This window comes from Xanthomonas vasicola (assembly GCF_000772705.2).
GTDB lineage: Bacteria > Pseudomonadota > Gammaproteobacteria > Xanthomonadales > Xanthomonadaceae > Xanthomonas > Xanthomonas vasicola.
Map to the genome: position 1 here is coordinate 1 of NZ_JSBW02000010.1, position 57,671 is coordinate 57,671.

At 62.8% G+C, this 57,671-nt stretch carries 41 protein-coding genes and 4 pseudogenes (1 of these 45 running past the window's edge); 27 read left to right on the forward strand and 18 right to left on the reverse strand.

Going from position 1 to position 57,671, the window contains the following annotated elements; genetic code table 11:
• Nucleotides 1–183: 183 nt before the first annotated feature.
• The 3 genes from mutM to NX05_RS02240 all read left to right on the forward strand — a co-directional run bounded on the left by mutM (nt 184) and on the right by NX05_RS02240 (nt 4,408).
• Nucleotides 184–999: a bifunctional DNA-formamidopyrimidine glycosylase/DNA-(apurinic or apyrimidinic site) lyase gene (gene mutM / locus NX05_RS02230; RefSeq protein WP_053012823.1), complete on the forward strand. Its 816-nt coding sequence runs from the start codon at nt 184–186 to the stop codon at nt 997–999.
• Between the two features lie 635 nt (nt 1,000–1,634).
• The gene (locus NX05_RS02235; protein ID WP_017112451.1) at nt 1,635–2,738 is read left to right on the forward strand and encodes a DUF4380 domain-containing protein; all 1,104 of its coding nucleotides are present in this window, start codon (nt 1,635–1,637) and stop codon (nt 2,736–2,738) included.
• A gap of 68 nt (nt 2,739–2,806) precedes the next feature.
• Nucleotides 2,807–4,408, forward strand: a complete 1,602-nt coding sequence (locus NX05_RS02240; protein ID WP_039430648.1) for an OpgD/OpgG family glucan biosynthesis protein — start codon at nt 2,807–2,809, stop codon at nt 4,406–4,408.
• A 166-nt stretch (nt 4,409–4,574) separates the two neighbouring features.
• Here the strand turns inward: NX05_RS02240 and NX05_RS02245 are convergent, their stop codons facing one another.
• Together NX05_RS02245 and NX05_RS02250 are read right to left on the reverse strand one after the other, a co-directional pair.
• Entirely contained in the window at nt 4,575–5,819 is a 1,245-nt protein-coding gene (locus tag NX05_RS02245) for a GAF domain-containing sensor histidine kinase (RefSeq protein WP_039430656.1), read from the reverse strand.
• 459 nt (nt 5,820–6,278) lie between these two features.
• On the reverse strand, nt 6,279–6,908 hold the full coding sequence (locus NX05_RS02250) for a thymidine kinase (protein WP_010374599.1): 630 nt from the start codon (nt 6,906–6,908) through the stop codon (nt 6,279–6,281).
• A 207-nt stretch (nt 6,909–7,115) separates the two neighbouring features.
• Here NX05_RS02250 and NX05_RS02255 point away from each other — a divergent pair, with 207 nt between their 5' ends.
• The 3 genes from NX05_RS02255 (at nt 7,116) to NX05_RS02265 (ending at nt 11,081) form a co-directional block, all read left to right on the forward strand.
• A complete protein-coding gene (locus NX05_RS02255) occupies nt 7,116–9,092 on the forward strand; it encodes a UvrD-helicase domain-containing protein (RefSeq protein WP_039430661.1) in 1,977 nt (658 codons plus the stop codon).
• Between the two features lie 88 nt (nt 9,093–9,180).
• A complete protein-coding gene (locus NX05_RS02260; protein ID WP_010374593.1) occupies nt 9,181–9,735 on the forward strand; it encodes a GNAT family N-acetyltransferase in 555 nt (184 codons plus the stop codon).
• Nucleotides 9,736–10,046: 311 nt separating this feature from the next.
• Nucleotides 10,047–11,081: a DUF4272 domain-containing protein gene (locus tag NX05_RS02265; protein ID WP_039430665.1), complete on the forward strand. Its 1,035-nt coding sequence runs from the start codon at nt 10,047–10,049 to the stop codon at nt 11,079–11,081.
• Nucleotides 11,082–11,364: 283 nt separating this feature from the next.
• On the opposite strand, the gene NX05_RS02270 is transcribed toward NX05_RS02265, so the two are convergent.
• Nucleotides 11,365–12,033 carry a YceH family protein gene (locus NX05_RS02270; protein WP_039430668.1) on the reverse strand — a complete coding sequence of 223 codons (669 nt, stop codon included), beginning with the start codon at nt 12,031–12,033 and terminating at the stop codon, nt 11,365–11,367.
• 460 nt (nt 12,034–12,493) lie between these two features.
• Here NX05_RS02270 and NX05_RS02275 point away from each other — a divergent pair, with 460 nt between their 5' ends.
• The gene (locus NX05_RS02275) at nt 12,494–13,453 is read left to right on the forward strand and encodes a 5'-nucleotidase, lipoprotein e(P4) family (RefSeq protein ID WP_126922974.1); all 960 of its coding nucleotides are present in this window, start codon (nt 12,494–12,496) and stop codon (nt 13,451–13,453) included.
• Nucleotides 13,450–14,181: an orotidine-5'-phosphate decarboxylase gene (gene pyrF / locus NX05_RS02280; protein ID WP_039430673.1), complete on the forward strand. Its 732-nt coding sequence runs from the start codon at nt 13,450–13,452 to the stop codon at nt 14,179–14,181. Before NX05_RS02275 ends, pyrF begins: the two co-directional genes overlap by 4 nt.
• Nucleotides 14,182–14,573: 392 nt before the next feature.
• Here the strand turns inward: pyrF and NX05_RS02285 are convergent, their stop codons facing one another.
• The 4 genes from NX05_RS02285 to NX05_RS02300 form a co-directional block, all read right to left on the reverse strand.
• Complete coding sequence (locus tag NX05_RS02285; RefSeq protein ID WP_039430678.1) at nt 14,574–16,094, reverse strand: tryptophan halogenase family protein; 1,521 nt, start codon at nt 16,092–16,094, stop codon at nt 14,574–14,576.
• Nucleotides 16,095–16,200: 106 nt separating this feature from the next.
• Nucleotides 16,201–19,233: a TonB-dependent receptor domain-containing protein gene (locus NX05_RS02290; RefSeq protein WP_039430680.1), complete on the reverse strand. Its 3,033-nt coding sequence runs from the start codon at nt 19,231–19,233 to the stop codon at nt 16,201–16,203.
• 319 nt (nt 19,234–19,552) lie between these two features.
• Complete coding sequence (locus NX05_RS02295) at nt 19,553–22,588, reverse strand: TonB-dependent receptor (protein WP_039430683.1); 3,036 nt, start codon at nt 22,586–22,588, stop codon at nt 19,553–19,555.
• Nucleotides 22,589–22,746: 158 nt separating this feature from the next.
• Complete coding sequence (locus tag NX05_RS02300; protein ID WP_010374576.1) at nt 22,747–23,799, reverse strand: LacI family DNA-binding transcriptional regulator; 1,053 nt, start codon at nt 23,797–23,799, stop codon at nt 22,747–22,749.
• A gap of 411 nt (nt 23,800–24,210) precedes the next feature.
• On the opposite strand from NX05_RS02300, the gene NX05_RS02305 reads away from it, so the two are divergent.
• The 3 genes from NX05_RS02305 to NX05_RS02315 all read left to right on the forward strand — a co-directional run bounded on the left by NX05_RS02305 (nt 24,211) and on the right by NX05_RS02315 (nt 29,162).
• Entirely contained in the window at nt 24,211–25,185 is a 975-nt protein-coding gene (locus NX05_RS02305; protein WP_039430687.1) for a hypothetical protein, read from the forward strand.
• The gene (gene plsB / locus NX05_RS02310) at nt 25,185–27,854 is read left to right on the forward strand and encodes a glycerol-3-phosphate 1-O-acyltransferase PlsB (RefSeq protein ID WP_039430690.1); all 2,670 of its coding nucleotides are present in this window, start codon (nt 25,185–25,187) and stop codon (nt 27,852–27,854) included. Before NX05_RS02305 ends, plsB begins: the two co-directional genes overlap by 1 nt.
• 327 nt (nt 27,855–28,181) lie before the next feature.
• A complete protein-coding gene (locus tag NX05_RS02315; protein ID WP_039430693.1) occupies nt 28,182–29,162 on the forward strand; it encodes a zinc-binding dehydrogenase in 981 nt (326 codons plus the stop codon).
• A 276-nt stretch (nt 29,163–29,438) separates the two neighbouring features.
• On the opposite strand, the gene NX05_RS02320 is transcribed toward NX05_RS02315, so the two are convergent.
• Complete coding sequence (locus NX05_RS02320; protein WP_017112409.1) at nt 29,439–29,642, reverse strand: YdcH family protein; 204 nt, start codon at nt 29,640–29,642, stop codon at nt 29,439–29,441.
• Between the two features lie 153 nt (nt 29,643–29,795).
• On the opposite strand from NX05_RS02320, the gene NX05_RS02325 reads away from it, so the two are divergent.
• The 3 genes from NX05_RS02325 (at nt 29,796) to NX05_RS02335 (ending at nt 31,390) form a co-directional block, all read left to right on the forward strand.
• A complete protein-coding gene (locus NX05_RS02325) occupies nt 29,796–30,368 on the forward strand; it encodes a hypothetical protein (protein ID WP_039430696.1) in 573 nt (190 codons plus the stop codon).
• 256 nt (nt 30,369–30,624) lie between these two features.
• A complete protein-coding gene (locus tag NX05_RS02330) occupies nt 30,625–30,828 on the forward strand; it encodes a DUF5076 domain-containing protein (protein WP_230597596.1) in 204 nt (67 codons plus the stop codon).
• Between the two features lie 208 nt (nt 30,829–31,036).
• The gene (locus NX05_RS02335; RefSeq protein ID WP_039430702.1) at nt 31,037–31,390 is read left to right on the forward strand and encodes a ribonuclease E inhibitor RraB; all 354 of its coding nucleotides are present in this window, start codon (nt 31,037–31,039) and stop codon (nt 31,388–31,390) included.
• Between the two features lie 59 nt (nt 31,391–31,449).
• On the opposite strand, the gene NX05_RS02340 is transcribed toward NX05_RS02335, so the two are convergent.
• The 4 genes from NX05_RS02340 to NX05_RS02355 form a co-directional block, all read right to left on the reverse strand.
• Nucleotides 31,450–31,983 carry a lipocalin family protein gene (locus NX05_RS02340; protein WP_039430705.1) on the reverse strand — a complete coding sequence of 178 codons (534 nt, stop codon included), beginning with the start codon at nt 31,981–31,983 and terminating at the stop codon, nt 31,450–31,452.
• Between the two features lie 338 nt (nt 31,984–32,321).
• Nucleotides 32,322–33,356 (reverse strand): glycoside hydrolase family 43 protein, encoded by a 1,035-nt coding sequence (locus NX05_RS02345; protein ID WP_039430708.1) that lies wholly within the window; start codon nt 33,354–33,356, stop codon nt 32,322–32,324.
• 34 nt (nt 33,357–33,390) lie between these two features.
• Entirely contained in the window at nt 33,391–34,878 is a 1,488-nt protein-coding gene (locus tag NX05_RS02350; RefSeq protein WP_039430712.1) for an MFS transporter, read from the reverse strand.
• Nucleotides 34,879–34,976: 98 nt separating this feature from the next.
• Nucleotides 34,977–37,910, reverse strand: coding sequence for a TonB-dependent receptor (locus tag NX05_RS02355; protein ID WP_039430715.1), 2,934 nt, complete (start codon nt 37,908–37,910; stop codon nt 34,977–34,979).
• 456 nt (nt 37,911–38,366) lie between these two features.
• Between NX05_RS02355 and NX05_RS02360 the strand changes: the two genes are divergently transcribed.
• From NX05_RS02360 to NX05_RS02410, 11 genes and pseudogenes are all read left to right on the forward strand, one after another.
• Nucleotides 38,367–39,680 (forward strand): MFS transporter, encoded by a 1,314-nt coding sequence (locus NX05_RS02360; RefSeq protein ID WP_039430784.1) that lies wholly within the window; start codon nt 38,367–38,369, stop codon nt 39,678–39,680.
• A 7-nt stretch (nt 39,681–39,687) separates the two neighbouring features.
• A pseudogene (locus tag NX05_RS02365) lies at nt 39,688–40,573 on the forward strand (endo-1,4-beta-xylanase).
• A 485-nt stretch (nt 40,574–41,058) separates the two neighbouring features.
• On the forward strand, nt 41,059–42,036 hold the full coding sequence (locus NX05_RS02370) for an endo-1,4-beta-xylanase (protein ID WP_039430718.1): 978 nt from the start codon (nt 41,059–41,061) through the stop codon (nt 42,034–42,036).
• 40 nt (nt 42,037–42,076) lie between these two features.
• Nucleotides 42,077–43,495, forward strand: coding sequence for a glucuronate isomerase (uxaC, locus tag NX05_RS02375; protein ID WP_039430721.1), 1,419 nt, complete (start codon nt 42,077–42,079; stop codon nt 43,493–43,495).
• A 226-nt stretch (nt 43,496–43,721) separates the two neighbouring features.
• Nucleotides 43,722–44,777 carry a hypothetical protein gene (locus NX05_RS02380; protein ID WP_039430724.1) on the forward strand — a complete coding sequence of 352 codons (1,056 nt, stop codon included), beginning with the start codon at nt 43,722–43,724 and terminating at the stop codon, nt 44,775–44,777.
• Between the two features lie 583 nt (nt 44,778–45,360).
• Nucleotides 45,361–46,548 (forward strand): endo-1,4-beta-xylanase, encoded by a 1,188-nt coding sequence (locus tag NX05_RS02385; RefSeq protein WP_397558743.1) that lies wholly within the window; start codon nt 45,361–45,363, stop codon nt 46,546–46,548.
• A gap of 209 nt (nt 46,549–46,757) precedes the next feature.
• Complete coding sequence (locus tag NX05_RS02390; protein ID WP_039430729.1) at nt 46,758–47,795, forward strand: SMP-30/gluconolactonase/LRE family protein; 1,038 nt, start codon at nt 46,758–46,760, stop codon at nt 47,793–47,795.
• 556 nt (nt 47,796–48,351) lie between these two features.
• Nucleotides 48,352–48,797, forward strand: a pseudogene (locus NX05_RS02395) (DUF2147 domain-containing protein).
• Between the two features lie 83 nt (nt 48,798–48,880).
• Nucleotides 48,881–49,326 (forward strand): annotated as a pseudogene (locus NX05_RS21530) (TorF family putative porin); the annotation flags it as partial.
• Nucleotides 49,313–49,976: pseudogene (locus NX05_RS02405) on the forward strand (aldehyde dehydrogenase family protein); the annotation flags it as partial. The pseudogenes NX05_RS21530 and NX05_RS02405, both read left to right, overlap by 14 nt.
• Nucleotides 49,977–50,188: 212 nt before the next feature.
• A complete protein-coding gene (locus NX05_RS02410) occupies nt 50,189–50,938 on the forward strand; it encodes a TetR/AcrR family transcriptional regulator (protein WP_039430734.1) in 750 nt (249 codons plus the stop codon).
• Nucleotides 50,939–51,040: 102 nt separating this feature from the next.
• Here the strand turns inward: NX05_RS02410 and NX05_RS02415 are convergent, their stop codons facing one another.
• The 3 genes from NX05_RS02415 to NX05_RS21540 all read right to left on the reverse strand — a co-directional run bounded on the left by NX05_RS02415 (nt 51,041) and on the right by NX05_RS21540 (nt 53,530).
• Nucleotides 51,041–52,063 (reverse strand): Kelch repeat-containing protein, encoded by a 1,023-nt coding sequence (locus tag NX05_RS02415; protein WP_039430737.1) that lies wholly within the window; start codon nt 52,061–52,063, stop codon nt 51,041–51,043.
• 553 nt (nt 52,064–52,616) lie between these two features.
• On the reverse strand, nt 52,617–53,078 hold the full coding sequence (locus NX05_RS24330) for a hypothetical protein (protein ID WP_039430740.1): 462 nt from the start codon (nt 53,076–53,078) through the stop codon (nt 52,617–52,619).
• 293 nt (nt 53,079–53,371) lie between these two features.
• On the reverse strand, nt 53,372–53,530 hold the full coding sequence (locus NX05_RS21540; protein WP_010374525.1) for a DUF2256 domain-containing protein: 159 nt from the start codon (nt 53,528–53,530) through the stop codon (nt 53,372–53,374).
• A gap of 220 nt (nt 53,531–53,750) precedes the next feature.
• Here NX05_RS21540 and NX05_RS02425 point away from each other — a divergent pair, with 220 nt between their 5' ends.
• Both NX05_RS02425 and NX05_RS02430 read left to right on the forward strand, forming a co-directional pair.
• On the forward strand, nt 53,751–54,086 hold the full coding sequence (locus NX05_RS02425) for a hypothetical protein (RefSeq protein WP_039430787.1): 336 nt from the start codon (nt 53,751–53,753) through the stop codon (nt 54,084–54,086).
• 25 nt (nt 54,087–54,111) lie between these two features.
• Nucleotides 54,112–54,498 carry a bleomycin resistance protein gene (locus tag NX05_RS02430; RefSeq protein ID WP_039430743.1) on the forward strand — a complete coding sequence of 129 codons (387 nt, stop codon included), beginning with the start codon at nt 54,112–54,114 and terminating at the stop codon, nt 54,496–54,498.
• 91 nt (nt 54,499–54,589) lie between these two features.
• On the opposite strand, the gene NX05_RS02435 is transcribed toward NX05_RS02430, so the two are convergent.
• From NX05_RS02435 to NX05_RS02445, 3 genes are all read right to left on the reverse strand, one after another.
• A complete protein-coding gene (locus tag NX05_RS02435) occupies nt 54,590–55,693 on the reverse strand; it encodes a type I restriction endonuclease (RefSeq protein WP_039430746.1) in 1,104 nt (367 codons plus the stop codon).
• A gap of 210 nt (nt 55,694–55,903) precedes the next feature.
• Nucleotides 55,904–57,367 carry a mannitol dehydrogenase family protein gene (locus NX05_RS02440; protein WP_039430749.1) on the reverse strand — a complete coding sequence of 488 codons (1,464 nt, stop codon included), beginning with the start codon at nt 57,365–57,367 and terminating at the stop codon, nt 55,904–55,906.
• 227 nt (nt 57,368–57,594) lie between these two features.
• Nucleotides 57,595–57,671: the 3' end of a glycoside hydrolase family 3 protein gene (locus tag NX05_RS02445; RefSeq protein ID WP_039430752.1), read on the reverse strand. It continues 2,632 nt past the right edge of the window; the window shows 77 of its 2,709 coding nt (coding positions 2,633–2,709); its start codon lies beyond the right edge, outside the window — the gene reads right to left on this strand; its stop codon occupies nt 57,595–57,597.

The window sequence follows — 57,671 nt, forward strand, 5'->3', positions numbered from 1 at the left end:
TTGCACTGTCGAATCTGTGGCTGACGCGCAAAGCGTTAATGCCTGCTGCGGGGAAGCTGTGCCTGTAACCCAGGCAACACCCCGCAAACGGCCGAAACCGGCAAAAAATCGGCGATTTGAGCGCCCTTAGCGCGGCGGATGCGGTTGCTTCGTTTTCCGGTCGCGTTGATCAGACCATCCCTAATGCCCGAGTTGCCCGAAGTTGAAACTACGCTGCGCGGCTTGTCGCCGCACCTGGTTGCGCAACGCATCCATGGCGTCATCCTGCGTCGGCCGGATTTGCGCTGGCCGATTCCTGAGCAGATCGAGCGTCTGCTGCCCGGCGCCATCATTACCAATGTGCGCCGACGTGCAAAGTACTTACTGATCGACACGGATGCGGGCGGCAGTGCACTCCTGCACCTTGGCATGTCCGGAAGCCTGCGGGTGTTGCCCGGCGATACGTTGCCGAGGTCGCATGACCACGTGGATATCAGTCTGCAAAATGGACGCGTTCTGCGGTTCAACGATCCGCGCCGCTTCGGCTGTTTGCTGTGGCAATCCGACACGCAGGCGCATGAATTACTCGCGGCGCTTGGTCCAGAACCATTATCGGACGCATTTACTGGCGATTATCTGCACGCACTTGCATATGGTCGGCGTGCTGCCGTTAAAACCTTTCTGATGGATCAGGCCGTTGTTGTCGGCGTTGGCAATATCTATGCTGCCGAAAGCTTGCATCGCGCTGGAATCAGCCCCCTGCGCGAGGCGGGAAAGGTGTCGCTGGATCGCTACCGGCGTCTGGCTGACGCAGTAAAGGACATTCTGGCGTATGCCATCAAACGCGGTGGTACTACTTTGCGTGACTTCATCAGTCCTGATGGTGCGCCCGGCTATTTCGAACAGGAACTTACCGTATACGGCCGCGAAGGCGAGCCCTGCAAACAGTGCGGGCGGCTGTTGAAGCACGCCACCATCGGCCAGCGCGCCACGGTGTGGTGCGGGAGCTGTCAGCGCTAAGTGCGACGTCAGACCGACGCTGCGTTTGACCAATCGCGTTATCGCAGTCGCGTCCAGCTCATCTCAGCGGAAGTCCCGGCAAGGTAAGCCGAGCAACGACGCATGTTGCTTATTAGCTGACGTGTTGCATGCGCCTGATCTACGCAATGTTGCGAGGCGATAAAAGTGTCTCTTACACGCTGTGGTGATTCGGCATGCTCCGGCTGGTCGCCACGCCTTTGTGTCCGGAAGTGCAGCGGACAGTAGAAATTTCTATCACGGGGCTCATCTGCGCTGTGGTGATTCGGCATGCCCGGCTGGTCGCGATGCCTTTTGTATCCGGAAGTGCAGGGGACAGGCGTAACTTTATCCAGGCAGCCTCGGTCACTGCGCTCGCTCTGGAAGCCGGCATCAAGTGTGCGCCGCAACCTTCATGCATGTCCGAGGGTGTCTATCGACTCACCAGAGATGCCCGTCTTTTTGAAACTGTCGAGAAGCAGCCAGCGCTATGCGCGTCTCTCGTCTCCAGGCAGGCGTATCGCCAATGCGCGCTTTGCCCGTCTGGAGACTTCCAGCAAGCAGACGCAACTAGCGTTGTTCTGGTGTCCACACATGCAGCGGGCCACAATTCCGAGGTCCTTGTTTGGAACCGCGATATGTCCAGCTCGCCGAAGCGCGTCATTCCTCTGATGGTTACCGGCGCAGTTGCGCTGTTGTGCATGACGTCTTCAGGCGCAGTGACGCCCGCACCCGCTCACGCAGCTGCCGCAGAGCGCATCCGATTAAATAGCAAGGAGGTGGAGTTGAGCGCAACGCCGGCATTTGGAGGGCGCGTGCTGTCGTTCAATCTGCGCGGTCAGCCTAATGTGTTGAAAGTCGGTGCGGCGGTGAAGCAACAGCCTGCGCCCGAGGTTTCAGCCACTTCGGGGGATATTCCGTATTTTGGCCATGATGTGTGGGTTGGGCCGCAGAGTCAGTGGTGGTTGCACCAGCAGCTCAACCATGAGCGTCAAGCGGCGGCCGCGGTGTGGCCGCCTGACCCGTATCTGTCGTTGGCGCAGACGCAGGTCACCCTGCAGGGTCATGACGCGTTGGAATTTGAGGGCGTGCCCAGCCCGCTGACCGGCGTGCAATTGCGCAAGCAGGTCAAGCTTTCTGCAGCGCGTGCGGATACTGTGGAGATCCACGCCAGCGCACGCAATATCCGCACGCAGCCCATTGCCTGGGATCTTTGGTTCAACACACGCGTTGCGGCCACGACTAGGGTCTTTGTGCCGGTTGCCGCTGCTGCGGATATTCGTGTGCAGCCGCCGAGCGAGGCCGGCACGACTGCGCCGCGGTTTAAGCTCAAGCGCGGCGTCTTTGCGCTGCGCGCCGATGCGCGCCAAGACGGACTGATCCAGCGTGGCAAGCTGTTGCTGCAGCCGTCTGCGGGGTGGATGGCCGGTTTTGCCGGCGGGCAAGTATTGGTGATTCGCTTCGCACATCAACCGCTGGCGGCGATCCATCCCGAACAAGGGCAGGTGGAGTTATATCTGGATGCGCCACCGCAGCATCCGGAGCAGGGATTGTTGGAAATGGAGGTGCATGCGCCGTATCGGCAGCTCGCGCCAGGCGCGCAAATGCAGGCGCAGGAGCAGTGGACGCTGTTGCGCTACACCGGGCCGAACGAGGAGCAGGCGCAGCGACAGTTCCTGTGCGGCAAGACCAAAACGCTCGCGCTGGCCAATGCCTGCGATGGGCCGTCCGCGCCTCGCTGAGGTGCGCATTCACCTCGGTGCCGGGCTGTGGCTATGATGTCGCCCAATCCCTGACCAGATCGATGCGCATGCAACGACGCCACTTCCTGAAGAATGCTGCTGCCGCATTGGCCGCGCTCGGTTTGCCGGCGTTTCCGCAATGGGCACTGGCGGCCAAGGCGGTTGGCTTGCGTCGCCTCGGGCAGCCGCAGCCGTTCGACTACGCTTGGTTGAAGGGTCAGGCGCGCGAGCTGGCAAAGGCGCCATACAAGAGCCACAAGCAGGTATTGCCGGGGCCGCTGGAGGCGTTGAACTGGGATCAGTACCAGTCCATCCGCTACCGCCAGGACCACGCGCTGTGGGCCGATGGCAATGGCAAATTCCAGGCGAAGTTCTTTCATCTGGGGCTGTATTTCCATACTCCGGTGCACATCTACGACATCGTCGATGGCAAGGCACAGCAGCTGGCGTACGACCCGGCTGCATTCGATTACGGCAAGAGCGGTCTGGGCGGCAAGCAATTGCCGAAGGATCTGGGCTTTGCCGGTTTCCGGCTCAATACACGCAAGGACACCGATCGCGATTTCTCGGCGTTCCTGGGCGCGAGCTATTTCCGTGCTGTCGGCAAGGAGGGCCAGTACGGGCAATCGGCGCGCGGGTTGGCGATCGATACCGGCACCGGCGGGCCGGAGGAGTTTCCGGACTTCATCGCCTATTACCTGGAGCAGCCGGCCGACGACTCGAACACGGTGGTGGTGTACGGGTTGCTGGATTCGCCCAGCATTGCTGGGGCCTACCGGTTCGCCATCACCAATGGCGATGTGCTGCTGATGGACATCGACAGCGCGCTTTACCCGCGCAAGACGATCGAGCGGCTGGGCATCGGGCCGTGCACCAGCATGTATCAGGTCGGCGAAAACGATAACCGCATGGACTGGGACTGGCGCCCGGAAATTCACGACACCGATGGCCTGGCGATGTGGACCGGTGGCGGGGAGTGGATCTGGCGCCCGTTATGCAACCCGCCGCATCTGCGCTTCAACATGTTTGTCGACGAAAACCCGCGCGGTTTCGGGCTGCTGCAGCGCGACCGCAACTTCGACCATTACCAGGACGATGGCGTGTTTTACGAGAAGCGCCCCTGTCTGTGGGTGGAACCCAAGAGTGGGTGGGGCAAGGGCTCGGTGCAGCTGGTCGAGATTCCGACGGTGGACGAGACCTTCGACAACATCGTGGCGTTCTGGAACCCACAGGCCAAGCCGCAGCCGGGGCAGGAGCTACTGATGGGCTACCGGTTGTACTGGGGCGCGCAGCCGCCGGCCAGCTCGCCGCTGGCGCACTGCGTCGCCACCCGAACCGGCCTGGGCGGCATCGTTGGGCAAAAGCGCAGCCATTTCTCCTGGCGCTTTGTGGTGGATTTTACCGGTGGCGAACTGGCGGCGTTGACGAAGGACCCCAAGGCCAAGGTAGAGGCGGTGCTGCAGGTATCGCGCGGCACCACCGAAATCGTGTCGGCGCGCCCGCTACATGAGCTCAAGGGCTATCGTGCGATGTTCGACCTGGTGCCGCCGGACGAGGGCACCCAGCAGATTGATATCCGCCTGTATCTGCGCGCTAACGGTAAGCCGCTCACCGAAACCTGGCTGTACCAGTGGACCCCGCCGGCGGCGAGTGAGCGCAGGATGTATTGACGCTCGCTGAGCGAGACGGCTGGCGCCTGTTGTTGCGCCAGCTCCGCACTGTGGCGTGCAGCCATGGCATGCGAATGGCTAGAGTCCGAAAGGCCGCCACATCAGCCGTTGGCGCGCCGCCTGCCGATGTGCTTTTTTGCAGGCTGACGGTCGTTGCGTAAAGCGCTTAGGCCGGCGCGGAGTTGTCGACCAACTGCAGGCGCCCACGCGGGCGTGCGCACGCCAGCTCCACGCGAAAACAGGTGCCTCCCTTTCCGCTGATGATGCGTAATTCGCCTTGATGTGCTTTTGCGATCTGCGCTGCCATATGCAACCCCAGATCGACATCAGGCAGCGCACGTCCGCCGGCATGCACATGGGTGGATGCGTGCAGAACATCCAGCCTGCGCGGATCGATTCCGTCCAGATTGCACACTTCGAAGCGCAGCCGGCCATGTTCGGTGACCGCGACCGCCTTGATCAGCGAACTCTGCGGGCCTTGCACGACCGCGTTGATCATCAGGCTGCCGAACATCTGCGCCAGACGGATCGCATCGCCGTGCACGGGCTCGTCGATGGCCACGTGCGTGGACAGCACCTGGTTGGGATAGGCAGCGCGGGTTTCGTCCACTACCTGGGATAGTGCATCAAGCAGGTCGCTGCCGTCGCCATAGTCCAGCTGCAGCCAGTCGCGTTCGATGCCGCGAGCGAAATCGCAGGCGAAATCGATCAGTTCTTCCATGCGCCGCAGGCTGCGCTGCATCGAGCGGAAGGAGCTGCCGTAGCGATGGTTGAGCTGGTCGATGGACAGCATGTCCACCACCGCATGCATGGACTGCAACGGGTTGCGCAGGTCGTGCGCGAGAATGCCGATGAATTCTTCGCGCAAGCGCGCCGATGCACCGACGCGTCCCAATTCGCTGCGTGCGCGCCGCGACTCCTGCGCACTTTCTTCGGCACGTTGCTCGGCCTGGATCTGTGCGGCCAGCAGCTGCGCGAGCAGTTCGACCTTTTCCACCAGCGGTGCATCCATGACACGCGGCTGCGGATCCAGTGCGCACAAGGTGCCGAACACGCTGCCGTCGTCGAACTTGATCGGCACCGAGACGTAGCTTTCAAAGCCGTAGAGCCGTGGCGAGGGATGATCGCGATAGACCGGGTCATCGGATGCATGCCCAAACCACACCGCGTTGCCTTTGACCCGCACGCTGTCGCAAAACGTGGTTGCCAGCGGTAGCTCGTCGCCGGGACGCAGGCCAAAAGACAACGTGTCGTGCACCTGGCAGGTGATCCAGCGTGCTTCGGTTACGCGCGCGACTGCAGCGAACCCCATGCCGGTCAGACGGGTGAGGACGGTCAATACATCGGGGACCGACGAGAGCCGGCCAACCCGCGCGATATCGGCGCGTAAGGCGGGAGGCAGTGGATCCATGAGTGCCTCCAAGGAGTGGCTGATTGCCAGTTTACAGGGCTGCGGTTGCGCTCGGCTACGTGGCGCGCCGTTGTGTTACATGCGCCACGATACGCCTGTGCGCGAATGATCGCGATGCCGTCGTGACCACATGCCTTCACAGGTTTAGCAGCGCCTGCATCGCGTATAGATCGCGGTGGATGGATCGCGCTTAGCAGGCGAGGAAGTTGCCCTGCGCCGCCGAGCAGGGGCGTTGGTGCCAGCAACTGGCGTCAGCGCGGCAGCGAGGCATTCGGTGCTGTCGAGAAGCGAGCCGCTGTGTATATGAGACCAAAGCTGGGGTGCCTTCTTAGGGCGATACCGCGGTGCGTGCCACAGTGCGAAAATGGATGCGATCGAACTGCTCATCACTTAGGCGCAGCCCGGCCTTAATAGACCGCAGCCGCATCAGCACCGCAGGTACGCTCCCAATGCTCAGCGCTAGGCAACTGGCAGCGGCAAGGCGATCTGCAGTGGATCGATACGGCCTTCGCCGCGCATGATTTTCTTGAACTCGGCGCGGCTGACCGAGACATAGCGCTCGTTGCCGCCGATCTCCACCTGCGGGCCGTCCTGCACCGCGTGCCCGTGCGCATCCACACGCACGGTCATGGTCGCTTTGCTACCGCTGTGGCAGATGGTCTTGATCTCTTCCAGCTCGTCGGCCCAGGCCAGCAGGAACTGGCTACCTTCGAACAGCTCGCCGCGGAAATCGGTGCGCAGGCCATAGCACAGCACCGGAATGCGCAGGCGGTCGACCACCTCGCTCAGCTGCCACACCTGCGTACGGCTGAGGAACTGCGCCTCGTCCACCAGCACGCAATGCAACGGGCCGTCGTTGTGTATATCGCGCTCGACCAGCTGCTGCAACTCGGTGTCGCGCTCGAAGATACGCCCGTCCGCGCGCAGGCCGATCCGCGAGGCGACCACGCCGCTACCGGCGCGGTGATCGAGCTTGGGCGTCAGGATCAGCGTGCGCATGCCGCGCTCGCGGTAGTTGTGCGCAGACTGCAGCAAGGTGGTGGTCTTGCCGGCATTCATTGCCGAATAGTAGAAATAGAGCTTGGCCATCGGACGATTTTACCGGGCCGGGCGGCTAGATGCGGCGCTGGTGTGTGCCGAGCTGGCCTCCCATAGCGGGGTGAACGACTGGCCCTCGCCCATGGACGTATAGCCGCTCGCTGTGGGGCCGGGCTACCTGCAATGGATACATGAACCCAACGCGCCGGCCAGCCGCAGGCAGCCCCGGTACAATGGCGCGCTCTGTCGGAAGCCTCTATGTACGGTCTCAATCCCCCGCAAAGCGCCGCGGTGCTGCACTGCGAAGGTCCCTTGTTGGTGCTGGCCGGTGCCGGTAGCGGCAAGACACGCGTGATTGTGGAAAAGATCGCGCATCTGATCGCCATCGGCCGTTATCCGGCCAAGCGCATCGCCGCGATCACCTTTACCAACAAATCCGCCAAGGAAATGCGTGAGCGTGTGGCCAAGCGCATCCGCGGCGACGGTGCCGATGGCCTGACCATCTGTACCTTCCATGCGCTGGGGCTGAAGTTCCTGCAGATCGAGCACGCTGCTGCCGGCCTGAAGCGCGGCTTTTCGATCTTCGATTCGGACGATGCCGCCGCGCAGATCAAGGACCTGATGCATGGCGCCAAGCCCGACGCGATCGAAGATGCCAAGAACCTGATCTCGCGCGCGAAGAATGCCGGCCTGTCGCCCGAGCAGGCGATGGCGGCGGCACGCAGCACCCGCGAAAAGGAAGCGGCCAGCTTGTACGAGCGCTACCAGGCGCGGCTGACGACCTTCAATGCGGTGGATTTCGATGACCTGATCCGCCTGCCGGTGCAGATTCTGGAGGCCAACGAAGACATCGTGATGGGCTGGCGCGAGCGCATCGGCTATTTGCTGGTGGACGAGTGCCAGGACACCAACGATGCGCAGTACCGGCTGTTGAAGATGCTGGCCGGGCCACGCGGCAACTTCACCTGCGTGGGCGACGACGACCAGAGTATCTACGCCTGGCGCGGTGCCAATCCGGAGAACCTGCAGCAGATGGCGCGCGATTATCCGGCACTGGAAATCATCAAGCTGGAGCAGAACTACCGCTGCTCCAACCGTGTGCTGCGCGCAGCCAATGCCTTGATCGCGCACAATCCGCATGAGCACTTGAAGACCTTGTGGAGCGATCAGGCCGACGGCGAGCGCATCCGCGTGTGGGAATGCCGCGACAGCGAGCATGAGGCCGAAAAGGTCGCTGCGGAGATTTCGTTCCTGGGCACCGCCAAGCAGGTGCCGTGGAGCGATTTCTGCATTCTGTTTCGCGGTAATTTTCAGTCGCGGCCGCTGGAAAAAGCGCTGCAGCTGCTGCGCGTGCCGTATCACCTGACCGGGGGCACCGCATTTCTGGAACGGCAGGAGGTCAAGGACGTGTTGTCGTGGCTGCGGTTGATCGTCAACCCGGACGACGATGCGGCGTTCTTGCGTGCGGTGCAGTCGCCCAAGCGCGAGGTTGGTGCGACCTCGCTGGCGCGTTTGGCTGAGCTTGCCAGCGCCAAGTCGGTGCCGATGTCGCGTGCGGCTGAGTCGATGGGTGCCTTGCAGCATCTGCCGCCGCGTGCAGCCAACGGCTTGAGTGCCTTTACCGACATCCTGCGCGACATGCGCGAGCACTCTTCCAGCATGCCGGCCGGCGAGCTGGTGCGCATGCTGGCCGAAAAATCTGGCCTGCTCAACGACCTGCGTAATCAATCCAAGGACGAAACCGGCTTCCAGCGGCGCAAGCGCAATCTGGACGAGCTGGCCGAGTGGTTCGAAGGCGGCCCGCGTGGCGCGAGTGCCAGCGATTTGGCCGCGCAGCTGGCGTTGCTGTCGCGCAACGACAAGGACGATGGCGGCAACCAGGTGCGCATGATGACCATGCATGCGTCCAAGGGTCTGGAGTTCCGCTACGTGTTCATCGTCGGCTGCGAGGACGGCGTACTGCCGCACGAAGTGAGCCTGGAAGAAGGCAATCTGCAGGAAGAACGCCGCTTGTTGTACGTGGGCATCACCCGCGCCAAGGAGCAGTTGTGGATGAGCCACAGCAAGCTGACGCGTAAGTTTGGCGAGCATGTGCGACTCAAACCGAGTCGCTTCTTCGACGAGATTCCGGCCGAAGAATTACAATGCGACGGTGCCGACCCGGTGGCCGATGCCGAGCGCAAGAAAGAACGCGCCAGTGCGGGATTGGCGGCGATCCAGGCATTGTTCGACTGATGTGCGGTGTGCCGTTGCACGCGCAACGCGCAACCACATGCTGCATCGCGCTTGCCAGTGACGCGCCGGCACAGCAGTCTGGCTTTTCATGATGCCGGAGTGTGACGTGACTGTCGTAATCGAAACCCCGCGGCTGCGCTTGCGTACGCTCGACCCTGAGCACGATGCCGATGCGATGTTGGAACTGGTCAACGACCCTGGTTTTATCGCCGGCATTAACGACCGCGGCATTCGCACGCGTGAGCAGGCGCGCGCGCATCTACGCGCGTGGGCGCAGGCGCACCAGGAGCGATATGGCTTCGCGCATTGGGCGGTGGAAACGCGCGAGGACGCCGCGTTTGTCGGTACGTTGGGGCTGTTGTGTCGCGACACCTTGCCGGTGCCGCATATCGGCTTTGCGTTGCTGCCTGCGTATCGCGGCAAGGGTTATGTCACCGAAGCCGGTCGCGCGGTGTTGGACTACGCACGCGCTGTACTGGGCTTGTCGCAGCTGTGCGCCATCGTGTCACCGGACAATGCCAATTCGATCCGTGCGCTGGAAAAGCTCGGGCTGCAGCAACACGGTTTGCGGGAATTGAGCCCGGAGACAGCGGCAGTGCTGTATTACGAAATCGATTTGGGGCCTGCGCGTAGCGCTAGCTGAGCAGGCTCGCGCGCCCGATGCACTGACCCGACGGTACGCGGCCGGACTACCGGTGCGTGCGCTGCAGCTTGGACGCGTACGGCATGCTGGGCGCGGGCTAAAAAACTGCCTGGCAGTCAGGCGGACGCGGCTGCTACTCGGTGCGGCATGCACCGCTCGACGCTCCAGTTCCTGCACGCAGTCCATATCCATCTGATGACTGCTCACTCTGTCTGGGTAGCCGCTATGGTGTGCATCCAGGTGTGTCGACGCAGCACACCATCGCGCGGTCACATAATCGTGTTGTTGGTTGCTCATCCAAGGACGCTTGCATGGCATTGTTGGTCAACGCTTATTCCACGCTGCGCGCGCCGCTGTGGCCGGACTTTCTGCCACAGGCCGCTGTGCAGCACCGCGACCATGCCGATCCGGAGCTGGTCAATCATTTGCATGGGTTTGTGGGCTATGTGAATCAGGCCGGCGATGGGCAGATGACGCAATTGCGTTATCACTTGATGCGGCATGTGCAGCGGGTGCGCCAGCATTTCAGTTTCGATATCGACGACGCGGACTTCGGGGCGCTGGCACAGTGGGCCGAGCAGGCCAACGCGGTGTGCTTCCTGGCCGATGGCAGTGTGCGCGACCCGCAGGGGCGGGTGTTGATCAGCCAGGGCGAGCCGGCTATCGACGACGATGCGCAGGTGCCGTATCCACCGGATGCGCTGCAACGGCGCGCGCAGCAACTTGCGCAGCTGACCGCGCAAGGTATCCGCGTGCCGCCCAGCCTGCCGCCGGTGCCTGGCGAAGCCGAGGCGCGCGTACGCGATGCGGCGCAGGTGAGCCAACGCATGTTGGCGTTATTTGCGGTGGCGCTACGCGCGGAGATCCTGGCGGCCGCCGATACGCCGCCGTCGCTGGACGAGGTGGAAGTGCGCCTTCCCGGCGTGGCAGATGCGCTGTCGCCGCAAGAGCGCGCTTTCTTCGCCGAGGCCGCGCCGGATGCGCAGGCGCTGGCCAACTTCGGCTGGCGTTACGAAGGTCTGGCCGTCCTGCAATGGGCGCTGAGTTTGGCCGACACGCTGCCGGAACCGACCGCCCTGTGCGATGTGCCGCTGGCCGCACAGCGTGCACTGGATTACGCACAAGCCGCCGCGCGCCCTGCATTGGCGCTACGCCCGCTGCCTGAACTGCTGGATGCACTTGATCGCCACCTGCGCCTGCACTGGGCGGTACGCCAGGCCGGGCACTCCGGTCAGCCGGTACCCGCCGGCATCGTGCCGGGCGTGGTGTACGAACGGCATTACGCGCTCAATTGGTTACCGCACTTCGAAGATGCCGAGTGGGACGAGGTGGATACGCCGACCTGAGCTGGACACGCCCCGGCGACGGCATTGAGGCGTCGACGGCGCTCGTGCAATGCCGATGCAATACAGGTCTGTGCATTCATCCAGCACGTGTCTGTGGTGACAGGTCTAGGCAGGCGATTGAATGCTGACACTGCGGATCTAGCGGCGATGCGGCCTGCCTCAACTTGCCGTAGTGGTTGTCGAGTGATCCGCCGCTGCCGGATCACCCAAAGCGAAATGCGCCGACGCTGCAGAACACCTGCGGCGTTACCCACTGCATCTGTCGGCCGGCGCAACCGACAGATCAAGCTCCTGCCGCGTCCAGCCGCGCCTGTAGCGCAGCGAGTACTTCCTGCAGTTCGGTGACCGTGGCTTCCAGTGTCTGCACCCGTGCTTCCAGTTCGCTGGTATCGCTGCCGCCGCGCACGCTCGGTGCGGCACGCGCCGCGGCGGCCTGCAGCGCTTCCACATCCAGTTCGCCGCTGAGCAGATGCGCGTAGCGATCTTCGCGCTGGCCGTTGGCACGCGGCAGCTGTGCGGCCAGGCCGCGCTGGATCAGCCGATCGAGGTGATGGCGCACGTCGTCGGTGTCGGCGAAGCTCGCCAGCCGCTCGCTGCGTGCGTACAGCTCGCCCAGCGTCTGCGGGCCGCGCAACAGCAACAGGCCAATCAGGGCAACTTGCTGGCGGGTCAGATCCAGCACGCTGCCCAGGCGGTGTTCGTAGCGCTCGGCACGCGAGGAGAACTGCTGGCGCACCAGGCCAAGGGTTTCCAGCTGGCGCAGCGCGTGATGCACCACGCCGGTCTGCAGATTCAACACCGGCTCGCGCGCGGTCTTCTGATTTGCTGCCACCTGCGCGGCGTTGACGGTGAGCGGGTACGCGTCCGGCGTGGTGGCCTCTTTTTCGATCAGGCAGCCGAGCACGCGGGCCTGGGCGGTGTCGAGGACGGGCGGGGACGAGGTCTCTGTCATGGGTGGCTCCGGGGCAATCAGCGCACAAGGATATGCCGATCTGCCGCCGGCGTTCTTCCCATGCGGCGATCATGCGGCTTGGCTGATGGCATCGACGCGTGTAGTGAGAAGGCTGGGCCGTGTGGCTACGATGGACCTGCTTGAGCGCATCCCCTTAAAAATCCTCCCCGAACGCATGGCGGGACACTGCCTCGAACTGACAGCCCCCCGGCGCGCAGCATCGCTCCACGCTGACAGCGTCGGAGCGGCTCAGATCGTCCGCCACGCACGTACGGACGGCCACAAACACGCATCGGCAATCGAGTGGAACACCCGTCCGGCCAGGCGGTTAGATGGTCCGTGTGGTGGAGCCCTCATCCGCGCGTGCCTGCGCCACTTCCAATAGCGTTGCCATGCGCCAGAGCAGGCAGTACCTCGCGAAACCGCTAAAATCGCGGTCTTGATTGCCGCTCCTGTCCTGGTGGATGCCATGCGCCCCTCGCTTTCCGCACCGTTGTCCCTGCTCGCCTGCACCGCGCTGGCCTTGAGCGCCTGCAAGCCCGCCGGCACGCAGCCCGCCCCGCACGCGCAGGAAGCCACCGCAACTGCCAATGCCGACGCCAGCGCTGCGGTCAGCAAGGCCGCGACGTCGACCACCACCCCACCGGCTGGCGACGACAACCTCAACGCAGTGCTGTGGATGCAGCGCTCGGAGGAATACCGCGCCGTGGCCGAGCAGACCTACCGCGCCGCTGCCGACAAGCTCGATAGCGCGCTCAAGCAGCCCAACTGGGACGCGTTGGTGCCGGAAGAACGCGACAACGCCGCCACCATACTGAAGCCGGCCGTGGTGCTGGACGTGGACGAGACCGTGCTGGACAACTCGCCGTATCAAGCGCGCCTGCTGCGCGATGGCAAGGAATACGACGAGCTGAGTTGGGACCAGTGGGTGGCCGAGAAGAAAGCCACCGCCATTCCCGGTGTGGTGGATTTCGCCAAGGCTGCCAATGCGCGCGGCATCACCCTGATCTACATCTCCAACCGCGCCGTGCACATGAAGGACGCCACCTTGGCCAACCTGCGCAGCGTGGGCTTGCCGGTGGCCGACGACAGCGTGTTTCTTGGCCTGGGCACGGTAGTGCAGGGCTGCGAGCAGAACGGCAGCGAAAAGAACTGCCGCCGCCAGTTGGCCGGGCAGAAGTATCGCGTGCTGATGCAGTTCGGTGACCAGTTGGGCGACTTCGTGCAAGTCACCGCCAACACCAGCCAAGCACGTGGCGCGCTGCTGCAGCAGTATCACGACTGGTTCGGCGAACGGTGGTGGATGCTGCCCAACCCCAGCTACGGCGGCTGGGAGCCGGCGCAGTTCAACAACGACTATGCGCAGCCATGGCAAAAGCGCCACGACGCCAAGCGCGCTGCGCTGGAGGTAGCCCGATGAGCCGGGCGCCTTTGCCGCTGGCCGCGCATGAGCGGCTGATTTTCGCGCTGGATGTGCCCAGCCACGACGAAGCGATCGCCTGGGTGGACCGTCTCGGCGATTCCGTGTCGTTCTACAAGATCGGCATGGAACTGCTGGCCTCCGGCGAGTACTTCCATGTGCTCGATGCGCTGGCCAAGCGCGACAAGCGCGTGTTCGTGGATATCAAATTCTTCGACATTCCCGCCACCGTGGCCGGCACCATCCGCCGCCTGGCGCAGTGGCCGGTGAGCTATTGCACCGTGCACGGCTGGCACGCCGGCATGCTGCAGGCTGCCGCCGAGGCCAATCATGGCGACATGCGCCTGCTGGCGGTGACCGTGCTGACCTCGATGGGCAGGCCAGACCTGGCGGCGATGGGCATCGACCGCGGACCGGTGGAGGTGGTGGTGGAGCGCGCGCTGGCCGCACAGGCCGCCGGTATCGATGGCGTCATCGCCTCCGGCCAGGAAGCCGGCCCGATCCGCCGTGCCACTGGCGCTGCGTTTTCCATCGTCTGCCCCGGCATCCGCCCCGGCGGCCCGGTCGGCGACGACCAGCAACGCACGGTAGGCGTGGCGCAGGCCTTCACCGATGGCGCCGACGCGATCGTCGTCGGCCGCCCGATCCGCCTGGCGAGCGAGCCCGCAGCGGCTGCTAATGCCATCCAGGCCGAGATCCGCACGGCGCTGGGGGAGCGCCGCGACTGAGCAGGGCTGCAGCCGTGGCGCAGCCCTGTCGATGAAAATCAATAAGTTAGACAACAGTAATTAATGTATTGCTTTAACGTAAAAGTCTCGTTAACATGCCGGCGTCCGATGTCAGTCGGAAGCTGTGCCACTCATTGTCTACCGGGCTTGTCCCGGTTTTCGAAGGGATCGCGCCTTGTGCCCGATCCTTTTTTTTGGCCGTCATGTTTGCGTTTCGGCAGGGACCAATGGCAATGGCTGCGCGCGTGTAAAGTCGACGGTGCGGCATTGTGTGCACCAAGCCGGAACGTATAGCTTGCAAGCCTGGGCCAGCTATACAGACGCCTCAGTCCGACCCTTGCGCCGGCTATCAGCCACCGCGATCGCCACCGCCGCAGTGCAAACCAATGCACCTACGCCAGCACCGCCGCCTTGCAATAGCGCTCGATGAATTGCTGGTGCGTCGGCATGACATCCACGCAGTGCGCGATGGTTTGCGCCACGCTGGCCAGGAAGCCTTCGGCATCGCGGTCGGGTACCTGATCCACCAGCGGGTGGTAACCCTGCGGCAGGATGCCCTGGCCCACCATCACCTGCACCCAGCTGATCTCGGCAAACATTTCCTCGGCATTGCGATAGAAGCGGCCGCTATCGCGGAACAAGTCCAAGGTGGTCTGCAGCTCCGGGGTGATCGGCATGCTGCGGCAATGCCGCCAGAACGCGCTGTCGTCGCGTTCGGTGGCGTGGTAATGCAGCAGCAGAAAATCGCGGATGCGGTCGAACTCGAACGCTGATCGGTCGTTGTAGCGCTGCACCAGCACCGGGCTGATGCCCTCGCGCGGAAACAGCTCCAGCAACTTGGAAATGCCGGACTGGATCAGATGGATGCTGGTCGATTCCAACGGCTCCAAAAATCCGCTGGCCAGACCGAGTGCGACCACATTACGGTTCCAGAACTGTTTGCGCCGGCCGGTGGTGAAGCGCAGTGGACGCGGGTCGGCCAGCGGCTTGCCGTCCAGATTGGCGAGCAGGGTGGCGGCAGCTTCGTCGTCGCTGATGTGCGCGCTGCAATACACATAGCCGTTGCCGGTGCGGTGTTGCAGTGGAATGCGCCACTGCCAGCCGGCCGCGCGCGCAGTGGAGCGTGTGTACGGCGTGGGTGGGCCCACTTTTTCGCAAGCCACTGCGAATGCGCGGTCGCACGGCAGCCAGTGGGTGAAATCGTGGTAGCCGGTGTGCAGCGCTTCTTCGATCAAAAGCCCACGGAAGCCGGAGCAATCGATAAACAAGTCGCCATGCACCGTCTGCCCGGATGCCAGCTGCAGCGATTGCACATGGCCGCTTTCCGGATGCAGCTGCACCTGTTCGACCAACCCTTCGATGCGGGTCACGCCGCGCTGCTCCGAATACCGGCGCAGAAAGTGCGCGTATTGCGTGGCGTCGAAGTGGTACGCGTAGGCGATGTTGGCCAGCGGCGAGTTGGCCGGCACATCGCCGGCCGAGGTCATGAACTTGCCGCGCGCCGCCGCCACGGTATTGAGCGTGTACGCCCCCAGTGGCTGCGCTTTGCCGCGGGCGTGTTGTTTGATCCAGTATTGGTGGAACGGCAACAGCCCGAGCGGGTGCCCGATCTGGGTGCCGAACCCATGCATGTACGCGCTGCCGCGGCGCTGCCAATCGACGAACTCGATGCCGAGTTTGAAGCTGCCCTGGGTCTGGCGCACGAACTCGGCTTCATCGATGCCGAGCAGATTATTGAAGGCCTTGATGTGCGGCACGGTGGCTTCGCCCACACCGACAGTGCCTAGCTGTTCAGACTCGATCAGCTGCACGTTGAAGGTGGGTCCAAGCACGCGCGCAAACGCGGCGGCTGCCATCCAGCCGGCGGTGCCGCCGCCGACAATGACGATGTTGCGAAGTGGAGCGGGAATCATCGATGCATTCCTGAGCAAAAACAGCGGACGGACACGCGAACGGGGCCAGTTGGCCCCGTTCGAACGACCACATGCCCGTCTCGGCGCATGTGGCAATGCACATGCATCAGAACTTGGCGCCGACTTCCAGCACGACGCTACGTGGCACGTAGCTGATTTCGCCGTTGTCGACCACGGTGATATCAGGCTGCAAGCGACCGTCGCTACCGAAGCTGTTGTACTGGTACTGCGTGTAGTTCTTGAAGTTGAAGGCGTTGAGCACGTTGATACGCGCGTTGAGCTTGAAGTCGCCCACCACCGTGAACTCCTTGTTCGCCTGCAGATCGACGGTGCGATACCCCCAGATCTTGCCGCCCACCAGGAACTTGCCATTACCCGGCGGCGTCACGCCGACGGCCTGACAAGTACCGCCATCCGGATCGGTGAACCCGTAGCAGGCGATCGTGTTGATCGGCTCCGGCGTTGCCAGCACCAGCTTGGCGCCGAAGGTCACGCCCCACGGACCATCGATCGAGCCGGACGCCACAAACCGATGTGCCGCCACGGCATCCGACTTCACGAACGGGTAGTCGCGAATGGTCGCCTTGTCGAAGGCGAACGGTTCGTCGATGGTGCGGTTCTGGCGCGCGCTGGTGTGGGTGTAGGACAGGTTCAAGCCCCAGCCCGATTCCTTGGTGTATGGCTTTTCGGCCGACAACAGGAACTGACTGCTGCGTTGCTCCAAGCCGTTGTAGCCCAGGATCGTGTTGCGATAGCCCGGTACCGGCTCGCCCCACGGCACGCTGCCGTTGGCATCGAAGTAGGCGCCGTTCGGATAACGATTCACCAGGCTCATCACCAGGCCGTCGTAGGCAAGCACGCGCTGGAAGGTCACGTCGGTCAGCCAGTCGCCCACCTGGTTGCTGATGCCGATGCTGTACTGATCGCTATACGGCGTCTTGAGCTTGTTGTTGAACATGAAAAGCTCGGAGCTGTCGTTGGTGCCCGGGATGGTATTGAGCTGATCGATACCGTTGAGATATCCCGGGTTCCACGCCGTGCATGCGCGGTCGTCGCGGAAGCAGGGCTGACCGCTGGCGGCATCGCTGAAATACACCACCACCGGCGACAACGCCGCCTTGACCGATTCCAGCGCCAGCTGCTCGAACAGGTTGCGATCGTAAGAGCGGCCGGCACCACCATGCAGTACTGCACTCTCGTCGCCGAAGAAGTCGTACGAAAAGCCGAAGCGCGGCGCCCAGGCATCCTTGAAGTTCTTGCGGTTGTTACCGGTGCTGATGTAATCGGCCACGTTGATGCCGCTGGGCAACAAGCGGTTCGCCCACGGCTGGCCCGGGTTGTCCGGATCGTCGGAATACAGCGCATTGATAAACGGCTGCGAGGTCACGAAGTCGGTGTAGGCCGGTGTGTCTTCGTAGTCGTAACGCACGCCGATGTTGAGCATCAACTTGTCGTTCACCGCCCAATCGTCCTGCAGGTAGATGCCGTATTGCTTGGACGGCGATTCCACCACCGGCACCTGGCCCGGATTATCGAACGCACGGATATAGCGCACCTGGAATGGCACGGGCGCAATACCGTTCTGGCCGACCTCATAACTGAACTGCGGATTGAGCGAGCTGGACTCGCGCGAAGTCAGCTTGATGTCGCGGTAGGTCACACCCGTCTTGATGGTGTGTTCGCCATGCCACTCCAGCGCGTTGAAGGTCAGATCGTTCTGGAACGACCAGCCCTTCTGGCTACGCAATTTGAAATCTTCGCCGCTGGCGGCTCCGGTATTGAGGAACACCCATTGGCGCGGATCGGCTTCGGTGCGGTCGATGTAGGTGTAGATGGACCCGTTGCCAGTGCCGCGCGGCGTCGGCACATTGCTCGAATCCTCGGTGGTGATGATGGCTTCGTTGAACCAGCTGTCGGCACTGTGCTGCCAGCGCAGGCTGGTGCGCTTGTCCTTGTTGATCTTGTCCACCGCGCGATCCGGTGCGTTCTGGCCGCCGACGTTACTGACCTGGGTTTCGTCGCGGTATTGCGTTGCCAGTTCGATGCGATCGTTATCGGTGGGTTCGAAGTCGATCTTGCCGAAGTACAGGTCTTCGGTGAACGGCATGTTGGACGCACCGAACTGATCGCGCAGGTTCGAGGGCAACAAGCCGACAAACGGCGAGGCTTCGGCACTGGGCTGCACACTCTTCGGCGCCACATTGTCCTTGCCTTCGTAGGCAAAGAAGAAATGCATGCGGTCCTGGATCAGCGGGCCGCCGATAGCAAAGCCGTATTCCTTGGTTTGCGAGTCGACCTTGCCGTTCTCTTCGTCCGGACGCTCCTTACGCAGATCCTGATTGGTGAAGCGGTAAAACGCCTCGCCATGGAATTCGTTGGTACCGGACTTGGTGGCAGCAGTGATCGCCGCGCCGCTGATCTGGCCGTATTCGGCCTTGTAGTTGGAGGTAATGACCTTGTATTCGCCAATGGCGAGCTGTGGGAACGGATTGCCCTGGGTTTCGTCCTGGCCGGCAATACCGCCGCCGGAGACGTAGCTCTTCTGGCTCACACCGTCGATATACAGATTGCTGGAACTGGCGTTGGATGCACCGCCGCGCAGCTTGGTGTTGCCGTCCTGGTCGATGGTGAACACCATGCCGGGAACCGTGTCTGCAAACTCGAGGAAGTTGCGCGTGGCCTGCGGCAACTGCTGGATCTGCCGCAGCGACACCGTGTTCCCCACTTCAGAGGTCTTGACGTCGCGAATCATCGGCGCGCTGACCGTCACCGTATCCAACGTTGTTGCATCGCCGGCGGGCGCCGCAGCCGTCTCGTTGCCCAGATCGACGGTAGCGCTGGAGGCCACCGACAGAGTGACCGTGCGACTGATACCGTTGGATTCGACCTTGTAGGTGCCCGGCTGCAAACCGACGATGGTGTAGTTGCCGTTCGCATTGACCGGCGCACGTCGCACCGAGCCGGTGGCGATGTTGGTGACGACGACTTCGCTGCCGCTCTGCGCGGAAGCGACCTGACCACGCAACGTGGCGTTGCTGGACTGGGCCATGGCCGGAGTGGTGGCGCACAACGAGGCTGCCAGGGCGCAGCACAACAGGCTACGCGCCGGCAGGGTGGAGACGGTGCGGTGATTCTTCATGACTTTCCCCCTCCCAGGGGTAAAGCGCGACGCAGTGGAGTGACTGGCGCGTTGGGTTGGTGCTTTGGTGTGGAATACAGGGACAACAGACAACAACAGCCGCAAGGGCTGCAACAACGAAGGTCTGCGGTGACCGGTGCTTGCTCCTTCAGGCACGGCTTCAGACAGGAAATGCAGTGGCTAGGCGTCGCCGATCAACTTGCTCGATGCCAGGCAGCGCGCCGGCGCCACGCACCAGTTGCGACGCCTGGCACAACGCACCAGCATAGATGACAGACCCGGGCTGGCTTGGTCGGCGAGCCGGCACATCAGGGACGGCTTACCAGATGATGCGGGCACTCAAAAACAAAGTGCGCGGCGGGGTGGAAATCGCACCGTATTGGTTGATGCTGACGCGTGGGTTATAGACGCCGCCCTGGCCCCAGTCGATGGCGTACTGGTCGTAGTTGCGGAAGTTCAGCGCATTGATCAAATCGCCGCGCACCTGCACGGTGAGCGCGTCGGTGACATGCATGTCCTTGGACAGCGACAGATCCAGCTGCCGCGTGCCGAAGATATCGCCACCAGTGATGAACTTGCCGCCCGGCGCATCCACCGACACGATACGGATGTTCTCCGACGGCTGGCCGCCGTACTGATCGAACGATACCGCTTCGTTGCGCGGCGGCACCGTGGCCAGGGTCAGCTTGGCCGAGGCGCTGATGCCCCAGAACAGATCGTAGATGCCGGTCACCACCAGGCGATGGCGCGGCACGGAGTTCAGATCCAGGAACGGGTAGTTGGCGATCGTGGCCGCATCGAAGCCGTATTGTTCGTCGTTGCCGCGATTACCGCGCGCATGCGAGAACGTGTACGCCGCCGTCAGGCCCCAGCCGCTTTCCTTGGTGTAAGCCTTGTCGGTGGATAGCAGCAATTGCGCGGTCTTGGTTTCCACACCGTTGTTGCCGATGATCAGCGAGCCGAATCCCGGCGGTGGTTGGCCCCAGGGCTGTCCGCCATTCTGGAAGAAATCGCCATTGGGATAGCGGTTGCCCAGGGTCAGGATCAGGCCATCCTTGCTGTGGATGTACGACACCGTGGCCGAGTTGCTCCACTCGCCTGCGCGGGTACGCAGCCCCAGCGAATACTGGTCCGAATACGGTGTCTTCAGATCATTATTGAGCAGGTCGATCTCGCCGTTGCGCACACGTGCATCGACCAGGCCACCGAGACTGTCCGGGTTGCTGACAAAGGACGGATTGAAGTTGGTGCAGGTGCCGGGCGCCGGCGTGCAGCCGGAGGATTCGACAAAACGGATGGTGTACTGCGACAGCGCCGACTTGACCTGCTCCAGGCCCATCACGTCGAACAGATTGCGGTCGTAGCTGCGCCCGGCACCGCCGAACAGCACCAACGATTCGTCGCCGCGGAAATCATACGAAAACCCCAGACGCGGCGCGAAATTATTGTTGTCCTGTTTGCGGTTGCGGCCATTGCTGATGTAGTCGTTGATGTTCACGCCGCCCTTGGCCAACTGTTCGGCATAGGTGGCGCTAACGGCCGGGTCGGTGCCCGGGCCATTCAATGCGGCGATCACTTCTGGCGGGGTCACGTTATCCAGGTAAGACGGAATCTTCTCGCCATCCCAGCGCACGCCCAGATTCAACTGCAGCTTGTCGTTGACGTCCCAATCGTCCTGGATGTACAGGCCCAGCTGCTTGCTCTTGGTCGTGACCGACGGCGCCGCACCGGCAAAAGGTAGATTGAAGCGCACCTGGTAGGGAATCGGCGCTGTTCCCTGGCCATCGGCCACCGCATAGTAGAACGAGGGATTGGCTGCAGAATTTTCGCTCTGGGTCAGCTCCACTTCCTTGTATTTCACGCCCATCTTGATGACGTGGCTGCCGTGCCAATCGATGCTGTTGAAGGTCAGGTCGTTCTGCAAGCTTGGGCCTTTCTGGCCCTTGCGCTGAATCGCCAGGCCACTGGTGGCATCGTCGTTGAGCAACACATCGTCTTCGGCGGTGCCGCGGGTGTACACGGTCTGGCTGCCGATGGTGTAAGCGGTGGGGTTGAACAACACGTCTTCGTACGACAGCCGTGCTTCGTTGACGTAGGTCTCGCCGAAATGCTGCCAACGCAGGTCGTAGCGCTCTTCCGAATTGAGGTTGACCTTGGCGGCGATGGCGGTGTTCTGGTCGCCCACGCTGTCGCGGCTTTCTTCGTCGCGGTACTTGGCTGTGAGTTCCACACGATCGTTGTCGCCGATGTCCCAATCGATCTTGCCGAAGTACAGGTCTTCATTGAACGGGCGGGTGACCGAGCCCAGGCGGCTCTGCACCCTGGCTGGCAAGTCGTCGCTCAGCGCGCTGAAACTATCCGGTACCGCAACCGGGTTCGCCGACACCTCAAAGCCCTTGCCTTCGTAGCTGAAGAAGAAATGCGCCTTGTCCTTGACGATGGGTCCGCTCAGCGCAAAGCCGTATTCGTCCTGGTGGGTTTTGCGCTTGTTGCCATCCGCGTTGGGTGCGCCCGCACGCTCGTCGGCTTGGCGTGCGCGGAAATCAGTATTGGTGGTGCGCCCGAAGAGCTCGCCGTGGAACTCGTTGCCGCCAGACTTGGTGGAGGCCACGATCGCTGCCGAACCGACTTGGTCGAACTCGGCCTTGTAGTTCGACGTGATGACCTTGTACTCACCGATCGCCAGCTGCGGGAACGGGTTGCCTGCGCTCTGCTGCTGGCCGGACACGCCGCCGAACAGATAGCTCTTCTGGCCCACGCCGTCGATGTACACATTCACTGCCGAGCTGGCCTGTGCGCCACCACGAATGCGGCTGTTGCCGTTGGCATCGGTCTCGAACTGCATGCCCGGGACGGTGTCGGCAAACTCCAGGAAGTTGCGGGTCAGCTGCGGCACCGTGCTGATTTGCTTGAGCGAGATATTGGTGCCCACTTCTGAGGTTTTGACCTCCTGCAGCGTGGTGGCAGTGACTTGCACCGCATCCAGCGTGGTGGCATTGCCCGCAGGAGCGGCCGGCGCATCGCTGGCGGCGCCCAGGTCCAGGCTGACCGACGAGGCCACCGACAACGTCACCGTCTTCTCGGTGCCGGGGCCGGCGTCGACCTTATAGGTGCCGGGCGGCAAGCCGACCAGTGCATAGCTGCCATCGGCACCGGTGTTCACCCGGCGCACCGCGCCACTGGCGACATTGGTCGCAGTGACCGTGGTCCCGGCCTGGATTGAGGCCACCTGGCCGCGCAGCGTGGCATTGCTGGATTGCGCCATGGCCGGGGCAGCGGCAAACAGCGAGGCGGCCAGGGCGCAGCACAACAGGCTGCGCGCCGGCAGGGTGACGACAGTGCGGTAGGTCTTCATGGCTTCCCCAGGGGTCAGGCGCTAACCGGCAAAGTGGTCGGTGTGGCGCGGGTGGTGCGATATATCAAACGACAAAACAACGGCGAACAGACTTCAGGTGTTATAAAAAACATAAGAAAGCGCGAAGATTTCGTGAAGATGTGACGAAGGGCACGTGCTTAGCCGGCAGGCGTAGCACGCGGCGCGCTCGACGCACGCACGATCAGCTCCGGAACCATCTCTGAAAACGCTGGCGGTGCCGCATCTGCGGGCGGTGCAGGCGCATCGACCAACTGCTGGCCCAGCAACAACTGCAACGCGCGCGCGCCCAGCCCGGCGATATCTACCCGCATCGTGGTCAACGCAGGCAGCACGTAGCGCGCCATCGGCACATCGTCGAACCCGGCCAGTGCGATGTCCTGCGGCGCCTTCAGCCCGGCATGGCCGAGCGCGAACAGGCAGCCAAGCGCCATCATGTCGTTCGCGGCGAACACCGCGTCCGGACGCGTGTCCTGGGCCAGTGCCTGGCCGGCACGGTAACCGGATTCTTCGTCGAAGTTGCCAGGCAATACCCACGGCTGCGCGGCTGGATCCAGCGCCAATTCGTCGCGATATCCGCGCAGGCGCTCATGCGCATCGAAGTTGTCGTCGGGGCCGGCGATGAAGGCGATGCGGCGGTGACCACTGTCGCGCAGGTGGCGGGTCATGACCCGCGCGCCGCCGTAGTTGTCCACATTGAGTACCGGGCGCTGGCTGGCGCTGCCGGCGCAGTTGAGCAGCACTGCCGGTAGGCCGCCGGGCAGCGCATCTTCATGCACGCCCGAATCGCCCAGCGACGGCGACATCACTACCACTCCATCCACGCGCCCGGGCAGGCGCTCCAGCGCGCGGCGCTGCGCCTTCGGGTCGCCGTGCGAGCTGGAGACCAATAAGTGATAGCCCTGGTCGCGTGCCACCTGGTCGATGCCGCGGATCAATTCGGAAAAGAATTCGCCATGCAGGTCCGGGAGCACGACGCCGATGGTGTGGGTGCGCCGGCTGCTGAGACTGCGCGCGGCGTGGTGCGGGATGTAGTTGAGCGCACGCGCTACCTGCAATACACGCTCGCGTACCGATTCGGCCACGTGCTGATGCCCGTTCATGGTGCGCGAGACCGTGGCCACCGACACCTGCGCTTCGCGCGCAACGTCCTTGATGGTGACGCTACCGCCTTCGGACCGTGGCCGGCTCATGCTGTGGCTTTCTCCAAGTCAACGCGTGTGGCGGCGCACGCCGGGGTAGGGCGCACGGTCCGCTGGCGCAGAGCGTTCGTGTCACACATGCACATGAATGACATCAGCCCCATCTGATGGCGCCCCCCGAGGCGAGATGCAGCGCACGCTAGCAGGAACTGCAAGCGCTTACATGATGCATTGCAACATTGCGCCAAACGCAAGTAGCGCAAGGGCTGGACGCCGATTGCTGGACAAGTTTGTCCGCATAAGACATCAGCAGCCAATGTCGGACACTGGTCGACAACGTGTCAGGGAACGACGAAACATCACATCTGCAGACCATACCCCAGCGCACGGTTAAGGCCTGCCTTGCCGCCAATGCATTCAGACAGCAAGATGCGCCGATCGATCAGGGGGAACATCGTGCGCATGTCGCTACCTACCGTCCGCGCAGGGCGGTTCCAGTCCGCCGCGTGGCTGCTGCTGGCCGCGCTGTGCGTGAGCGGCTGCCAGCGCAACGAGAACGCGCCTGCATTGCCCGGCGCCAAGGCCGAGCCGGCCGCGGCGATGCAGGCGATGACCTTGCCATTGCGGCGCAACGATCTGGTGGCATACGCGCGCATTCGAGTGACGCCTGCGCAATACACCCAGCTGGAAGCGGCGTGGCGCGGTGGTGCCAGCCGTTGGCCGCTGACCGAACTGCCGCGTCCTAATGAAGTGGGCACGCTGCTGGGCTCGTTGTCGGCGCCCGGTGCCGAACGCAGCCTGCAGCAGGCCTTCGATGCTCAGCTGGCCGGCCAGGCGCAGGGCATTGCCCAGGCTGCGCAATCGCTGGGCCAGTTCGGCGTGCAATACCTGCGCAGCCGCAACGATTACCAGCCTGAGCAGCGCGCGCATTACGTGCAGTTGGTCGATGCACTGAGCGCCTGGGCTGCCACCGCGCCGCTGGCCGATCGCCCACGCGCCAAGGCCAGCATTGCCGATCTGGTCACTGCCGCGCGCGCGACCGGCATCACCTCCGATGCCGATCTGCAGCGGCTGGGCATGGAAGAGAGCCTGCGCCGGCTCGGGCCGTTCTGGGAAACCTGCAAGAAGGTGCTGGAGCGTTACGACCTGTCGATCGATAGCAGCTTGGATGCGCTGCGCACCGGGTTGATCAAGCAGGACGGCGACACCGCCCAGGTACGGCTGCGTTATCCGCTGGCCGCCCACGCCATTGATCTGACCGTGGCGCTGATCAAGCGCGATGGCCACTGGTACCAGCTGCAGACCCAGAACGAGGTGCAGGCGCTGCTCGATAGCACCCAGGCCGCCCCCTTACCCGAGGCGACTGCAGCGCCCGACACTGCAGCGGGCGCGCCGGCCAAGCCTGCCGACACCGGGCAACGCCCGGCTGGGCGATAATGACTGTGATGCCAGAACAGAATCCCCTGCCGTTCCCGGACGGCCAGCCCGCCCCGCCCAGCGCTGCCGTCGCCGACACCGGTGCCACGATGGCGGCGTTGCCGCTCGCCGAACCGGTGCCGCCGGAAGTCGTGCCATCGATCGCGCCCGGCGTTGCCGCTGCGCGTAGCGCCAAGCGCCCCTGGTGGGCGCGCCTGCTCGGCCGCCTGGCAGACCCCTGGCTGAGCCTGACCATCGAGCCGGACCAGCCCGGTCGCTACGATGACGGCCGCCCGGTGGTGTACGTGCTGGAAGACTACGGCATGTCCAATGCGTTGATCCTGGACAAGGCCTGCCGCGAAGTCGGTCTGCCGTCGCCGCTGGTGCCGTTGCCGGGCGACCCGCTGGAGCGCAAGCGCGCTTACCTGGCGCTGTCGCGACGTAGCAGCAGCAATTCGCTGATTCCCGAGCAGCGCGGCGGCAAGACCCATTCCGATTCGCTGGCCAAGTTACTGCAGGCACATCGCGTGCGTGCCGACCTGGACGTGCATCTGGTGCCGGTGTCGATCTTCGTTGGCCGTGCGCCGGACAAGCAGAGCGGCTGGTTTGCGGTGCTGTTCTCGGAAAACTGGGCGCTGGTCGGCCGCTTCCGCCGCCTGCTGTCGGTACTGCTCAACGGCCGCACCACCATCGTGCGGTTCGCTTCGCCGATTTCGCTGCGCCAGACCATGGCCGAAGGGCTGCCGCCCGAGCGCACCTTGCGCAAGTTGCAGCGCGTATTGCGCACGCACTTCCGGCGCATCCGTGAAGCGGTGATCGGCCCGGACTTGTCCACCCGGCGTTTGCTGGTGGACCAGGTACTGGCCGCCGAGTCGGTGCGCGAAGCTATCGCCATCCAGGCCAAGCGCGATAATTCCAAGCCGGTCGATGCATGGCGCAAGGCGCATGCCTATGCATGGGAAATCGCCGCCGACTATTCCAGCCCGGTGGTGCGCTCGGCCAGCTTCCTGCTCACCCACGTGTGGAACCGCATCTACGCCGGCGTGCTGGTGCACCACCTGGACAAGCTCAAACAGGCCGCGCCCGGGCATGAAGTGGTGTACGTGCCCAGCCACCGCAGCCATATGGATTACCTGCTGCTGAGCTACCTGTTGTACGAACGCGGCATCGTGCCGCCGCATATCGTGGCCGGCATCAACCTCAACCTGCCGGTGGTCGGCACGCTGCTGCGCAAGGGCGGCGCGTTCTTCATCCGTCGCTCGATTAAAGGCAACGCGCTGTATTCGGCAGTGCTCAGCGAATACGTCGCCCAGCTGGTGGCCGGCGGCTATTCCATCGAATACTTCGTCGAAGGCGGGCGTTCGCGCACCGGGCGTCTGCTGCAGCCCAAGGGCGGCATGATTGCGATGACGCTGCGCGCGTATCTGCGCCAGCCGCGAAAGCCGGTGCTGTTCCAGCCGGTGTACATCGGCTACGAGAAGTTGATGGAAGGTAACAGTTACCTCGACGAACTCACCGGACGGCCGAAGGAAAAGGAATCCATCTGGGGCCTGCTGTGGTCCATTCCCAAAGTGCTCAAGCAGAACTATGGCCAGGTGGTGGTGAACTTCGGCGAGCCGATCGCACTCAACGACGTGTTGGCCAAGCACGCACCCGACTGGGACGGCCAACCGCTGCCGGAAGATGAAAAACCCACCTGGTTGGCACCGGCAGTGGACACGCTGTCCACGCAGATCCAGACCCGCATCAATTGTGCCGCCGACGTCAATCCAATCAATCTGTTGGCGCTGGCCTTGCTGTCCACGCCCAAGCACGCGATGGGCGAGGCCGACCTGATCGCGCAGATCCAGTTGTGCAAGAAGCTGCTGGCCGAGATGCCGTACTCGGACCGCGTCACCGTCACCCCGCATACGCCAGCGCGCATTATTACTCACGCCGAAGAGATCAACGTGCTCACGCGCGTGTCGCACCCGCTGGGCGATGTGCTGAGCGTCAGCGGCGACACTGCGGTGTTGCTCAGCTACTTCCGCAACAACGTGCTGCATTTGTTTACGGCATCGTCTTGGGTGGCGTGCTGCTTCCAGAACAACCGCCGCATGAGCCGCGCCGGTCTGTTGCGCCTGGGCCGCACGGTGTACCCGTTCCTGCAGGCCGAGTTGTTCTTGCCGTGGAGCGAAGATCGCTTTGCCGAACGCATTGAGCAAACCATCGACATGTTCGTGCGCGAAGGGCTGTTGCTCAACGTCACCGACGACGATGGCGGCATCCTGGCACGCAACACCGGGCAGACTGACGAGGTGTTCCGCCTGCGTGCCATTGGGCATTCGCTGCAGCAGGCGTTCGAGCGCTATTACATCGCCATTTCAGTATTGGTGAAGAACGGTCCCGGCGTACTCGGTGCCGGCGAACTGGAAAGCCTGTGCCAACAGGCCGCGCAACGCCTGAGCCTGTTGTACGCGCCGGCCGCACCGGAGTTCTTCGACAAGACCCTGTTCCGCAGCTTCATCCAGAAGTTGCGCGAGCTGCGTCTGGTATGGCCGGACGAGAACAGCAAGCTGATGTTCGACGAGCGTCTGGATGCCTGGGCCAAGGATGCCAAGTTCATTCTCGGCCGCGAGCTGCGCCACACCATCGAGCGCGTCAGCCCGGCGGCGGCCAAGCCGGACGTGGTGCCGCCGCCGGCTGAGTAAGTCGGCGGCGCAACTGCCATCGTCTCCCTGCAGTACGTGAGGGCGGGCCAATGGCATGACACATGTAGGTAGGCGAAGACGCGCAAGAGGCTTCCCTTCTCCCACGGAAGAGGGTGCCCGAAGGGCGGATGAGGGTTGGTCAGCACGCAAATCCTCCAGCGCTGCAGCAGACCAGATTCACCCCCAACGTTGTTCACCAACGCCGTGAACTTCACACAGCAGTTCCGTTCGTTTCATCCGCTTCTTGCAGCCGTGCCGATAGCATCGCGCCACCTTTCATCACGATCGGGTGCGTTGGACCACAGGCGTGCCCGGCAGGAGATCTCGATGCGCGCAGCGATCCACACCCAGTTCGGCGATCCGTCCAAGGTGCTTGAACTCGGCGACCGACCCACACCGCAACCCGGCAAGGGCCAGGTCCGCATCGCGATGCGGCGCTCGCCCATCCACAACCACGACCTGTGGACGGTGCGCGGCAACTACGGCTACAAGCCCGAAGTTCCGGCGATCGGCGGCAGCGAGGGGTCGGGCGTGATCGATGCGCTGGGCGAAGGTGTCGAGGGCTTGCAGGTCGGCCAGCGTGTCGTCGCGGCCGGCGTGCATGAGAGCTGGGCCGAGTACTTTTTGGCCGACGCAACCGGTGTGGTTCCGCTGCCCGACGCACTGGATGACGACCGTGGTTGCCAGCTCATCGCCATGCCGTTGAGCGCGTTGATGCTGATCGAATTCCTGCAGGTCAAAAAGGGCGATTGGATCGTGCAGAACACCGCCAACGGTGCAGTCGGCAAGACGGTCGCCATGCTCGCTGCGGCACGCGGTATCAGCGTGATCAACCTGGTGCGTCGCGACGCCGGCGTGGACGAATTGAAAGCGCTGGGCATCGGCAACGCGGTGTCGAATGCGCAAGATGGTTGGCAAGATGCCGTGCGCGCGCTGGCCGGCGATGCACCGATCGTGTGCGCGATCGACTCGGTTGCCGGCAAGGCAGCTGGCGAGCTGATGAGCCTGCTTGCCGAAGGTGGCGAGTTGATTTCCTTCGGCTCGATGACCGGCGAGCCCCTGGAGATTTCCAGCGGCGATGTGATCTTCAAGCAGGCCACCGTGCGCGGCTTCTGGGGCAGCAAGGTCATGCAGGCCACCAAGTCCGAGGACAAGCGGCGCATGATCGGCGAGCTATTGAAGGCCGCGCTCGACGGCAGCCTGGCGCTGCCGGTGGAAGCGGTGTTCGATCTGGAAGATGCGGCCAAGGCGGCAGCGGCCAGCGCCGAACCGGGCCGCCGCGGCAAGATTTTGCTGCGTGCTGGTTGAAAGGGTTCGGGCGCTTACTGAAACGGCGCCAGCACGGGATTGGAACTGGCAGGGCGCGCGCTGGTTGGAGTCCGACGTGCGCTGTCGGCGTAGAGCGACGTGGCCCGATGAAATTCTCAGCACTCGTACCCTCATCCGCCCCGTCGGCACCTTCTCCCGGTGGGAGAAGGAAGCCTCTCGCTGCGTATGCGCAGTTACATGCGCCAAGACTTTGCGGCTCAGCCCAACAGACCACCCAGCAGCCATATCAAACCACCGCCAACCCCCGACCAGCCCTCAGGCCGGCTCGTCAGGCACCAGTTCCATCTCCAAGCGCGTGATGCAGTCCTTGATGTGCAGCTTGCGCTTCTTCAAGCGCTTCATCTGCAGCTCGTCGTCCATGTTCGCGGGCACGCGCTGAATCTCCTCGTCCAACGCGCGATGGGCGCGTCGCAACTCGGCGATCTGCTCGACGATCTCGGCGGTTGACAGGGTTTCCACCCCCCGAAGCATACACAACCCCAGGCTGCGCGCGTCACCCACGCTTGCCAAGTGGCGGTGGACTGCGACAATGCCGGCGCGCCGCGGGGAAACGGCGGCGCGCCTCATTCATCATTGCCGCGCGGCTACGGCCGTCGAGAAAGGAGTCTTTCGATGCGTCTACATTCTTCCCTGCTGGCCCTGGGCCTGTTCACCGCCGCCAACCTGGCCAGCGCCGCCGACGTCGCCAAATACGACGGCTTCCTGTGCTGCAACCTGCGCACCGACGGTCGCTGGATCAGCGACAGCAACTACGCCGAAGACGGCAAGCGCGTGCTCCCGGTCGGCACCCCGGTCAGCGTCACCGGCTTTGGCCGCAACCGCGTCAACCTCAAGATCGCCGGCGAAAAGCAGTCCATCGGCAACGACTACAGCCGCGACCTGGACAACACCGCCTTTGCCGCCCGCTACGTCATCACCGCCGATCCCAAGCTCAAGCTCGCCACCTTCCCGCCCAAGATTCGCCAGGCCATTACCGACGGCAAGCTCACTGGCGGCATGACCCGCGAACAGGTGCTGATGGCGGTCGGCTACCCGATCAGCAGCGAAAACCCCAACCTGGAAGCCTCGCTGTGGCGCTACTGGCGCGACAGCTTCTCTGAGTACCAGGTGCAGTTCGGCCCCAGCGGCAAGCTGGTGAAGGTGACCGCCGATCCGCAGTTGATGAATTTGATTTGGGTTCCCTGAGGCGCAACGCGACGCAGACGGCGCCGGCCTGAGCTGGCGTCTATCAGCCTCATCACTGCCGGCGTCACTAGCACCGATTCCGCAAGTGCGCGCTGCCAACGCAAGGCAGCGATGCTGCCACATGGCGCGTTGCCGTGCGTCCCCACCCGACGAGGGAAATATGCACGATGGAGAATTGATGATCCCGCCCGATGCATTGGCAGATCCGGATGCCTTTGAATGATTGCGTCTGTGGGCGGCGAATGAACCGCTGCATGTGAGCATCAGTAGCGATCTGGGCGGCGGTGCAGAGGACTTTGGCGAGCTGCTCGCCGATCTCTTCGAGCACGCCTCACGGATGTACGCGCAGCGCGATGGCATGCCATTGGCGCAGGGTCGCCCCCTGATCTCGGACGACTTCCTGCGGCGGATCGCCGACCCCAGTGCTAGTCGAGAGGGAGCACTACCGGTTGAACACTAGCGGCACGGTTTAAGCCCAAGTTGCACAATCGCGCATGCCTCCTCGCCCCAGGCTAACTCCGTTTCATTGTCAGTCAGTCGGTCAGCAGCAGGCCGGAGACGTAAGCATCGCCGTGCCGCCTTTGGATACTATCGACGCTGGCTTTCCAGCCCAACGGCGAAGATCCTGGCGTTACTGGCTGTTCCGGCCAATATTTGATGAGAGCGTTATGCAGCGAGATCCGAGTCTGTATCCCAAAGACGACAACGGCGACACCCTTTGGCACATTGCGCAACAAGGGGTCGACCTTTCAAAGCCGCGGGAAATCGCTTTTTCGGTGGTTTTCCCTACCAAGGAGACGGCGCTTGAGTTCTCAGTGATGCTGCTTCGCTTTGAGCAGAAAGTTCGTTGCTGTCATTACCCGGAAAACACGGCGTTTCCCATGGATGTCACGGTGTATCCGAGCATGGTGCCGTCGTACAAGGCGATTTGCGCGTTCGAGGAAGAGCTGGCAACCGAAGCCAAGCCCTTGGGCGGCTTGAACGATGGATGGGAGTTTTCTGTGGACACGAAAGACGCCTGACGGGCTCGGCCAGTTCGGAGGACCGCACGGCGTGCAGATCCTCCTATAGCCAGCCCGCATCAGCGCATTGACTGCGGCACACGTCGCAGCTGTGAGACGTCGTAACCCATGGCGGCAATGCGTTGAACGGCCTGCTGATAGTCGGCATCTGAGACCTGCGGGGTACGCGCCATGTACCAGACGTAATCGCGCTTGCTACGCGCCACGATGGTCTGCGTATAGCCTGCGTCCCGCCAGGCAATCACGTACTCGGCCTTGAACGGCCAGAGGAACTGCATGCTCCAGAGCGCGCCATTGCCCTCCTTTGCAACTTGGCCGACCGGATGCAGAGACTTGAGTGGCGCCTGGAAGCTGCCCTTGCGAAATGTGAAGGTGGTCTGGATGCGACCATCCGGGCGCAGCGCGTAGCTCTCTACTGCGTCGTAGGCGTTGCGCTCGGGGCGGGTCGGAATATGTGCGATGACATACCAGTTGCCCATGAAGCGCGGCACGTCGACGGTTTCTGCGCGGGGCAGGGCGGCGCGTGCATCGCTTGCGCTAGCGCTCCCGTAAACCGCGAGCGTGAGTAACAACAGCATCGAACTGCGTTGCATGGCACTTCTTCCTAAAGAGGGCACGTCTCAGCAGTATGTAGCTGCCCTGCGTCCGGATGCGAGCCCATGCGATGTAGTTCCAGCCCAGGCGAAAGACCGTCCATCGTGCCTGCGACATGACGGTGACGTTTGCCAGGTTATCGGTGTTCAAGAGGCAGATGAAGAAACACCCAGACGCCAGGAATGTCCAATCAGCGCCGGGGAGTGTTGGTTCAACGATCAGCTGCAGTGATGGCCACGCGGTGCGTTGCAGCGTCGAGGCGAAAGGACTTTTCTTCCATCACTGAGGTCCGCCGATAAGGGCTGCATGGATATCAGGAGACATTGCCCAACAGCACTCACCAAGGCGACACCGCCTCTTCCCCATACGGATAAATCATCGCGATCGTTCCATCTGCAGCATGTTCCAGCGGCGCCATCTTGATGCTGCGCAGATGCGTCTGGCCGCCGGAGAGCACGCTGTCGTGATAGAACAAATACCACTGGTCTTCAAACGCGCAGATGGAGTGATGCGTGGTCCAGCCCACGACTGGTGCAAGCAGGACGCCTTGATAAGTAAACGGGCCGTAAGGTGAGTCGCTGGTGGCGTAGCAGATCAGATGGGTGTCGCCGGTGGAATACGACAGGTAATAGCGGCCGGCGTGTTGGTGGACCCAGGGGCCCTCGAAGAAACGGCGGGCATGGTCGTCGGCGCGGAGCGGGGTGCCGTATTCGTCGAGGATGAGGATTTCGCGGGCGGGTTCGGCCAGTTCGGTCATGTGCGCATGCAGGCGCGCTACGCGTGGGCCGAGTGCAGGTGCGTCGCCCACCGGTTCCTGATGCGTCTGCGCATACGCGTTGTCGCGGTAATGCTGCAGCTGGCCGCCCCAGATGCCGCCGAAGTACAGGTAGTGCGCGCCGTCGTCGGCAGCAAGCACGGCTGGGTCGATCGAAAACGTTCCGGCGATGGGCTGTGGCTCTGCGACGAACGGACCTTCGGGGCGGTCACCCACCGCTACGCCGATCTGGAACATGCCATCGGCGCGTTTGGCGGGGAAATACAGATAGGTCTTGCCGTTGCGTTGGGCCGCATCCGGTGCCCACATCTGCCGCTGCGCCCATGGCACGTCGCGCACGTGCAGCACTTGCCCAAGATCTTCCACCGCTGCACCCGGGTGTGCCATGCGCAACACGTGGTAGTCCGCCATGTCGAAATGCGAGCCGTCGTCGCTGAAGGCCACGCCGGCATCGAGGTCGTGCGAGGGATAGATATACAACGCACCGTCGAATACATGTGCGGACGGGTCGGCGGTGTAGAGATGGGTGACCAGCGGTGCGGAAATGGCGGTGCGCGCCAGGACCTGCAGTGCAGCGGTTTGCAGCTCATCGGACATGCGCGTACCTGTGCATAAAGGAAAAAAGGGGAGGTCAGAGAGTGGCGAGCGTGGCGGTTTGTCGGCGCACGCCGAGTTCGTGTTCGATGCGGGTTTCCAGCGCTTTGTCGATTTCGTACAGCGCCAGCAGTGCCGTGCCGACCAGGAACGGCAGCGAGGCGTACACGCTGATGGCCAGGCGGATGCCATTGGTGACTGCCGCGCTTTGCTGCGGCAGTGCGGCGTCGTAGCCATAGAACGCCAGGATGCCGGCGACCAGTGCGCCACCTACGCTCAGGCCGATCTTCAAGCCGCACAACATCGCCGAAAAGATGATCGCGGTAGCGCGGCGGTGGTTCTTCCATTCCGAGTAATCGGCCACATCGGCGATCATCGCCCACAGCAGCGGGATGGTGATGCCGTAGAAATACCCGTGCAGAACATAGGAGGCGAAGACCCAACCGATGGCATTCGGCGGGTACAGGTAGAACGCCAGCAGGAACAGCGTGGAGATCAGTAGCGCGCCGCCGAACACATTGCGCTTGCCATAGTGGTCGGCCAGGCGTTTGGAAAAACCGATGCCCACGATCATCGCCAGGATGCCGCCGGCGCTGAAGATGCTAAATGCGGAAGTTGGTGCGTCCTGCGGCCAGTGCAATGCGCTCATGCCGGCGCCGGTCAGCACGCTGTTGATCCCGGCGATGAAACGGTTGAAGCCGGCATGATCGAGAAACTGCGTCAACGCGTTGGCGTCGAGGTAGTACTTGAAATAGTAGATGTACATCCCGCCCTTCATGGCGAGATTGATGAAGATCAGGATGGTGAGCGCCAGCATCACCAGCCAAGGTTTGTTGCGGACCAGATCGGTCAGGTCCTGGCGCACGCTGTTGCGTTGTTCGCTGATCGGTAGCACACGCTCGCGCGTGGTGAAGAAGGTGATCAAAAAGCACAGCGTTCCGACCGCCGCGAACAGCGCCATGGTGTTGCGAAAGCCCTGTGCCTTGTCGCCATTGCCCAGGATCAACACCAACGGCAGCAGCAGCACCTGGATGATGAACTGCGCAAAGGTCACCGCCAGAAAGCGATACGCCGACAAGCTGTTGCGCTGTTCCATGCTGCCGGTGAGCACCCCGCTCAAGGCCGAATACGGCAGGTTGTTGGCCACATACACCAGCATCAGCAAGGTGTAGGTGGCAAACGCGTAGGCGATCTTGCCCTGCTCGCCGAGCGCGGGCGTATTGAAGGCGGCCAGCGACAAGGCACCGAAGGGCAGCGCTGTCCACAGGATCCACGGGCGGAACTTGCCCCAGCGGGTACGGGTGCGGTCGGCCAGGATGCCGATGATGGGCGTGAACACGAACGCGCCCAGCATGCCGACCACAAAGATCAACGTGGCCGCCACGCCCGCAGGCATGCGAAACACATCGGTATAAAAAAACGCCAGAAAAGTAACCAGCGTCTGGAAGATCAGATTGGCGGCCAGGTCGCCCAGGCTGTAGCCGATCTTTTCGCGCACGGAGAGCTGCTGTGACCGATCGTTCATGAGGTGGGGCGGGCTCGAAGAATGCCGCGGAAAACGCCGCGGCGCGCATTGCGCCACCGGTCGCCGCTGGGAGGAACGGCGACCGATGACGACAACACTCAAAAGGTACCGCGGATGCCGAGCATGACGGTGCGCCCGGGCTCGTACAGATCGTAGGTGGCGTTGGGCCAGGCGAAGGTCGTGCGCAACGGCTCGTTGGTGATATTGGTGACGTTGAGCGTGATCTGCGGCTTGGACGGCAGCCAATCCAGTGCGTAGCTCGCCGACATATCGAGTTGGCCGCGCGCGTCGGCGTTGAGGCGCGCATACGGAATGCCGTTCTGGTTGGCGCCGGAGATCACCATGTCGTCGTTCCAGGCGTAGGACAGGCGGATCGAGGCCGCATCCTTTTCCCAGTAGACGGTCCCGTTCCAGAGGTTGGGTGCGACACCGACGGCTACCGCCGGCACGCCTTCGCCTTCGGACTGCTGGTTGACGTGGGTGTAGTTGAGGCTGAAGCCCAGGCCATCGAACAGCTTGTCCAGCGGCTGAACCCAGATGGCCTCGGTGCCGCGGATATTGAGCACACCATCGGCATTGACCTGCGTCTGCACATCCACGGTGGCCGCATTGGGGCCGCCGCGCTGGGCCAGGCCGGCCTGCTGGATCGGCAACAGGGTGTCGTAGCTCACGCCCAGCTCGTTGAACGGAATGCGGCGGATGCCGTTGACGGTGAAGCCGGTGATGCGCTTGTTGAACAGGGTCAGGCCCACATAGCCTTCGCCGCCGGTGTACCACTCGCCGCCGAAATCCACATTGGTTGATAGATACGGCTTGAGGTTCGGATTGCCCTGCGTGGCGGTCTGCGCGGAAGGATCGCTGAAGTTGGTGTTGGGCAGCATCGCGCTGGGATCGGGGCGGGTCAGCGTGCGTGAGCTGGACAGGCGCATGACCACCTTGTCGGCCACGTCCCACGCCACGTTGAACGAGGGCAGGGTTTCCTTGTAATCCGAATCCAGCACCTGCACGCTGCGGACACCATTGATGGTGACCGGGCCGGTAATGGTCTGGTCGGTGGTCACATAACGCACACCGGCGTTGAAACGCATGGTGCGGTTCCAGACCTCGGCTTCGGCATTGGTCTCGATGTAGAAGCCCAGATTTTTTTCGCGGATGCCGCCGGTCGAAGCGCCGGTGTTGGCCGAGTTGCTCTCTGGTGCGGCATCGCGCAGCGCGTAGTAGTTGGTGTCGGCCAGGAAGCGGGAGAAGTCGGCAGTGATAAAGCCGTCCGGGCCAGGTTTCAGATAACTGGCCAGGGCCGAGTTCGGGATTGCCGAGCCGGCGCCGCCATTGCACACGTTGCCGCCGTCGCCGCGGCACACCACCTGTTCCCAGGCGGTGCTGTTGTCGAAGCCGCGAATGGTGCGCTCGGCCATGTCGTAGGACGCACCGATCTTGACGTTGCGCTTGTCCTCGCCGAACTGCAGATCGGCGCGCGCGCCGCGCGTTTCGGTCTGGCGCTTTTCGTTCTGGATATTGACCCGGCCGCCCGTCCAGCCCCAGCCCAGATTGGGGTCGTTGAGATCGAGCGGGCTGGTGATGCTGGGGCGGTCGCCGCCTTCGTTGCGGTACTCGACGGTGGTGAACGGCGAGGTGATCAGAATGCTGGGCGATTCGCGCGCGAGCCAGCTACGGGTGGCATTGGCCTGCACATTGAGCTTGATGTCCTGCTCGGCGCCAAACAGCAGTTCCGCACCAGGATTGACGCTCCAGAACTTGACGTTTTCATGGTATGGGCGCGCTTCCAGAAAATACTGCGCATTGGCGAAGCTGGCGCTGGTCACCACGTTGTTCTGATCCAGCTGCATGCCGAGCGGGATCATGTTGCCGTTGCGGCCGATCAGATTCATGCTGATGCGCTCTGTGGTGCGCTCGGCTTCGGAGTACAGCGTGTCCAGGTAGAAATGCATGCTGTCGGAGGGGCGCCATTCCAGCGACATCACCGACGCATCGCGGTCGCGATCACCACTCATGTAAACGCGGCGGCCCAGACGCGGGATCAGCGCATCGCTGATCTGGTCGATGCTCAGGCCTGGGTTGCGTGCCAGCAGCCAGGCGGCATCGATGGTTTCGCCGGTGGTGAGGCCGCTGCCGGCGGTGGCGGGCACCGTGTCGGGAATGCGCCAGTTGCCGCCGCCATTGACGTTGCACGCGGTGGGTTGATTGGTGGCCGGCGTGCCCGCCGGCGGAGTCAGCCCGCACTGGGTGTAGGTGAGGCCGGGATTGGTCCAGCCCACGCTCTCGAAGCCACGCACGCCGAGTTTGCTGCGCACCGACGCCACACCGAGCAGCGCGCCGAAGGTGCCTGCTTCATTGGTCCAGCTGCCCATGAAAGCGCCACGTGGCGTGGTTTTTTCGCTGGTGCTGTTCCAGTCCGCCTGCGCCTGATAGGTGAAGTGCACGCCGGGGCGGTCGAACGGGCGCGCGCTGCGCATGTCCACCACACCGGACACGCCGCCTTCGAGCATGCTCGCGGTCGGTGTCTTGCTCACGGTGAGCTGGGTAAAGAATTCGGTGGGAAACAGATTCAGATCGACTTCGCGGTTCTGGTTCTGCGCATTCAGGCCGATCGAAGCAGTGGCGATGCTGGCGCCGTTGAGCGTGGTCTTGGTGAAGCTGGTGCCCAGGCCGCGGATGGCGATGTTGAGACCTTCGCCGTTGACGTCGCGCGCCAGCTGCACGCCGGGAATACGGTTGAGCGACTCGGCGATGTTCATGTCCGGAAACTTGCCGATATCTTCGGCAAACACCGTGTCGGCAAAGCCCACCGAATCGCGCTTGGCGTCGGTGGAGAACTGGATGCTGCGTCGGTAGCCGGAAACCGTGACGGTATCGAGCTGCTTCACTGCATTGGTGTCGCCGGCAGCAGGCGGTGGCGTTTGCGCGGCGCTGTCGGCCGTAACGGACTGTGCCCAGGCGGCAGTGCTAGCCATGCTCAGCAGGGTGGATCCCAACGCGCAGGACAACGCGGTTCGTGCGTAGCTGTTCTTCACCGTAATCCCTTCCCTAACAGGTAGCAGATGTCCCACGCATCGCCCCTGCGCAGGGAGTGCCGCTGCCGGTGTGCGGCGCGACGATGGTGCGATGGGGGAGATGGACGATCAGCGCGCTCGATGTTAGCGCTAACAAATTCGCAACATCACGCTGCAGGGCAGCATAGTTGCGCGTGCAGAGCGGCAAGGCGCCGGCGCAGGCGCGCAATGTTGCCAAGGCGCCCACATACGGTGGCGCAGTGCTGCACTGCGCGATGGATTTATCGCGTGGCCGTGGTAATGGTAGCGCTATCAGCCGTGGCGCAAGGCCACCTTCGTGCAGGTGCAGTGGTCGATGAGTCGAACCGAAGAACGCGGCAGTGGCGCGCCCCGCTGGCAACTGGCCGGCGCACGCAGGCATGCGCCGTGTAACGTGCGGGCTGAATGCGCTCCGGCGCAGTTGCGCAGGCCTCGCACATGAGTGAGGTGCCCACCGCCGCGCCTGTCACTGCATCGGTAAAGCTCGGCCGGGTGCGCTGGCGGGTCTGCGCCTTGCTGCTGGCCGCCACCACCATCAATTATGTGGATCGCCAGGTGCTGGGCGTGCTGGCGCCGTTTTTGCAGACGCAAATCGGCTGGAACGAAATCCAGTACGGCTACATCGTCACCGCATTCCAGGCGGCATATGCGCTGGGGTTGCTGTGTAGCGGGGCAGTCATCGACCGCTTCGGCACGCGGCTCGGCTATGCGATGGCGATTGGCATTTGGAGCCTGGCAGCAATGGGGCATGCCTTGGCCACCAGCGTGGTGGGCTTTGCGATTGCGCGGTTTTTTCTGGGCCTGGGCGAATCGGGCAATTTTCCTGCGGCGCTGAAGACCGTGGCCGAATGGTTTCCGCGCCGCGAGCGCGCATTGGCTACCGGCATCTTCAATTCCGGTTCCAATATCGGGGCTATCGTGGCCCCATTGCTGGTGCCTTTGATCGCCACCGCCTGGGGCTGGCAGGCGGCGTTCTTGTTCACAGGTATTCTTAGTGCAACCTGGCTGTCGGTGTGGTGGTTCAGTTATCACCCGCCCGAGCAACAACCCGGGTTGTCGGCCGCAGAGTTGGCACATATTCGCAACGATGCGCATGAGCCGGTGCAGCGCCGGCTGTCGTGGTTGCAGGTGCTGCGGCATCGGCAGGCCTGGGCGTTTGTGCTGGGCAAGCTCATCACCGACCCGATCTGGTGGTTTTTCCTGTTCTGGCTGCCGAAGTTCCTGCATGCCCAATACGGTTTGAGCCTGCTTCAGTTGGGCGCACCGTTGATCGTGATCTTCGTGCTGGCCGATATCGGCAGTATCGCCGGTGGCTGGGTGGCCGGGCGCTTCATCGCGCGTGGCTGGAGCGTCAATCGCGCACGCAAGACCGCAATGTTGATCTGCGCCATTTGTGTCGTGCCTATTGTGTTCGCCGCGCGTGCAGACAACTTGTGGCTGGCGGTCGCGTTGATCGGCCTCGCCACGGCCGCACACCAGGGTTGGTCGGCCAATCTGTTTACGTTGCCCTCTGACATGTTTCCGCGGCATGCGGTTGCCACCGTGGTGGGCATCGGTGGCTTCGCCGGTGCGGTGGGCGGCATGTTGATCGCCACCTTTATCGGCTTCTTGTTGCAGGCCACCGGCAGCTACGTGCCGGTATTTCTGATGGCAGGCTCGGCTTACCTGCTGGCGTTGGCCGTCGTACACACGCTAGTGCCGCGGCTGGAGCCGGCGCGGTTGCCTGCCGGTCCAGCGCCGATATCGTCGTGAGGAGCTTATGCACATGCGCGCAGTAACACGGGGGTTGTTGATGGCGGCGGGCATGGTCGCGCCTGTACACGCGGCACCGCTGGAAGCGACGGCGTCCAAGTTCCTCGGAAGCGCGTACGGCGCGCAGCAGGCGCCGGGGTTTGCGCAGTACTGGACCAAGCTCACCCCGGAAAATAGCCGCAAATGGGGCAGCGTGGAGGCGGTGCGCGACCAGATGGATTGGAGCACGCTGGATGCCGCATACCGGTTCGCCCAGGCCAATCAGATGCCGTTCCAGATGCATGTCATGGTACGGGGTCACCAGCAGCCGGAATGGATCAAGACCTTGCCGCCGGTCGAGCAGCGCCGCGAGATCGAGCAATGGTATGCCGCCGTCGTGCAGCGTTACCCGGATATCGCATTGCTGGAGGTGGTGAACGAGCCACTCAACGACCCGCCCACCGAACACCAAGTTGATGATCAACGACTACAGCATCACCAATAGCGCGCAGGCCACGCAGAAGTATTCGCAGATCGTGCGGCTGCTGCAGCGTGAGACCCTGGTCGATGCCATCGGCGTGCAGAAGCATGCCTTCGAGACCACGCCGGAGGTTGCGATGTCGGTGCATCGCGACAATCTGGATGCGTTGGTCGCCACCGCACTACCGATCTACATCACCGAGTTCGATCCGGACGGGCCGACCGATGCGCAGCAGCTGGCCGACTACAAGCGGGTGTTTCCGGTGTTCTGGGAACACCCGGCAGCGCATGGCATCACCTTGTGGGGCTTTCGGCCCGGCTTATGGCGCGACAAGGAAGCTGCATACCTGATCCGCACCCACGGCACCGAATGTCCCGCGCTCACGTGGCTGCGCGATTACGTTGCTGCCCATACCGGTACACCTGCGCCATGACAATTGCTGATGCGCGCCGCGCTCACAGACCTTTGTCTGGTGTCCTGACCTTATGCCGATGCCCGCACGTCATCGTGTTGGCTGCATGCACCGTGTGGCAAATAGCCGCGCTGACCGCGCTGACCACTGCCGCACACCAAGGCGGGTCGGCATGTCCTTTTACGCTGCTTTCTGACCTGCTTTCTGACCTGCTTGCTTGTCATGCAGTCGCAAGAATGGACAGCCTCGGCGCCATCGTGATCACACCGTTCATTGGTTTCGTTTTGCAGGCCATCGGCATCTACATTTCGATATTTTTACGGTGGGTGCTGCCTAGATTCTGGCGCTGGCGGTGGTGCACCGCCTGGTGTCACGACGCAGCCGGCGCGAGTGGAGCAACCGGACTAGACGCGGTTCCAGGAGTCTGCACTTTGGCGTCTAGCGGACGCACGTCAGCGCAGCTGTCCTTTCCGTGACTGCTTTGCTCACTTACCGAGGATGCCAATATGTTGAAACTCCGTTACCCGCTCACGCTTGTGCTGTTGCTGGGCGCGTGTGCGTCCGCTGTTGCAGGACCTATCGCTGCCGGCAAGCAGCGCGTCCTGGGCAGCGAATACAGTCCGTCGCAATGGAAGGATTTCACCAATGACTGGGATGGCGACGTTCCAGAAAATGCCGGCAAATGGGGCAGCGTCGAAGCCGTGCGCGGCCAGATGAACTGGGGCCCGCTCGACGAGGCCTACCAGCTGGCCAAACGCAACCATGTGCAGTTCCAGTTCCATTGCGGGCTCTGGGGCGCCCAGCAGCCGACATGGGTACGCAACCTGCCGCCGAACGAACAGCGTGCCGCAATCGAGCATTGGTTCGCCGCCATTGCACAGCGCTACCCCGACATTGACTTGATGCAGGTGGCCAACGAGACGCTGCCGGGTCACAACCAGCCGGACAATCGCCGAGCCGATTCGGGCAATTATCTGCGGGCACTGGGCGGTACCGGGGCGACCGGGGTGGATTGGGTGCTTGAGGCATTCCGCCTGGCACGCAAGTATTTTCCCCATACCAAGTTGATGATCAACGACTACAACGTCACCGAGTACAACGACCAAGCCAGGCAGTATCTGCACACCATCCAGCTGCTGCAGCAAGAACACCTGATCGATGCGATCGGTATCCAGGGTCACCTCTCGAGCAACGGCCCCTCAGTTTCGGTGCAGCGCGCCAACCTCGACCTGCTGGCATCCACCGGACTGCCGATCTACATCACCGAGTTCGACCTGGATGGGCGTACCGACGCTCAGCAGTTGGCAGCCTGGCAGCGCTTCTTCCCGATGTTCTGGGAGCACCCGGCCGTGCGTGGCGTGAACCTGTGGGGTTTCCGTCACGGTCTATGGCGCGAAAATGAAGGTGCTTATCTGATCAATTACGACGGCAGCGAACGCCCGGCTTTGACCTGGCTACGCAGCTACGTTGCCAGCAGGCCCTGACCAGGCTTCCTTCTCACTGTCCATAGGGCTGATATCGATCATGCGTTCTTCCGTGCTGTCCTTGCATCCCGATCGTTTGCTGCCGGCTGATCCCGGCACGCGCGCGATCGCCCGCCGCCTGTACGCACAGGTCGCAACGCTGCCGATCATCAGCCCGCATGGCCACACCGACCCGGTCTGGTTCGCCACCAATGCACCGTTCGCCAATGCCACCGAACTGTTGTTGGTGCCGGACCACTATGTATTCCGCATGTTGTACAGCCAGGGCATCGACCTCGATGCCCTGGGCATCCCGCGCGCAGATGGAACCCGCGCAGCAGTCGACCCGCGTGCGGCATGGCGCGTGTTTGCCGAGCACTACACGCTGTTGCGCGGCACGCCGTCGGCGCTATGGCTCAATCATGTGTTCCATGACGTTTTCGATTTGCGTATCCGTCTCGATGCCGGTACCGCCGATCACTATTACGACCACATCACCGCCGCGCTGCAAACGCCGGCATTCCTGCCGCGCGCGCTGTTCGAGCGCTTCAATATCGAGGTGATCGCCACCACCGAATCGCCGCTGGATCGGCTGCAGCACCATGCGGCCATTGCCGCCAGCGGTTGGCAGGGACGGGTGGTGACGGCGTATCGCCCTGATCCGGTCGTGGACCCGGAGCACGAGCAGTTTGCCGGCGCGCTGCAGCAGTTTGGCGCGCTCACCGGTGAGGACGTGCTCAGCTGGGATGGCTACCTGCGTGCGCATCGGCAACGGCGTGCGTTCTTTGCCGCCCACGGCGCCACCTCGACCGATCACGGGCACCCCAGCGCCGCGACTGCCGATCTGTCACAGGCCGAGGCGCAGCGCCTGTTCGATACGGTGGTGCGCGGTGCGGCCACGCCGGAGCAGGCGGAACTGTTTCGCGCGCAGGTGCTGACCGAAATGGCGGCGATGAGCCTGGACGATGGCCTGGTGATGCAGCTGCATCCGGGCTGCTTCCGCAATCACAATCGGCAGCTGTTCGAGCAGTACGGACGCGACAAGGGTGCCGACATTCCGATGCGCACCGACTACGTACATGCGTTGAAGCCCCTGCTGGATCGGCATGGCAACGACCCGCGCCTGCGCCTGATCGTGTTCACCCTGGACGAAACCGGCTACAGCCGCGAGCTGGCGCCATTGGCCGGGCATTACCCCTCCCTGCTGCTCGGCCCGGCGTGGTGGTTCCATGATGCGCCGGAGGGCATGTGGCGCTTTCGCGAGCAGACCCTGGCCAGCGCCGGCTTCTACAACACCGTGGGCTTCAACGACGACACCCGCGCGTTCCTGTCGATTCCGGCGCGGCACGATGTGGCGCGGCGCGTGGATAGCGCCTTCCTCGCCAAACTCGTCGCCGAGCATCGGCTGGAAGAAGACGAGGCGACCGAGGTGGCGATCGATCTGGCTTACCGTCTACCCAAGCGGGCCTACAACCTGTAATCGGCGCCGCCCCTCGGGCAGAGCCTGCGTCATGCGCGGAAGCAGGGCCGGCACCTGCCGATGCACGGCATGGCTCGATACCGTTCGATACGAATTGTGACCACCAAAAGGATTTGCGCTTTCGTCGGAGCTACGCCTTCGTCGCTGCGGGGATGGCTTCCGATCCGACAGTGCTGTCGCTCTCCCAAGGAGGATGCTCGCCACTCCATCCACACAAGGCAGGCAAATGAAAAAGTTCGGATCGAAGTATGTGCTTGGTGCAAGCATTATCGTAGGCGTTGTCGGCGCAGCGGCCGCCGCCCAGCCCTCGGCGACAGACGCCGCCGGTCGCGCTGCGGCGATGTCGGCGTGGGAAGCGACGCTGCGGCAGGACGCGCCCGCCATGGAAGGATGCTTCCGTTCGTCGTTCCCCAACAATGGCTGGCAGGCAACCGCCTGCGTGCCCTCGCCAAAGCTGCTCTCGAGGCCGCCGGCCATCACTGTCCACAAGGATGGCACCATCACCGCGCGCACCGATGCGGCGCTGACCGCCGGTAACAGTGTCGACTACGTTGCAGGCACACGCCAGCTTATCCAATCGACGTTGGGAACATTCCCGAGCGTGACTGGCGTGGCCACTGGCGTGGCCGACTATTCGCTACAGATCAACACCAATCTCGATAGGAACGCTGTCACCTGCGCACAGTTCGGATATTCCTCGTGCTGGACCTGGCAGCAGTTCTTCTACTCCACCGACTACGACGGCGACCCGATCAACGGCCGCACGCCGGTCATCTTTATCGAGAACTGGTTCTATGCCGGCAATGCCGAGGAATTTGAGGCAAAGGGCTGCCCGTCTGGTTGGAATTCCTACTCCACCTTCGATTACAACGCGTGCTATAGCACCAGCGATGGGGTGATTGTTCCGCTGGTTCCAATCTCGCAGATCGGCAGCATCAAGATGAGCGCTTCGGCGACCGCGGGCGGCGTGGACACCGTGACGTTCTCGATCAACGGCAGGGCCTACAGCGTGAGTCAAAACGCCGACACTCTGAACATCAACAGGATTTGGCGGCGCTCGGAGTTCAATATATTCGGCAACGGCAGTGACCACCCGCTGGTGTTGTTCAATTCGGGCTCGCATGTCACCGTGAACGTGGCCGTCAAAGATGGGACCTCCAATGCTCCGAGGTGCCTGGGTCCCAACGCCGGTTATTCGGCGCAAGAGAACAACCTCACGCTCGGCAAATGCACCGCATCTGGTGGTGCCTCGCCTTCCATCACCTTTACCGAAAGCAACTGACGCCCGTGCGACGCCCGGCAAGGCCTTGGCCTTGCCGGGCGTTTTTCGTTGCCGTGGCTGCCGAGCGCTGTCTGCAGCGGGAGTTGGCGCGTGCGCAGTACCCAATCTGCGTGCGCAACATCACCGAGACCTTCAAACAGAACATCCCGAACTGCACAACTCGACCATTTCGACAGGTGCGTTGCTGCGTAGTGCTTCACACAACGCAATCCTTGCGCCACCATCCGGCAAGCCGTGTGTGTGCGGACAGTGTTTTTGGCAACCGACACCCTGCATCGTTCGATGCTGTGCATGCGCTCTCGATAGCATAGGCGCTGCCTTAATTGCTGTGCCATGAAGCGATTGCCGCAGATGCGCAAACTGCCGTGGCATGATCGAGGCCACCACGGACGTTCGGTGATTTTTTGTTTTCGACGCGGATCGGTGCTGCCATCGCGAGCGGAAGCAACTATGCTGCATTACTGCCCGGTGCTGCAGCCGAGCTGTGCCATGGGCTTGCGCATCCGCGGCTGACGGATGCATTTCCGTGTGTCGCTGCGTTCCAGCCATGTGCACCGTCCCTTTCCTGATCGAGCCTGCCGCCATGTCCGCACGTCGCCGGTTGTCCTTTTTGTTGCTGGCCGGCGTGGTGGGCAACATCGCAATCGCCACCGCTGCGCCTTCGTCGGTCGCTACCTCGCCGTGTCCGGCGCAAACGCTTAGGCAGGTCTATGCCGATGCATTCCTGATCGGCACGGCCGTCAATACCGAGATTGTGTCCGGCCACGATGCTGTGTCTGCGGCCTTGGTCGCTTGCCACTTCAATGCGCTCACGCCCGAGAATGTCATGAAGGCCGAAGTGGTGGCGCCGCGTCGTGGCGTCAACGACTTCGCAGCCGCCGATGCCTTTGTCGATTTCGCGCGCGCGCAGCACATGTTTGTGGTGGGTCACACCCTGGTCTGGCACAACCAGACGCCGGATTGGTTTTTCACTACCGCCGGTGGTCAACCCAATACGCCGGCACAGCAGATAGAGCGCATGCGCGCGCACATCGAAACGGTGGCAGGGCGCTACACCGGCAAGGTGCAGGCCTGGGATGTGGTCAACGAAATCATCGACGAAGACGGCAGTTACCGTTCGACTAACTGGGTGCAGCGTGTTGGCAATGGCGACACCGTGGTCCGCAACGCTTTCACCTTCGCGCAGCGCTATGCGCCAGATGCGCAACTCTATTACAACGACTTCAACGCCTGGCGGCCAGCCAAGCGCGACGGCATCGTGCGCATGGTCAAGATGCTGCAGCAAGCCGGCGTTCGCATTGATGGCGTGGGCATGCAAGGCCATTGGGGGCTGGATTACCCAAGCCTGCGCGATATCGAAGATGCGATTGATGCGTACGCCGCACTCGGCGTCAAGGTCATGATCACCGAGCTGGACATCGACGTGTTGCCGCTTACCAAGGAGGGCCAGGTCATCGGCACCGGCATGGCGCACAAGCAGTTTCAATTGCCGGAATTCAAGCGCTTTCTCGATCCGTATCGCGATGGCTTGCCTGCCACTGTGCAGGCGCAGTTGCGCGACCGCTACGCCGAACTGTTCGCGCTGTTCTGGCGCAAGCGCGACAAACTCGCGCGCGTCAGCGTATGGGGTGTGAGCGACGGCATGTCATGGAAGAACGATTATCCGGTGCCGGGGCGTATCAATTATCCCTTGCTGTTCGATCGCGATCGCCAGCCCAAGCCGGCACTCGACGCGGTGCTGGCGGTGCCCGCGGAGGCGGGCGCACGCTAGCGTTTGCTGCACCTAAGAGACGCTGGTAATACACCGCGCTTATCGCCATGCGAGCGCTGCCGCTGCTCAGTGGATGTCGCGCGATACTGCGGCTTCTGGGTGCCGTCCATACAGCTGATGGAAGCGTACGACGGATTGATTGCCGCGCGACGCAGTAGCGTGCACACGCATGATGGCATCATTCCTCAACCATGAGACAGGACTGACCGATGCGCTTGCCGCCTTATCTGTTGTTGGCCGTCCTGTTGCTGGTGGTGCTTGCTGCATGCACCAAGCAGACCCCACCGACGCCGCGTTTTCCGGCCATCGGCCAGCTGCAAACATTCGACCGCAGCTTCAATGATGTGGTCGCAAGCGATGCGCGCATCGAGAAGCTCACCGACGGCTTTACCTGGTCCGAAGGCCCGGCATGGGTACGCAACGGCGACTACCTGTTATTCACCGATGTAACGGAAAACAAGCTGTATCGCTGGTCGGAGGAGGCTGGCCTGTCGGTCTTGCTGTCACCCTCCGGCTACACCGGCCCGGAACTGCAGACGCTGCGCGAAGCCGGCGCCAATGGCCTGTACGCCGAGCCCAGCGGCACCGTGCTGCTTGCCGATTCTGGCACGCGCATCCTGGCCAGGCTCGATCTGGTCACGCGCAAGAAGACACCACTTGCGACCGCTTTCGAAGGCCACCGTTTTAATAGCCCCAACGATGTCGTGCGTCGCGATGACGGTGTGGTGTTTTTTACCGATCCGCCGTACGGACTGAAAGACCTGGATAAATCGCCGGTCAAGGAATTGCGCTTCAACGGCGTCTATCGCCTGGACACCGATGGCAGTGTGCATCTGCTGGACGACAGCTTGAGCTTTCCCAACGGCATCGCACTGTCGCCGGATGCGCGCACCTTGTACGTCTCCAACTCCGATCCGCAACGCCCGATCTGGATGGCGTACGCGCTCGATGCGCGGGGCGCCGTTACCGCTAAGCGCGTGTTTGCCGATGCGTCCGATCTCATTGCCAAGGATGTTCCGGGTCTGCCCGATGGCATGACCGTGGCCGCCGACGGCACGCTGTTCGCCACCGGCCCCGGCGGGGTGATCGTGTTCAATCCCGCTGGACAGCGACTGGGTCGCATTGCCACCGGCGATGCGGTCTCCAACTGTGCCTTCGGCAATGATGGCCACACGCTGTACATGACCTCGCACGCGATGCTGACGCGCGTGCGGGTGAAGTCGCTGGGGTTGCAGTTCGTGCGCTAGACGAGCGCGGCGATGCCACGGCATCGCCGTGCCCTGGCTGAAAAACCACCAAGCATCTAACGGCGCTCGCATTTGACGGCAGCGCGGATCGCTTCGTGCAGCCGCTTCGTCGTCTGCGTTGCGTACTGCTTTGTAAGGCGTGGCTTGGTCGCAGGCCACTCCGTCGCAGCCATGGATCGGCGGCCACGACGATTTCCCGCAAACGATCCACACATACATAGCGTCCTCGCCTGTAGCGACGCCGCCCTTGCGTGCCTTACGTGTAGCGCGCGTCCGTATGCCTGCTCCACCGGCACCCAAGTGCAGCGCCCGCGCACCAGGGCCATACATCTCGCGATCCCACCTACCGCTGGTAGCCACAACCGTGGTGCGCCGCGTCAAAACAGCCGGGCCCTCTAGCCGCTGCAGACCGTGCCGATCGTAGCAACCCCTGCTGCGACAAGGCGCGGCGCTGTTTACGCAGCCGCCACGCTCGAGGCTGTTGCAAAAAAGATAATCATCGCCATACGGCAGTTTTCACTACTGTCATGGGCGGCTTGCCCGCGGGGTTGCGGCAATGAACGAAGTTGACCTTTCCCGACTGCTGCGCACCCTGGCGTGCGTGCTCTTAGCGGCACTGCCGCTGATGCCTGCAATGGCGGCCGCGTCCTCGCCGGTCAGGGCTTATGGCTCACCTCGGCCAAGGATGCGGTGATCGCCTTCGCTCCCTGCAGCGATGCGGCCAGCTCGGTGTGCGGACGGATTGTGTGGGACAAGGACGCCGGCACGCCGAAGGACACCTGTGGCGTGCAGATCGCGCGCCTGGATCGCGACGACAACGGCACCTGGCGCGATGGCTGGGCGTTCGATCCGCGCAGCGGCAAGCGCTACAAGGCCACGCTGCGCAGCAAGGGCGCCAGCCTGACCTTGCGCGCCTTCATCGGCGCTGAGGTGCTGGGCGAAAACATGCTGTTCACGCGCGTGCAGGCCTTGCCGTCCACGCCGGTGTGCGCCAGCCACTAGCTGCGGCCAGCGCGGTACGACCGCGCAGCATCGACCGCCGCGCTCGCGTCGGTCCTCACTTACATCTACCGGGGGGAATCCAGATGGCGAAGATCCACGTCAGCGCAGTCGTCGCGTGTGCGTTGCTGCTGCAGGGTGCGGCTTGTCTGCCGGCGCAGGCCCAGCAAACCGGCACCGCGAGCGAAGGGTCCGTGGCCACCTATCAGTTCGACAACCAACTCAAGCTGATGAGCGAGCAGCGCACGCGCGGCATCTCCGATTCGCTGTTGCGGCCCTCGGCCACGTGGAGCACGCAGTTCGTCCACGCCAGCGGGCTGGTTGCGCTGCTGGAAGTGGCAGGGTCAGCAAGAAACAGTTCGTCAATGGCGATGGCTTGGGCGTCACCCTGGCCGGCGGTTATCGCTTCGGCGATCCGGACCGCTGGCACGCCGGCGTGGGCCTGGCCACCGAGCGATTCCCGGGGGCACGCTTCATGGCGCCGCACAGCATCGACCTTGAAACCGGCACGCCGACCGATGTTCGTGCATCGCGAGGTCCGCACCGCGCTGCTGCAGCGCTGCCGTAGCGCTGCCGTAGCGCTATGGCAGCACTGCGGCAGCGGTGCCCGCCAGCCCCGACCTGGCGCGCACGATCCATGTCGGCCAGGCGGCGCGGTTGGCGACCTTGATCGACGAAGCGCGCGCCGCCGGTGCCGAGTTGGTGGCCGGCGGCGAGCACGACGTGGCGCAGCGTTTCATCGCCCCGACCGTGTTGGTCGATGTTCCAGAGCAGGCGCGCGTTGCGCAGGAAGAAATCTTCGGCCCGGTTTTACCGGTGGTGACCTTCGACCACATCGACGATGTACTCGCCCAGCTCGATGGCGCCGCCAAGCCCTTGGCGCTGTATCTGTGGAGCAACGATGCCGCGCAGGTCGCCAGCGTGCTGGCGCGCAGCAGTTCCGGCAGCGTGGTGGTCAATCATTGCCTGCAGCAGTTCATGCACACCGGTTTGCCGTTCGGCGGCATCGGCCAGTCGGGCATCGGCAGTGCGCACGGCGTGCATGAATTCAAGGCGTTTTCGCACGAACGAGCGGTCTTGCGCGGCGGCCCTCTGCTCACCGCGCGTGCATTTTTTCCACCGTATCGGGGATGGCAGCAGCGCCTGGCCACCGCATTGACCGCCTGGCTGGCTCGCCGATAACGCGCGCCGGCACGGATCGCCCGCGGCGCAACGCGTATGATGTGTCGATGGCAAACACCGGTCGTGCAGGCGCACGACTTGGCGGTGGCATAACGCTGCTGCGGACGATGGACGCCGCCTGGCCGGCGCAATGCAGCGGCGGCGCAACGGCTCAGGTGCAATCGCGGTGGTCTGGCCGACGCATCACTCTGTGTTCGAGGAATTTCCTGCCCATGTCCACGACCAAGTCCCGTCCGCAGGCACCGGTCAAGGCGCCCGCGCCCAGGCTGACCGGCAACAAGCGTCCGGCCCAGCATCGTGCGACCGAGACCTACGAACATATCCTGGCGGTTACCGCGCAATTGCTCGGCGATGTCGGGGTGGAACGGCTGTCCACCAATCTGGTGTGCGCGCATGCCGGGCTGACGCCGCCTGCCCTGTACCGCTACTTCCCCAACAAGTACGCGTTGCTGTCCGAACTCGGCACGCGGCTGATGCAGCGGCAGAACGCGTTGGTGCCCAAGTGGATCACGCCGCAGGCGATGCCCGGTTCGCGCGAGCAGGTGCAGCAGGCGCTCACTGGCCTGGTGCTGGACACCTACCGGGTGACCAAGGCGACCGAGGGTGGGGTGTGGATCCTGCGCGCGCTGCGCGCGGTGCCGGCATTGCAGCAGGTGCGCCTGGATTCGCACGCGCAGGTCACCAAGGCGCAGGTGCGCATGCTTTCCGATTTCTTTCCCGATGCCGATCCGCGCCAACTGCGTCTGGTCAGCCGCATCGTGGTGGATTTGATTTATGCGACCGTGGAGCTGCTGTTCGACGTGCGCTTAAGTAGCCGGGCGGTGGCCGAGACAGTCGGCACGATGATCGCCGGCCACATCGAGCAGTTGCGTCATGCGACGTCCGATGCGCCGAAGGATGACACCGTGGAACGGCCGCGACGCCGCACAGCGGCGGCACGTCGTTCAACGCGCGCTGAGTGACGGTGCACGCCAGGCGCGCGCCCAGACGCATCCTCAGCGTCGCAACGCGACTGCCCGCCGCCGCACCGAGCGCCGCACGCAAGCGAACGCCAACCGCGGCGCTCAGGGTACCGGCCGCAACACGAGTAGATCCTGCAGTTCCGGTCCGCCGCCGCGGTTGCCGCTGCCTGCGCCGATGTAGAGATCACCGCCCACCTGTGCCGCCTGCGTGCCATGCCTGCCGCGCGGCAAGGCGGGGCCAGTGTCCCAACGCGCAGTGGCCGGATCGTAGAACTCCACATCCGCATGCGCGGCGACCTGGGCGGTGCTTTCACCGCCTAACAGCATGATCCGGCCGTTGTGCGCGATGGCCGCCGCGCCCGCACGCGGGGTTGGCAGCGTGGCATCGGCCACCGACCAGGTCGCCTGCTGAAGATCGTAGATATCCAGCTGCGGGATCGTTTGCGACAGCGTGTCGCCGGTATCGTGCGAAGACCTGCGCCCGCCGGCTGCGTAGAGCTTGCCGTCGAGTACCGCCGCTTGAAAATGATCGCGTGCATGCGGTGCATCGGGCAGGCGCGTCCAGCGCTGGGTCCGCGTGTCGAAAGCATCCAGCCACGGCACGTAGCCGCTGTTGTGGCCGCGCGTATTGCCACCCACCAGATACAGCACGCCATCGTGCGCGACGGTGCCGGCCGAACCGCGGCGGCGATCGGCTGGAATCTCCGCACCCACCTGCCAGCGGTCGGTGGCAGGGTCGTAGATCAGCAGATGCGTTAACGATGCTTCGTTGGGATAGTCCCCAGTGAATCCACCCACCAAGTAGAGCTTGCCTACCCAGACCGCAGCCTGCGCGTGGTTGACCGCCAACGGCGGTGCGCTGCCATGCGACCAGCGTCGCGTGCGGGTATCGAAAATATCCAGCGGGCGTTCGCCACGACCGCCGAATAAATACAGGCGATCGCCGATTGCGGCCATGCTGTTTTCATGGCGTGCGTGTGGCTCGCCCTGCGATGGCGCTGGGCGCCATTGCAGCTTGCGCGTCGATGCAGTTTGTTCGACGTCATTCGCCCTGCCGCCGGCAGGCACGCCCGCGGTAACGACGAGCAGGAACATCGCGCACAAAGACATTGCCAATCGATGCATCGGTGTTCCCTTGGTTACCGAGAGCGCCCAGTCTACTCACCTATCAACGCAGAGAAACAGCAGAATGCGGACAGAGCCGCCATGCATGTAGCGACCAGGACAGTGCCGCGTTGCCGTGACCGACGATGCCAGTGGTCGACCATCTGCACTGCTGGGTGCGTGCCGTCTACGCAGCGCGCTTTTATCTAACGCAGTGCCCTGCATTGCTTGCACGCGGCCGCGCATACGCCGGCTCTTCACGTTCAGCAGCACCGCAGATGCGAACACGACAGACATCGCAATGGCAGGAGATCGGTGTGGCGCATTCCTCGACAATTCCCCGTTCGGCGACAACGCCGCCCAAGAGCGTTGCCGCTGCGGCAGCGCGTGGACTTCGCCTGCGCGAGCGGCATGGCCGTGGCGGTACCGCGATCGGTGTGGCGCGTGCGCGTGACCTTTCTGCGCAAACGTCGCTCTCCGCACAGACCATTGGACGTATGCGTTCTTACTTCGCGCGGCACAACGTGGATAAGAACGGCAAGGGCTGGGCGGATGCCAAGGCGCCATCGGCTGGTTACATCGCCTGGTTGCTGTGGGGCGGCGATGCAGGCCAGCGTTGGGCAGCGCGTTTGTACGCGCGTCTGCAGGGAGCAAGCGCGAAGCAGGGCGCTAGCAGCGCAGATGGCTCAAAAAAAAATGTTGTAAAGAAGGCCGCAGCGAAGAAGAGCGCAACCAAGAAAGCTGTGGCAAAAGAAGTAGCGCTAAAGAAATCAGTAAAAAAAGCGGCTGCGAAAAAGGCCACAACGACAAAGCGCGCCACGAAAAAAGCTGCGGCCGGGAGCACCCGCGCTAGAAAGACGCCATCATCGACGGTCGCAAGGAAGGCAAGCAAGAAAGCTGCAACAACGAGCAGCGCGACCAAAAAGATAAATGCGACCAAGAAAGCGCCGGCAAAGCGCAGTGCGGGGAAAAAGAGCACGTCCACAGCAAGCGCTGCGAAAAAGCGCGCAACCAAGACGTCCGCGCCCTGGAACACGCCCAGCCCGAAGAGCGCTTCGCGCTCAAAGCCACTGTCGCCGGCACAAAAGACTCAGGCCCGCAAGCGCGCTAACGCTGCCGGCCGGCACTATCCCAATCTGGTGGACAACATGGCGGTGGCGAGCAAGCGCAGCACGACCAAGCGCGCGGCCAAGTCCAGTGCCACGAACAAGCGTGCAGCAAAGAAATAGCGGTATCGGTAAAGCGCGATGGGCACTATATGCTGCGCGCGGAGGTGTGCAGCTAATGCTCATGACGTGTAGCAGGCGGCCCGCTCTGAGGGAATGCCGACTAAGGCGTGGAGCGGTGACGCTTGCTGTCGCCGCGGCATCGGTCCGAACAGTATTTCACCTCATCCCAAACACGCTCCCACTTCTTGCGCCAACGAAACGGCCGCCCGCATTGCACGCAGACCTTCTCCGGTAGATCCTGTTTCTTACGCATCGCCATAGGTCGAAGGATCTGAAGCATGTGTTGGTGAACGGGTGCAAGCATGTCATAGCGACGTTGAATGCAGAACTCCGTCTCGGACGTCATGCAAGCAACGGTCCAGCACACAGCGGGACATGGCGTTGGGATGCGAGCGCACGCGCTTTTTATAGTCCGCAGGCAGCGGTTTGGCGTTCTTTCGAAAAATGTAGTCGTGGTTGGTGCCTTGGAGCTCTCGAAAATGTGGCGAATCAAGTGGAACCGCAAGCTACTCTTCGCGCTGACCTCGGTGGTCATTGCATGTATCGCTTCGAATCCGGAACTCGTAGCGCTGGTGCCAATGCTGGATACGCTGGGTCTGGATTTATTCGCCTATGTGCTGGCAGGGCAGTTTGGTGCGGTGGTGCTGGGTAGGCTGATGCCTGGTTGCCGTGAGAGTTGCATGGGATGGGGCGGTAAGCTGGTGTTGGCGTTGGGTTACGTTTTCAGCTGCTGTATTGGCGGCTATCTGCGCCAGCTGAGTTGGTATGTCAGACAAACTGGCTGTGCAACTGTCGTTGCCAGCGTGCGACTCTAACGCTTAGACCCGACGGAGCTTGGCGATGGAAACCAGCATCAACGTAGACGCGCAAACCATCCCAACACTGCCGAGCCGTTCGATCGCGCAGACGGTGGCGTTCTATCGGCGACTCGGCTTCGTCGGCGATGCGTATCCGCACGATGCGGGTTACGCGATTCTGCGACTTGGCGATGTGGAACTGCATTTCTTCGCGCATCCGGACCTGGATCCGGTCGACTGTTATGCGGGCTGTTACATCCGGGTGGGCGATGTGGATGCCATCCACGCAGCGATGAAGGTCGCCGCGCTGCCTGAGCGCGGCATTCCACGGCTCGATCCGGTCGGCGACAAGCCCTGGGGCATGCGTGAGTTCGCCATTGTCGATGAAAGCGGCAATCTGCTGCGGATCGGGCAGGTGATTAGAGACTGAGTGTTATATCCACCAACTAGGCTGATTATTTGGTGCTGAAAGGAGTGGGGTCGCTTACAGAAGTCATCAACCAAGCCCCACTCATTCGTGATCAGGCTTCCTGAGGTAGGTAGGAAGTTACAGTGGCCTTAATCCTGTCGGCAAAGCTGTAGATTTCGTCGATAGAGCTAAGGTCGAGTTGCTCCTCTTCTTTGTCTTGATTGAAAATGCCCAGTCGAAGCTTCTGAAGGTTGTTGAAGCGAAGTCTGCAAATCGGCTTTCTGTTGTTATCGTCGAGTAGCACAGCGCAGTAGCTCTGAGCGTCTCTCATGAAAACACGTTTGCCAGGAATAATCTCGCGCACGATGGCTCGAACGATATGGAAGCCTTCAATTTCTTCCGGAGTCGTAACGATTAGAGGGTCAACTGCTAATGGTGCCGTCGCGGAGGTGGGCGTATCGGCAACGACAACCGGTGCGGGATCATTGATTGAAATTGCCTCAGGCGCCATTGCGCCTTTGAGCCGCTCATTGATTCGTTCGCTGATCAGCTGATCGAAGGCCCGGCGCGTTATCGATGTGAATTGATCGCGGATCGCAGGTGTAAAACGTCGATTCCCTACTAGATCTGCAGAAACAAGTTTGACGAAGTCCTCGATAGGCTGGTGCATCCACTCTGCGAGTCGTGTCTGAATGGCGCGCGTGTACTTCAGCTCGTTCGCAGTCGTTAGGATTGTGTCCAGGTCGAATGCAGACTTCGCAAACTTTTTCAGCTCGTCGACATCCCGTTCCTTGAAGTCCAATACATTGAACTCGAAGAAAGGCTTTTCATCCATCTTGTTTGGCTGTTCCAGATCAGTGAAAAATCGGTAGACCAAGCCGTTAGTGAGAACGCCGAAGCGTGCGGCGGTGACATGGAAGTAGCGAAACAGCTGTCCAGCATGATTGATGCTCAGCTCAGCACCCGCTTTCTTGCATTCGAAGAGAATGATGGGCTTACCGTCGCGTAGTATGGCGTAGTCGACTTTCTCGCCTTTTTTGGTTCCCACGTCCGCGACGATTTCAGGCGTGACCTCAAGCGGGTCAAAGACGTCGTATCCAAGAATCTGGATCAGAGGCATCACCATCGCATTTTTGGTGGCTTCTTCGGTCTGAATTAGTGCACGCGTCGTACTAATGCGCGTTGCAAGTACGCGCAGCTGATCGATGAAGTCCATCGTTTTTTTGCTCTTTTGCCATGTTGAGCAATTTTTACCACAGAGAGCGCACTTAAATTGCTGATCATTTGATTTTTATTTGTGGTTGCGGATCAGCTCGGTTGCCAAACGCCCAGATTTCATGATTAGCACCACCGTTGGAAGACCCGCTACTTTCAATTAAGCAGAGCGAAATTTGCATCCAAGAAGGAGTGATTGAGCCCTACGAGACTAGTTAGCCACGAGCGCATGCTGCACGTCCGCTGGGCTGCCTGTATTCAAAGTGGCGTAGGCGGCATGGAGTGCTTCTAAAAAGCGGACATCGCCAGAAAGCTGGAAAAATACCGCATCGACGGCGAGAAACGCTGCGATGTCATCTTTGGCGGAGCCTTTGGCGTCGTGCCCAATCTGACTCAACTGATCACTCAACGGGTCGACCAGCGGCACGCTGTCATGTGCTTGCCTGCGGATGAAGTGCAGCCACGCGGCAACCGCCAGGCATAAGCGCTGGATCGGTTGGCCGGCAGCGAGGGCGTCGCTGATCGTGCCGAGTAGTCGTACCGGAGTTTTTTGCGAGCCGTCCCAGGCGATTTGGGCGAGCAGGTGGCGGATGGCGGGATTGCGAAAACGGGCAAGGATGGCAGCACTGTAACGTTGCGCATCAAAGCCTTCCATCGGTTGCAGGGTGGGGGCGATTTCCGTACGCATCAGCGTTTGGACGAACCCGGCAAGCTCTGGGTGACGCATGGCGTCGGCCACCGTCTCCAGCTGCAGCAGGCTGCCGAGATACGCCAGCGCAGAGTGCGGTGCGTTGAGCAGGCGCAGCTTGGCGCGTGCGTAGCCGGCGATGTCTTGGCTCAAGGTGACGCCCACACGTTCGAATGCAGGGCGGCCGTTGCAGAAGCGATCTTCGATCACCCACTGGCTGTAGCGCTCGCGCTGAATCGGCCAGGCATCGTGCACACCGAGCTGATCTTGCACATGCGTCCGCAGCGCGTCATCGGTGGCGGGCGTGATGCTGTCGACCATCGAGCGCGGAAAGACCACGTGCTGCGTGATCCACTCCGCGAGCGCGGGGGCTGTCTGTTCTGCAAGCCGCACAACGGCGCGCTGTAGCAGCGTGCCGTTGTCGGTCAGGTTGTCGCAGCTGAGCACGGTGAACGGCGCGGTGCCGTTGTGCATGCGCTGTTGCAGCCCGGCAACGAGGTAGCCGATGGCACTGCGCGGGCTTGCGGGGGTGGCGATGTCGTGCGCGATGTCGGGATGCGTGAGGTCAAGCGCGTCCCCGGCCAGGCAATAGCCTTTCTCGGTGACGGTGAGCGTGACCAGGCGCACCCCAGGGTCGGCAAGCCGCGCGAGCACGGCAGCCTGTTCGTCGGCGGCGCAGAGTACTTCGCGAATCGCACCGATGACACGCAGTTGCGGCTGTTCGTCGAGCAGGGCGAGGGTATACAGGCCATCCTGCGGACGTAAGGCATCGCGCACCTGCGGGCGATGCAGCGAGACGGCGCAGATCGCCCAGCTGGGGTCTTCGGCAAGCAGGTCGTCGATGTAGACGGCCTGATGTGCGCGGTGGAAGGCGCCCGCGCCGAGATGCACGATGCCGATGCGGGTATGTTCGGGAGTGTAGTTAGGGGTGAGGACGGCGCTCGGTAGCTGCGCGAGGGTCGTGATGGAGAGTCGTGTGATGGCCATAAGTGTTCAATTCGAAGGATGTGCCGCAAGGTCTCTCGGTCAGCGTCGCCGCGTGCCAAGCCCGCTGCGCGCCCGGGCCCGCGCTTGCGACGCGGGCGCTCCAAGGCACGCGTGCAAGGCGCGCGTGAGCGGTGCCTCTTCGCTCCAAAGGGAAAAAGAGGCTTTAGGGCAGCCGCGGCCGAAGGAATTTTTCGCCCACGGCCGCCTGGCGAGCGTGTCGATGGCTGCTACTTGTCAGTCACGGTGAAGCGCTGTTTGACGCGGATATCTGCACTGGAGGCGCCGATCTGCACTTCATAAGCGC

Bases quoted from the DNA above. Each gene is read 5' to 3' on its own strand.
- mutM (WP_053012823.1), top strand. From the start codon at position 184: ATGCCCGAGTTGCCCGAAGTTGAAACTACGCTGCGCGGCTTGTCGCCG.
- NX05_RS02235 (WP_017112451.1), top strand. From the start codon at position 1,635: ATGTCCAGCTCGCCGAAGCGCGTCATTCCTCTGATGGTTACCGGCGCA.
- NX05_RS02240 (WP_039430648.1), top strand. From the start codon at position 2,807: ATGCAACGACGCCACTTCCTGAAGAATGCTGCTGCCGCATTGGCCGCG.
- NX05_RS02245 (WP_039430656.1), bottom strand. From the start codon at position 5,819: ATGGATCCACTGCCTCCCGCCTTACGCGCCGATATCGCGCGGGTTGGC.
- NX05_RS02250 (WP_010374599.1), bottom strand. From the start codon at position 6,908: ATGGCCAAGCTCTATTTCTACTATTCGGCAATGAATGCCGGCAAGACC.
- NX05_RS02255 (WP_039430661.1), top strand. From the start codon at position 7,116: ATGTACGGTCTCAATCCCCCGCAAAGCGCCGCGGTGCTGCACTGCGAA.
- NX05_RS02260 (WP_010374593.1), top strand. From the start codon at position 9,181: ATGATGCCGGAGTGTGACGTGACTGTCGTAATCGAAACCCCGCGGCTG.
- NX05_RS02265 (WP_039430665.1), top strand. From the start codon at position 10,047: ATGGCATTGTTGGTCAACGCTTATTCCACGCTGCGCGCGCCGCTGTGG.
- NX05_RS02270 (WP_039430668.1), bottom strand. From the start codon at position 12,033: ATGACAGAGACCTCGTCCCCGCCCGTCCTCGACACCGCCCAGGCCCGC.
- pyrF (WP_039430673.1), top strand. From the start codon at position 13,450: ATGAGCCGGGCGCCTTTGCCGCTGGCCGCGCATGAGCGGCTGATTTTC.
- NX05_RS02285 (WP_039430678.1), bottom strand. From the start codon at position 16,094: ATGATTCCCGCTCCACTTCGCAACATCGTCATTGTCGGCGGCGGCACC.
- NX05_RS02290 (WP_039430680.1), bottom strand. From the start codon at position 19,233: ATGAAGAATCACCGCACCGTCTCCACCCTGCCGGCGCGTAGCCTGTTG.
- NX05_RS02295 (WP_039430683.1), bottom strand. From the start codon at position 22,588: ATGAAGACCTACCGCACTGTCGTCACCCTGCCGGCGCGCAGCCTGTTG.
- NX05_RS02300 (WP_010374576.1), bottom strand. From the start codon at position 23,799: ATGAGCCGGCCACGGTCCGAAGGCGGTAGCGTCACCATCAAGGACGTT.
- NX05_RS02305 (WP_039430687.1), top strand. From the start codon at position 24,211: ATGTCGCTACCTACCGTCCGCGCAGGGCGGTTCCAGTCCGCCGCGTGG.
- plsB (WP_039430690.1), top strand. From the start codon at position 25,185: ATGACTGTGATGCCAGAACAGAATCCCCTGCCGTTCCCGGACGGCCAG.
- NX05_RS02315 (WP_039430693.1), top strand. From the start codon at position 28,182: ATGCGCGCAGCGATCCACACCCAGTTCGGCGATCCGTCCAAGGTGCTT.
- NX05_RS02325 (WP_039430696.1), top strand. From the start codon at position 29,796: ATGCGTCTACATTCTTCCCTGCTGGCCCTGGGCCTGTTCACCGCCGCC.
- NX05_RS02335 (WP_039430702.1), top strand. From the start codon at position 31,037: ATGCAGCGAGATCCGAGTCTGTATCCCAAAGACGACAACGGCGACACC.
- NX05_RS02340 (WP_039430705.1), bottom strand. From the start codon at position 31,983: ATGCAACGCAGTTCGATGCTGTTGTTACTCACGCTCGCGGTTTACGGG.
- NX05_RS02345 (WP_039430708.1), bottom strand. From the start codon at position 33,356: ATGTCCGATGAGCTGCAAACCGCTGCACTGCAGGTCCTGGCGCGCACC.
- NX05_RS02350 (WP_039430712.1), bottom strand. From the start codon at position 34,878: ATGAACGATCGGTCACAGCAGCTCTCCGTGCGCGAAAAGATCGGCTAC.
- NX05_RS02360 (WP_039430784.1), top strand. From the start codon at position 38,367: ATGAGTGAGGTGCCCACCGCCGCGCCTGTCACTGCATCGGTAAAGCTC.
- NX05_RS02370 (WP_039430718.1), top strand. From the start codon at position 41,059: ATGTTGAAACTCCGTTACCCGCTCACGCTTGTGCTGTTGCTGGGCGCG.
- uxaC (WP_039430721.1), top strand. From the start codon at position 42,077: ATGCGTTCTTCCGTGCTGTCCTTGCATCCCGATCGTTTGCTGCCGGCT.
- NX05_RS02380 (WP_039430724.1), top strand. From the start codon at position 43,722: ATGAAAAAGTTCGGATCGAAGTATGTGCTTGGTGCAAGCATTATCGTA.
- NX05_RS02385 (WP_397558743.1), top strand. From the start codon at position 45,361: ATGTCCGCACGTCGCCGGTTGTCCTTTTTGTTGCTGGCCGGCGTGGTG.
- NX05_RS02390 (WP_039430729.1), top strand. From the start codon at position 46,758: ATGCGCTTGCCGCCTTATCTGTTGTTGGCCGTCCTGTTGCTGGTGGTG.
- NX05_RS02410 (WP_039430734.1), top strand. From the start codon at position 50,189: ATGTCCACGACCAAGTCCCGTCCGCAGGCACCGGTCAAGGCGCCCGCG.
- NX05_RS02415 (WP_039430737.1), bottom strand. From the start codon at position 52,063: ATGCATCGATTGGCAATGTCTTTGTGCGCGATGTTCCTGCTCGTCGTT.
- NX05_RS21540 (WP_010374525.1), bottom strand. From the start codon at position 53,530: ATGGCGATGCGTAAGAAACAGGATCTACCGGAGAAGGTCTGCGTGCAA.
- NX05_RS02425 (WP_039430787.1), top strand. From the start codon at position 53,751: ATGTGGCGAATCAAGTGGAACCGCAAGCTACTCTTCGCGCTGACCTCG.
- NX05_RS02430 (WP_039430743.1), top strand. From the start codon at position 54,112: ATGGAAACCAGCATCAACGTAGACGCGCAAACCATCCCAACACTGCCG.
- NX05_RS02435 (WP_039430746.1), bottom strand. From the start codon at position 55,693: ATGGACTTCATCGATCAGCTGCGCGTACTTGCAACGCGCATTAGTACG.
- NX05_RS02440 (WP_039430749.1), bottom strand. From the start codon at position 57,367: ATGGCCATCACACGACTCTCCATCACGACCCTCGCGCAGCTACCGAGC.